At 43.5% G+C, this 57,671-nt stretch carries 39 protein-coding genes and 1 pseudogene (1 of these 40 running past the window's edge); 13 read left to right on the top strand and 27 right to left on the bottom strand.

Annotated elements, in window-relative coordinates; genetic code table 11:
- The 6 genes in view from LKO28_RS06970 to LKO28_RS06945 are tightly spaced (at most 47 nt apart) and all read right to left on the bottom strand, a layout consistent with a single transcriptional unit that may run on beyond the window.
- Window positions 1-566, bottom strand: the start of a protein-coding gene (locus LKO28_RS06970; protein ID WP_227693982.1) for an endo-1,4-beta-xylanase. The gene continues 1,621 nt to the left of window position 1, outside the view; only the first 566 of its 2,187 coding nucleotides appear in the window; its start codon is at window positions 564-566; its stop codon lies off the left edge, out of view.
- Window positions 567-613: 47 nt separating this feature from the next.
- Complete coding sequence (locus LKO28_RS06965; protein WP_227693981.1) at window positions 614-1,648, bottom strand: DUF5627 domain-containing protein; 1,035 nt, start codon at window positions 1,646-1,648, stop codon at window positions 614-616.
- A 36-nt stretch (window positions 1,649-1,684) separates the two neighbouring features.
- Window positions 1,685-3,448 carry a RagB/SusD family nutrient uptake outer membrane protein gene (locus tag LKO28_RS06960; RefSeq protein WP_227693980.1) on the bottom strand — a complete coding sequence of 588 codons (1,764 nt, stop codon included), beginning with the start codon at window positions 3,446-3,448 and terminating at the stop codon, window positions 1,685-1,687.
- 26 nt (window positions 3,449-3,474) lie between these two features.
- A complete protein-coding gene (locus tag LKO28_RS06955; RefSeq protein WP_227693979.1) occupies window positions 3,475-6,351 on the bottom strand; it encodes a SusC/RagA family TonB-linked outer membrane protein in 2,877 nt (958 codons plus the stop codon).
- Window positions 6,352-6,387: 36 nt separating this feature from the next.
- A complete protein-coding gene (locus LKO28_RS06950; protein ID WP_227693978.1) occupies window positions 6,388-8,292 on the bottom strand; it encodes a RagB/SusD family nutrient uptake outer membrane protein in 1,905 nt (634 codons plus the stop codon).
- Between the two features lie 11 nt (window positions 8,293-8,303).
- Complete coding sequence (locus tag LKO28_RS06945; RefSeq protein WP_227693977.1) at window positions 8,304-11,477, bottom strand: SusC/RagA family TonB-linked outer membrane protein; 3,174 nt, start codon at window positions 11,475-11,477, stop codon at window positions 8,304-8,306.
- 686 nt (window positions 11,478-12,163) lie between these two features.
- On the opposite strand from LKO28_RS06945, the gene LKO28_RS06940 reads away from it, so the two are divergent.
- The 12 genes from LKO28_RS06940 to LKO28_RS06885 all read left to right on the top strand — a co-directional run bounded on the left by LKO28_RS06940 (window position 12,164) and on the right by LKO28_RS06885 (window position 34,907).
- A complete protein-coding gene (locus LKO28_RS06940) occupies window positions 12,164-13,015 on the top strand; it encodes a transketolase (RefSeq protein ID WP_262906030.1) in 852 nt (283 codons plus the stop codon).
- Between the two features lie 12 nt (window positions 13,016-13,027).
- Window positions 13,028-13,996: a transketolase family protein gene (locus tag LKO28_RS06935; protein ID WP_227693976.1), complete on the top strand. Its 969-nt coding sequence runs from the start codon at window positions 13,028-13,030 to the stop codon at window positions 13,994-13,996.
- Between the two features lie 105 nt (window positions 13,997-14,101).
- Window positions 14,102-16,009, top strand: coding sequence for an alpha/beta hydrolase-fold protein (locus LKO28_RS06930; RefSeq protein ID WP_227693975.1), 1,908 nt, complete (start codon window positions 14,102-14,104; stop codon window positions 16,007-16,009).
- 20 nt (window positions 16,010-16,029) lie between these two features.
- Window positions 16,030-18,501 carry a glycosyl hydrolase family 95 catalytic domain-containing protein gene (locus LKO28_RS06925; RefSeq protein WP_227693974.1) on the top strand — a complete coding sequence of 824 codons (2,472 nt, stop codon included), beginning with the start codon at window positions 16,030-16,032 and terminating at the stop codon, window positions 18,499-18,501.
- A gap of 17 nt (window positions 18,502-18,518) precedes the next feature.
- A complete protein-coding gene (locus LKO28_RS06920) occupies window positions 18,519-20,066 on the top strand; it encodes a glycoside hydrolase 43 family protein (protein WP_227693973.1) in 1,548 nt (515 codons plus the stop codon).
- A gap of 24 nt (window positions 20,067-20,090) precedes the next feature.
- Window positions 20,091-21,503, top strand: a complete 1,413-nt coding sequence (locus tag LKO28_RS06915; protein WP_227693972.1) for a glycoside hydrolase family 43 protein — start codon at window positions 20,091-20,093, stop codon at window positions 21,501-21,503.
- A 23-nt stretch (window positions 21,504-21,526) separates the two neighbouring features.
- On the top strand, window positions 21,527-22,909 hold the full coding sequence (locus LKO28_RS06910) for a glycoside hydrolase family 43 protein (RefSeq protein WP_227693971.1): 1,383 nt from the start codon (window positions 21,527-21,529) through the stop codon (window positions 22,907-22,909).
- Entirely contained in the window at window positions 22,902-24,770 is a 1,869-nt protein-coding gene (locus LKO28_RS06905) for a sialate O-acetylesterase (RefSeq protein ID WP_227693970.1), read from the top strand. Before LKO28_RS06910 ends, LKO28_RS06905 begins: the two co-directional genes overlap by 8 nt.
- Window positions 24,771-24,818: 48 nt before the next feature.
- Window positions 24,819-26,909 (top strand): hypothetical protein, encoded by a 2,091-nt coding sequence (locus LKO28_RS06900; RefSeq protein ID WP_227693969.1) that lies wholly within the window; start codon window positions 24,819-24,821, stop codon window positions 26,907-26,909.
- Between the two features lie 31 nt (window positions 26,910-26,940).
- Window positions 26,941-29,598, top strand: coding sequence for a beta-glucosidase (locus LKO28_RS06895; protein ID WP_227693968.1), 2,658 nt, complete (start codon window positions 26,941-26,943; stop codon window positions 29,596-29,598).
- A 244-nt stretch (window positions 29,599-29,842) separates the two neighbouring features.
- Window positions 29,843-32,938, top strand: coding sequence for a SusC/RagA family TonB-linked outer membrane protein (locus LKO28_RS06890; RefSeq protein WP_227693967.1), 3,096 nt, complete (start codon window positions 29,843-29,845; stop codon window positions 32,936-32,938).
- A 16-nt stretch (window positions 32,939-32,954) separates the two neighbouring features.
- Entirely contained in the window at window positions 32,955-34,907 is a 1,953-nt protein-coding gene (locus tag LKO28_RS06885; protein WP_227693966.1) for a RagB/SusD family nutrient uptake outer membrane protein, read from the top strand.
- 66 nt (window positions 34,908-34,973) lie between these two features.
- On the opposite strand, the gene LKO28_RS06880 is transcribed toward LKO28_RS06885, so the two are convergent.
- Window positions 34,974-36,011, bottom strand: a complete 1,038-nt coding sequence (locus tag LKO28_RS06880; protein WP_227693965.1) for a LacI family DNA-binding transcriptional regulator — start codon at window positions 36,009-36,011, stop codon at window positions 34,974-34,976.
- Between the two features lie 129 nt (window positions 36,012-36,140).
- Here LKO28_RS06880 and LKO28_RS06875 point away from each other — a divergent pair, with 129 nt between their 5' ends.
- The gene (locus tag LKO28_RS06875; RefSeq protein WP_227693964.1) at window positions 36,141-36,371 is read left to right on the top strand and encodes a quinol oxidase subunit 4; all 231 of its coding nucleotides are present in this window, start codon (window positions 36,141-36,143) and stop codon (window positions 36,369-36,371) included.
- Window positions 36,372-36,407: 36 nt separating this feature from the next.
- Here the strand turns inward: LKO28_RS06875 and LKO28_RS06870 are convergent, their stop codons facing one another.
- The 20 genes and pseudogenes from LKO28_RS06870 to LKO28_RS06775 form a co-directional block, all read right to left on the bottom strand.
- Complete coding sequence (locus tag LKO28_RS06870) at window positions 36,408-36,713, bottom strand: Smr/MutS family protein (protein ID WP_227693963.1); 306 nt, start codon at window positions 36,711-36,713, stop codon at window positions 36,408-36,410.
- 16 nt (window positions 36,714-36,729) lie between these two features.
- Entirely contained in the window at window positions 36,730-37,122 is a 393-nt protein-coding gene (locus LKO28_RS06865; protein WP_227693962.1) for a group III truncated hemoglobin, read from the bottom strand.
- A gap of 129 nt (window positions 37,123-37,251) precedes the next feature.
- The gene (gene panD, locus LKO28_RS06860) at window positions 37,252-37,620 is read right to left on the bottom strand and encodes an aspartate 1-decarboxylase (RefSeq protein WP_227693961.1); all 369 of its coding nucleotides are present in this window, start codon (window positions 37,618-37,620) and stop codon (window positions 37,252-37,254) included.
- A 4-nt stretch (window positions 37,621-37,624) separates the two neighbouring features.
- Entirely contained in the window at window positions 37,625-38,695 is a 1,071-nt protein-coding gene (locus LKO28_RS06855; protein WP_227693960.1) for a DUF6695 family protein, read from the bottom strand.
- Between the two features lie 8 nt (window positions 38,696-38,703).
- Window positions 38,704-39,693 (bottom strand): PLP-dependent cysteine synthase family protein, encoded by a 990-nt coding sequence (locus LKO28_RS06850; RefSeq protein WP_227693959.1) that lies wholly within the window; start codon window positions 39,691-39,693, stop codon window positions 38,704-38,706.
- Between the two features lie 93 nt (window positions 39,694-39,786).
- Complete coding sequence (locus LKO28_RS06845; protein WP_227693958.1) at window positions 39,787-40,746, bottom strand: cytochrome-c peroxidase; 960 nt, start codon at window positions 40,744-40,746, stop codon at window positions 39,787-39,789.
- Between the two features lie 120 nt (window positions 40,747-40,866).
- Window positions 40,867-41,736, bottom strand: a complete 870-nt coding sequence (locus LKO28_RS06840; protein ID WP_227693957.1) for an MbnP family protein — start codon at window positions 41,734-41,736, stop codon at window positions 40,867-40,869.
- 52 nt (window positions 41,737-41,788) lie between these two features.
- The gene (locus LKO28_RS06835; protein WP_227693956.1) at window positions 41,789-43,777 is read right to left on the bottom strand and encodes a TonB-dependent receptor plug domain-containing protein; all 1,989 of its coding nucleotides are present in this window, start codon (window positions 43,775-43,777) and stop codon (window positions 41,789-41,791) included.
- Between the two features lie 4 nt (window positions 43,778-43,781).
- Complete coding sequence (locus LKO28_RS06830; protein WP_227693955.1) at window positions 43,782-44,708, bottom strand: FixH family protein; 927 nt, start codon at window positions 44,706-44,708, stop codon at window positions 43,782-43,784.
- 87 nt (window positions 44,709-44,795) lie between these two features.
- A complete protein-coding gene (locus LKO28_RS06825; RefSeq protein ID WP_227693954.1) occupies window positions 44,796-45,164 on the bottom strand; it encodes a hypothetical protein in 369 nt (122 codons plus the stop codon).
- A 94-nt stretch (window positions 45,165-45,258) separates the two neighbouring features.
- Entirely contained in the window at window positions 45,259-46,446 is a 1,188-nt protein-coding gene (locus tag LKO28_RS06820; RefSeq protein ID WP_227693953.1) for a PepSY-associated TM helix domain-containing protein, read from the bottom strand.
- A 3-nt stretch (window positions 46,447-46,449) separates the two neighbouring features.
- Window positions 46,450-48,873: a TonB-dependent receptor gene (locus tag LKO28_RS06815; RefSeq protein ID WP_227693952.1), complete on the bottom strand. Its 2,424-nt coding sequence runs from the start codon at window positions 48,871-48,873 to the stop codon at window positions 46,450-46,452.
- A 953-nt stretch (window positions 48,874-49,826) separates the two neighbouring features.
- A complete protein-coding gene (istB, locus tag LKO28_RS06810; RefSeq protein ID WP_227693951.1) occupies window positions 49,827-50,651 on the bottom strand; it encodes an IS21-like element helper ATPase IstB in 825 nt (274 codons plus the stop codon).
- A gap of 18 nt (window positions 50,652-50,669) precedes the next feature.
- Entirely contained in the window at window positions 50,670-51,275 is a 606-nt protein-coding gene (locus tag LKO28_RS06805; RefSeq protein WP_411028036.1) for a Mu transposase domain-containing protein, read from the bottom strand.
- A 263-nt stretch (window positions 51,276-51,538) separates the two neighbouring features.
- Window positions 51,539-51,727 (bottom strand): hypothetical protein, encoded by a 189-nt coding sequence (locus LKO28_RS06800; RefSeq protein WP_227693949.1) that lies wholly within the window; start codon window positions 51,725-51,727, stop codon window positions 51,539-51,541.
- A gap of 273 nt (window positions 51,728-52,000) precedes the next feature.
- The gene (locus LKO28_RS06795; RefSeq protein ID WP_123265371.1) at window positions 52,001-52,366 is read right to left on the bottom strand and encodes a DUF1304 domain-containing protein; all 366 of its coding nucleotides are present in this window, start codon (window positions 52,364-52,366) and stop codon (window positions 52,001-52,003) included.
- Window positions 52,367-52,776: 410 nt separating this feature from the next.
- On the bottom strand, window positions 52,777-55,284 hold the full coding sequence (locus tag LKO28_RS06790; RefSeq protein ID WP_227693948.1) for a cation-translocating P-type ATPase: 2,508 nt from the start codon (window positions 55,282-55,284) through the stop codon (window positions 52,777-52,779).
- A gap of 398 nt (window positions 55,285-55,682) precedes the next feature.
- Entirely contained in the window at window positions 55,683-56,507 is an 825-nt protein-coding gene (locus LKO28_RS06785) for a class D beta-lactamase OXA-347 (RefSeq protein ID WP_004295324.1), read from the bottom strand.
- A gap of 56 nt (window positions 56,508-56,563) precedes the next feature.
- Entirely contained in the window at window positions 56,564-57,388 is an 825-nt protein-coding gene (locus tag LKO28_RS06780) for a class D beta-lactamase OXA-347 (RefSeq protein ID WP_004295324.1), read from the bottom strand.
- Between the two features lie 170 nt (window positions 57,389-57,558).
- Window positions 57,559-57,671 (bottom strand): annotated as a pseudogene (locus tag LKO28_RS06775) (aminoglycoside 6-adenylyltransferase); the annotation flags it as partial.

Here is a 57,671-nt window from a genome sequence, read left to right as displayed (position 1 = left end):
CCATCTGCCGTAAAGGAAACAACAGCATTTGTCGAATATTCATAATTAGACATGTCGTCTGATTCAAAATCAGCGCCGGCAACAATATCCCAGGTAGGCCCACCGGTACCCGGTATGGTAATGGGAGCAATCAAGCTATTAAGATAGTTGGCGTTCTGACCAGAATGCCAACATAGGGTATGACCATATAGGCCCATGTTATTTTCTTTGGCTACGGCAATTAGCTCCTCTACCTTAGCTAAGTTCAAAGTCCCGTCTGCCTGAACAATGGAGCCGTGTTTCATCTCATACCCCATAACGATCTCTTCAAAATTTCGGTTAGCCAGGCGATACATGACGCCCTTATTGAGGTAGTCGTCCATGTTCATCGCGACTCCGAACTTAAAATCGGGGTTGGCATCTTTGTCCAGATAGGAAATCAGCGGTGCATAAGAGTCTATATCTTCCTGTACAAGGACGCTCTCCGGTTTTTCAACAAAATATGTTGAAAAATCGGGTTTGGCACATGAGCTCAATAGGATAGCGATCATGGAACTATATCCTATTTTTTTATATACATGTTTCATATATAAATAATTTTTTCTAATCGATTAATAAGTATAACATGCTAAATCTATGGTTTCAATACGACCTCAAACGTTTCCATTTTCACGCCACGGTCTCGCATGACAAGTGTATCCTTTGTTGTAATATGCATCTGTGCCATGTCGATTTGATAGTCTAGATAAAGTACGTCCCGATCGGTATTCCCCCAAGAGTTTTTATCTCCTTTCTTTATAAAGGAACCATTTCCTGTTGCGGTGACGCCTGTTGTGCCGGAACTAATAGTACATTTGTTTTCGTTGTCAAAAGCCAAAATCAGGTTGAAGTTGATATTAGTACCATCTACATCTTTGAATGTCAGTGGTAGGATCGTGTTTTTAAGACTCTCAGTCAGTAAGCTTTTTACCTCGTCTTTTTCTACATTCGATTGATGTCGGATAATGGTTTCACTCAGGCTGCTGTTCCCGTTTTTCCCTACAACGATATCTTGGCCTCGACGCAGGTAGTTGCCATGCCAGGTATTGATGTATTTGATCGCATAGAAGATGTAATCTTTCGGGGCAATGTCCCAATCGTCAGCTACTGCTTTCCGTAGTTGGCTTCCTACACCCGGTACCCCCGATAATATAGTGTCAGCGTTGACCAGATTGGTCATGCGGATAGGTAACACGTAGTTCGTCGTCAGTGCTTTTGGATCGTTAAAGAATGCATCTGTTAGCTGCACTTCAACACCGCCAGTCAAGCTTCCTTTGGGGATGACCATTTGGTTGGATGCCAGCGTATAATAGCTTTTAGGCAGAGGAATAACGTCGGCGCCGCCAGAAAGGAAGGTGATATTCTCGGTCATGGATTCATCTACTTCAAAATTGATCGTAATATCCTGAAGATTGTTATAAACCCCTCCGGTTGTCGCCATCACTCGTACTTTATGTTCATTATCCAGCGAAGTATCAAATATATCTTCGCCTAAGGTGACGGTACGTACAGGATATTGATACGCGAAGTAAACGCTTTGATATTCGTAGTCCGGGAATTCCCAATCCTGGTTTTTACAGGATGCAAAAGCCAAGAAAAGAAAAGCGGATAATATATGTGTCTTTTTCATCTTTATTTTTGTTATGATGTGTAGTCTTTTAAAAAATTACCAGCCGTTATTTTGTACCAGATTATTGTATTTCAAAATCTCACTATACGGAATCGGTCCATAATGCATGTGATCACTAAACACCCGGTTTTCTACATTGATTTCGGTGTATTGGTTGTTCTGAATATTTACACCTTTAGCCGTTTCCGTCAAATCGGCATTCCAACGACGCAGATCCCAAAAGCGAAAGCCTTCAAAACATAGCTCTAGCCGTCTTTCGTTCCGGATGAGTTCCCGCATTTGGTCTTTGTCATTCTTGATTTGCTCGAGGTAAGCATCGTTGTTGGATGTCCCAACACCCGCACGGGTACGGATGGCCTTGATAATATCGTAGGCCGAAAACGCATGCCCGCCGGTACCCGTCGGACCCCAAGCTTCATTGGCCGCTTCGGCATACGCGAGGTAGATCTCCGTCATGCGCAAACGAGGCGTCACATGATATTGACCGGATACAGAAGAGGGGTTTAAGTTTACTTCCTGGCGAAGTAATTTGCGCAGGTAATAACCCGTTCTGGTCGATGTTTCCACTTTATTCAGACCGTCATTGGTCGGACTGTTAGCTGCGGTGTTGATGGCCGTGTTGTTGACACCGGCCGTTGTGCCATTGACCTGTATGTAGTTTTTAAGACGCGGATCACGGCCGTCATACGGCGCATTGACGTTATAGCCACTATTTGCTTCGTCCGTAATTGGATAGCCGTTGGCCATCGGAAAGGCATCAACCAGATTCTGTGTTGGGTTGATACGGCCGCGACCGAACAAGGTAGGCGGGAAGTGTTCTGCTTCCAAGTCGGACGTTACCGTACTTCCCCTATCGGTACGCCACAGGATTTCGGCCGTATTAGCACCCCCTGTCATGGCGTTGACACTGGCTGCCTGATAGAACACCCCCCCATTTGGGTCTATCCCTGCCACACCGCCCTTTTGCTCAATAACGGTGGCGGCATAATGAGCAACATCTTCCCAAGTGGTCGTATTTCCCGCTGCGAAAGCAGGGCTAGCTGCCAAAAGGGCTGCTTTTACTTTAATCGCTTGGGCAATCCGCTTAGAAAGGCGTAGGCGAAAATCAACGCCAAATACGCGATTATAATCTTCATGATTTAGACCTAGACTTTGATATTTAGCAGGTATTTGACTGCTGTTGCTGATATCCTCAAAGTCTAGGGGCAATAGCTCTTCAGCCTTGGCGAGATCATTATATATCTGCTGCATGCATTCCTCGAACGTATTTCGAGGGTGATTGTGTTCAGAATCAAGTGTTTCGTGCGTCAGTACAATCGGAACCCCTAGTACTTCTCCGGAAGCACTCTTCCCAGCATGTGCCTGCAGCAAGTGAAACATAAATAGTGCCCGTAGGCCGTAGGCTTCGCCTTTCTGTCGATCGTTAAATAGTGTAGCAATGTTTTCATCTTTTGCCCAAGCAACTTCGTCTACGATAGACAAAAAGTTATTGATATACTGTATTGCGGATTTACTATTACGCCATTGTTCCGTCGGGTTGTTCATCGCCGTCCATTGACCGGTCGCAATTTTTTGGTAATTACTTGCCCGGTCATTCGTTACGGCGTCATCTGTCGCCACATCGTTAAAGCTGTTTGTGGGGACACGGGTATAAGCATTCAATAATAGACCTTGTGCGTATAGGGGCCTGTTATAGGTCTCCTCTATAGATAATATGTTTTCAATGGCAGGCTCAAACATATCTTCACAAGAAGTAAAGAAGAGGCTAGCGGCCATGCCAATCGTCAATAATTTTTTCATTTCTCTATTCATTTAATAGCCAATAATTAGAATAAGGCTTTCACACCAAAATTGAAAAACCGTGTCCGTGGAGCACCGCCAATGTTCAGCTGCATGATTTCTTTTTCTTTTGCAAAAGTCAATAAATTGAATCCGTTGACATAAGCACCAAGCTCGCGGACAATACCGTTGCCCAAGAAGTTTTTAGGGAAATCGTAGGATAGCTGTACTTTAGCTAAATCAAACCGGTTTGTTTTATACATCCAGAAATCGGAACTTCGAAAATTGTTATCGCTGTTGCCAGTCGTCAATCTAGGATACGTTGCCGTTTCTTTGGTTTCTTCCGTCCAACGGTCACGAACGATAGCAGAATATTTATCCTCGCCATCCATCCAAAAATAGCTGCTGTTTTTCATGGCATAGGCGCCATATCTTCCGGTGGCCACTGCAAATAAAGTAATGTTTTTCCATTTGGCGGTTAAATTGAGACCGAGTGAGAAGGGGCTGCCAGACCAACCCGCTTTGCCGAGATAGACCTCGTCGCGGTTATCTATCGTACCGTCGCCATTTTGGTCTATGTATTTTATATCTCCGGGTTTCACTTCTCCAAATGTACTTAACGCCGAGTTGTCAATGTCGTTTTGATCTCGATAGAAACCATCGCTTTGCAAACCCCACAGTGCATCTAGCGGTTTACCTGCGCGGTTTTGATAATCATATTCGAAGAGTTCGTCTCTTTTGGCCGCCTGGGTGTCAAAATACATTCCCGTCATGCCCACGGAGAAGAAAGTTTTTCCAAAATTTTTATTAACATTAATGCCAAAATCGATACCTCTACGTTCATCATTGTTGAAGTTAACAAAGGGAAGATCGGAGTAATTCGGCCAGTACGACATGAAATACATGGGGTATAAAGTACTCGGCTGTACTAGTAAACCGTTCATCTGATTGTAGAAATAGGAGGCGTTGAAGGTAATTAGGTTATTATATAATGCCCCTTCTAAACCAAGAGATACTTCACGACGCTGCGGGTAACCTAGGTTTAAGTTTTCGCCTCTAAATCGATCATACGTATGAACCAGCTCTCCATCAGCCCAGCTATACCAAGCGGCATTATTATAGGTATAATAACCTTGGTATAGGTAATAATCTTGGATATCCAGATCCGTGTTGACGATCCCTCCCGATACGGTTAACTTCAGGTTGTTAAAAGCAGAATGCCGCATAAAGTCTTCTTCGGAGATACGCCAACCCAGTGAAAGGGTAGGGGATATCGCCTGACGGTTTCCACTTGGTAGCTTTGCCGAGTGTGGCATAGCAGCACTAAAATCTGCATAATATTTATTCAGGTAGTGGTAACCAAGATGAAGCCCCAGGTTGGCATTATTGTGTTTATGGTACTGACCCGAGTTACCGATCTGGAATGCATTAGCTACCAAGATAGCAGACACATGGTGAGCATTATTATACGTTCTGAAAAAGTTCAATTGCCCGTTCCAACCTACCGTCTGCCGGTAAGCACTGCCGCTGATGTTTTGTACACCTGATAGCTGATCATCTCCATATTTGGTTAGGTAGCTGATCAAGTCTTTCCCGTCGTAGTTATTCCAAGTTGCCTGATAAACGGCGTATTGATTATTGTAAGACTGACTATAGTTCGATTGGTAATCGACGGCCAAATTCGTTTTAAAAGTCAATCCTTCTAATACATTCTTCAAGTCGAAATCCAAACCGGTATTAAACTGGAATTGCCGGTTCATATAGCGATTATTTCCCCCTGCATAGATGTTAGCAAAGGCATTCGTCTGATCCAGCTGGCTACCGCCTAACAGATATTTGCCATCGACCAAGAAGTTGCTGTTATTGACATATACCCACGAGTTCTCATCACTTTCTTCAATCATATCGATTGGAATTAGTGGCGAAAAACGGTGTGGACGGCTGGTCGCCGCCGCTCCCCAATAATCTGCATTAACACCTTTGGTCGTATAAAACGTAGCCGCCGCATCAACATTCAGGGAAATGAGACTATTGAGTTTCATGTCGATATTACCGCGCACATTAAAACGGTTGGAGCTGTTATTGTTTACCGCCTCCCCAAAATTAAGTAGCGAGCCGGCAGACCAAAAGCCAAAATTGGTGTAGTACTGGGCGCGTTCATTCCCACCGGATATCTCGGCCGTTGCGTCGTATCGGTTATAGCTGTTTTTGATATAGTCGGATGCATAGTAATCGACGTTCGGGTATCGGTATGGGTTTTCACCTGCCGCATACCGATAAATGGTTTCTTCGGAATACAAGTCAGGTAAACCATCGTTTCGCCGTGCTTCGTTATATAAGGACATGTATTCGGCTGACCCTAAATATTTGGGGTAGCTGATCGGAGCGTGGATCCCGGCGTTTGTACGTATATTAATTTTCTGTTTTCCAGCTTTACCGCGTTTCGTCGTAATATAAATGACGCCCTTGGCCGCACGGCTTCCATATAATGCAACCGCATTGACATCCTTCATAACGGAAATTTGATCAATTTCGGTGGGCATCACATTGTCAGCGTCGCGGGGAAAGCCATCAACCAGCACGAGGTAACCTCCATTTCCCCAAATATTTCCGTTAAATCCCGAGACAAAGGCATCGAGGTTGTCTAAACTATAGGTTGTGTAGTTCTTTTCCATGATCTGCGCCAGATTGACCGCTTGTACGTCGCCCATCAGATCTTGCTTTTTGACTTTGCGGAAGGCGACTTGTACCAATTCGGTGCTATCCGCCGCTATACTGTCCTGCTGCAATTGGCTATCAAATTCATGAAAGCTGATATTTGCAGATAGGTAATGGTCTGTAGAGGAGGGCGCAGCCGTTAAATTGTTTGCTGCTAACCCCATCATACCCAGACACAAAGCTATATTTAGTTTTTTATACTTCATTATTTTCACTTTAGATTCGATGATTGGATTATTACATTACCATCCGGGATTTTGTCCAAATTCTGGATACATATTGACATCGTCAACTTTTAAAGGTAACCAGTAATGTTTATTGCTGAACTTACGTTCCACTAACACACGTTCCCGCAAGTTAAGAATCCGGTTTTGTGAAGGATCATCGATGTTGTTTTCTCCACCCCGGTCAAACTCTACCGCCGTTTTAATGGTATACGGCTGCTCCGTTATCAGTAACCATCTTCTCAGATCGTTGAAACGATGGCCTTCAAAAGCCAGCTCTACGGCACGCTCGCGGCGCAACTCACCCAGAAAAGCTTCCGTCGATCCCAAGAACTTGTTATTGACGTTGTCAACACCGGCACGTTCGCGAATGATGTTAACCGCGTCAACGGCTGTTTTACTGTAGTTTGGTGCTTTACCCGATATGCTATTATACCCCATCAATGCCGCTTCGGCATACATCAGGTAAACATCTGCGAGACGCATGTAAGGTACGTATATGTGAAGATTAGTTCCCCAGTCGTAATCACGGTCATATTTATTGGCTGTCAACGGAATAAACTTACGTAATACATATCCCGTTTGGCTACCATTCTGTATATTCCGGTAAGTACCGTCGGTATAAAGTTGCGCATAACGACGCAGGTCCTTGTCCATGTCGGTCTCTGTAATGGTTCCGTTCACTACTTTGACGCCATCAAAAAGAATATCGTTGTAAAAACGAGGGTCACGGTCTTTCCAAGGATATTGCGGATCGTATCCGGACTCAGGGTCAGCCTTGGTCATATCATCAATAGGTAAGCCATTTTTCATACCGTAATAGTTGACATAATTGGCTGTTGGTAAAAATTTCAAAGCATCGCCATCCGATACCAAACTTGGGATGTATTGTTTGCTCGTGCCATAATGTGTGTCATTTGCAGCTTTATAAGGCCCGCGAAAAATAGCTTCCGTACTACCCGGTAATGCCCAGTTTTCTTTCATAGTATAAAAATTAAGGTAGTATTTGTCGAATGGTACTAGGGCGTAATTAGCTTGTCCATTTTCTATTAAAGAAAGCATTTCGCCAAAAGCTTCGGCAGCTTTTTGGCAGTACTCGGCGTTATAGGTACGGCTACCCGCAACGCTGTAGTTCATCAGCGGGCTTCCTGCCCATAGGTAATTTTTCCCTAGGTAAGCCAATGCCATAATCTTGTTGATGCGTAGACCGTTCTTGCCTAAGGTACGTTTTCCAGGATTGGTTTCGTCCCAATTGATGGGCAATAAATTTGCCGCTTCTTTGAAATCTGCTGCGGCTAAATCTGCACACTCGTGATAGGATAATCTTGGCAAGGTAAGTGGTTCATCGCTCGGTAATACATGATCAATGTAAGGTAGTCCACCAAAATATTCCATCAACCGGTGATGAAACCATCCCCGGAAGAAAAGCAATTGTCCTTTAATCAGATTTCTTTCTTCCTGCGTCGCCTCAGTCATTAAGTCCATGTTTTCTAAACCGATGCTTACCTTTCGAAGGCCATACCAAGCGGCATTCCATAGATCTTTGTTGGTTCTGTTATCGTTCATTTCAGTAGTAAAATCGGGTTGCTCCATCCAGCCCGATGCCCATCCATCATGTTGAGATTGCCATCCCCAAAAATTTCCTTGGTCGATTTTGTGTACAAAGTGATAATTTCCGGCAGTAGACGTAATTTCATCTTCTCCCCAGTTAAAGGAGTTCGTATAGTAGTTGTTGCTGAAATTGACGATACAGTGATACAATTCTTCGGTATAGCCTTGGAAGTTATTGAAGTTCTTAAATGCATCCTCCGCAGAGAGAATGGACTGTTCTTCTTTGTCTAAGTACTTTTCGCAGGACGTCATCAGCGAGGAGGAGGCGGAAAGCACGCCACAAGACAGTATAATTTTAATGTATTTTTTCATGCTCATCTCGATTAAAAAGTAATGTTAGCACCTAGGTTAAAACGCTTAACAGTAGGGTATGCTCCCTGTGAGGCCCAGCCTGTACCGGCATAATTGGATTCCCGGTCATCCGGCATCTCGGACCAGAACAGTAAGTTATGGCCGTTTAAAAAGATACGTAAATTTTGTAAGCCCATGCGTTTGATCCAATTCGAATTCTGGTCGAAATTATAGGCGATCTCGGCCGTTTTCAAGCGGACGTATGAACCATCGTACATAAAGCGGTTTCCATTGTTGTAGCTGCTCGCCATAGATAGCCATCTTGGCATGGGTACATCGGCATTTAGGTTGTCTTGCGACCAATAAGTGCCTTCGTGATAAGCCAAATTACGCTGCCGGTCAAAACTTCCGAAGACGACCTGACGTGTGACGTTATTGACCCCATACCACTGCGTCATGAGGCTGAAGTTTCTCCAATCGAAGCCCAGTGTGAGGTTATAGGTGTTTTGCGGCACGGATGGATAGGCAAAAGGAATATTATCCTTGGTATCAATAATACCATCGCCGTTGTAATCTAGGATGTGTAAGTTGCCCGGTATTTTTTGCCCATCGTTGTTGTCATGGATCGTGCTGGCATACAGCTCATCCCAGGTATTATAATAGCCTGCACCGACGTGCGTATAGGTTTGGCTGATCTGTTTGTTGTCCAATTTCTGATATTCCGGAAGCAATGATGGGCTATCACCTTCAATGACTTTATCTTTGGAATGTGTAAAATTCAGGTCACCCCATATGCGCCAGTCGAGGTTCAGTTGCTTGTTAACTTTGAATTCCACTTCATAACCTCTATTGGTTACAATACCTAGGTTAGCAGCGGGTGCAGCCACCCCAAAATATTCCGGGATGGCGCGGCTATCTCCGGGAATCAATACATCGGTACGCCGATCGCGGAAGACATTGACTTGCCCGCTAAGCAAACCGTTAAAAAAGCCGAAATCTACACCATAATTGATTTTTCGAACTTTTTCCCAGTGGGTGTTGGGGTTGCCCAGTACATTTTCTTTAAACCAGGTATAGTTACTTAATTCGGGTTGTTCACCGACCACACCCATCTTGGATTGGCCGCCGTAAGCCCATTGGGTGAGGTACAGCCACCGTCCGTAGACATTATCGTCCCCGATGTCTCCGTAGGATGCTCTTAGTTTTAACATATCTAAAAAGGAGACGTCTTTTAAGAAATTTTCCTCCGATAATAGCCAGCCGATACCTCCAGAATTGAAGAAAGCAAAGCGATACTCCGGTGAGAATTTTTCGGAACCGGTATATGATCCGTTATACTCCAACAGGTATTTACCTTTATAATTATAAGTTGTACGGAATACCCAGTCTTCCCGGAAAAAGGGTTGTTGGCTACCGGTCGCATACTGGTTACGGTTAAACAATCCCATTGCCGTTATATCATGATCTTCGGCTATACGGGTGTTGTAATTCAGCTGAAGTTGGTAGAAGAGGCGACGGTAACTTTGCCAGTTATTTAGCGATCCGGATTGTTGGGCCCAATTGATGCCCTCTGCAAAATCAAATCTACTTCCATCCAGCGCTTGACCGTAAACGGGTAAGCCAGTTTCCGGGTTGATCCATTTGGTTTGTACGCCGTTATATAAGTCGTTCACACCACGACCTGCTTCGACAAAGGTATTGTCTAAAGAAATAGTACCACGTACGCCCAAGCCTTTAACAAACACGGATAAGTCCTGCTCTAAAGAAAAATCGGTGGTAATCCTATTGGTAGTGATGTATTCTATCCCAGATGTAGACAATACTTGTGCAGAATTAATACCTGCCTGTGTATCGGGTTGGTAGAATCCCCATGTGCCGTCTGAATAACGAGGGTATATGAGATCCGGTGCTACGGTATAGGCTGCAATCCAGTACGAATAAGAGTTTCCTCCGCCCCAAGGACTTTTCTTGACGCCGCGGGAGCCGAATAGATTAGTGGAAAATTTCGTGGTCGGCGTTAGCTGGAAGTCTAGATTTGACCGCACGTTTAATCGGTTAAATCCGTATCCGGCATCATATCCGCGGTTATTGTCGTTTTGGCGAAACATATCGCCTTCGTAGAGATAATCAGCACTGGCAAAGTATTTGACGAAGTCAGTACCTCCGGCAATATTCAAATTGCTGTTTTGTGATAAGGCGTAACCTTTGAATAGCTCGTCTGCCCAGTCGGTATTGACATAACGTTCCGCCTCTTCAATATTTGCGGGATAACGATATTTGTTAATGATATCTTGAGGTTGATACGAAATCCAGCTGTTTGGTGATAAGGCTAGTTCATATTCAATAGTACGGTTCCGTAACATCATCGCATCGTAAGAATCCATTTTCCCCGGAAGCTGTGAGACGGTTTTAACAATATTGTTTACTGTTCCGCGAACAGATGCGCGGCCTTCTTTTCCCCGTTTCGTGGTGATGAGGATTACACCATTCGCCCCTCGTACCCCATAAACTGCGGTTGCTGATGCGTCTTTTAATACCGATACCGATTCGATAGAGCCGATATCCACACTGGTCAGCGGACGTTCCACTCCGTCTACCATAATCAAAGGATCTGTATTGTTCCACGTACTGCGACCACGGATAACGATACGCGGATCTTCTTCGCCGGGCATACCGGTACTGGCCGTGGTAACTACTCCGGGAACATTACCTGTTAAAGCAGCCCCCACACTAGCTACACCACCCGCTCGCTCCAATACTTTTCCGGTCGTCTGTGTAATAGCTCCGACAACTGTTTCTTTCTTTTGCGTTCCGTAACCCACGACAATGGTTTCTTCGATATCAATCGCATGGTTAACGAGCGTAATGTTGAATTGTGTTTGGTTTCCCAGCGTGACTTCCTCCCGGTTAAAGCCGATTTTGGAGACAACGAGCTTCGTTGCGCTACTGGAAACCTGCTGTAAAGTGAAAGCGCCGTTTACATCAGTGGACACCGCGAGGTCGCTGCCCATTACTGCAACAGTTGCATTTTCTACGGGGTTTTGGTCGTGGTCTACCACGATACCCCGGATAGTGCGGGTGTTTTGGGCGAAGGCAATCGTCATGGAGCTGATCCACCCGATAAAGAGGATGATCAACGATCGACGGGAGAAGCCATTCAAACGCCGCCAATATCTCCAAGGAGAATTAGTAGATTCTATCATCATAGTTTATTTTAATTGATTATTAATTCTTAATAAAGGCACGCCTAGGTTTATATGGACTGCGTACCACCTTTCACATTATCTTTAATAGATCATTCAGGGACTGTGTTTGTTACGCATATTATTGCTGTTTAAAATGGTTATTTAAATTAGTTAACTTTCGTACGTTTATTGACCGCCGTAGTTAGTTCGGAAAAAAACGGGCAATCAGGTCTACATTTTGTAATGTTAGTAATAAGCCATTGCTCGCTTATTGGTATAAATGTCCGTAAAACATGTTAGGGGTTCAAATTTTCATGTTTCATTCTGATTTCTGTTTGTAACATTAATTTGTAACTATCATGTTTTCAGCTGATTAAAATAATTTTTTAATTATTGTTAACCGTTCTTGCAAAACTTAATCGCAAATCAGTAGGCTTTCTTATTTACCTCTTATATGTTTCAAATCCCTTTCTATTTATTGCATGTGGTGTCCTTTCGTGATAACATTATGTATTTTGTTGTTTTTTCTGCCACGTAAGGTTTCCCTACAAATAAACAAGTTTGTAATTTAGCCATAAGCTAATTAATGAGCGGAGGCAAAATAAACTGAGTTGAATCCGTATCGTAGGTTCCTCCTACGTTCGCTAGAGGTCCAAATAAGTTTTATAACATATATATATCTATAATGATTAATTACATAAACGGTTATGATAAAAAATAACATACATAATTTGGAAGAAATTTCGTCACAGGTGAGACGCGATATCGTCCGGATGGTGCACGCCTGCCAATCCGGACATCCAGGAGGCTCACTGGGTTGTACGGAATATCTAGTTGCTTTGTTTTTTGAAGCGATGAACCGCAACCAAGCATTTCATGTGGACGGGATCGGCGAAGATATATTTTTCTTATCAAATGGACATATTTCGCCGGTGTTTTATAGTGTTCTGGCCCGCACCGGCTATTTTGATCCGACGGAGCTAACTACCTTTCGGCAGATTGACTCGCGTTTGCAAGGGCACCCGACAACACACGAAGGTTTGCCGGGCGTTCGTGTCGCTTCCGGATCATTGGGGCAAGGGTTGTCAGTGGCGATCGGTGCCGCACAAGCAAAAAAGCTCAATGGGGACAATAATTTGGTGTACGTGCTTATGGGCGATGGCGAACTCCAGGAGGGGCAGGTATGGGAAGCGGCGATGTATGCCGCGCATAACAAGATGGACAATATCATTGCTGCAATAGACTATAATGGTGCGCAGATTGACGGCCCTACCGAGCAAATCCTCTCGCTCGGCAATCTTTTTGCAAAATGGGAGGCTTTTGGCTGGGATGTATTGGAAATAAAATACGGAAATGATATGGCTGCTGTGGTTCGCGGGCTGGATGAAGCGAAGTCCTGTAGTGGCAAAAGTAAACCGGTGATGATTTTGGTTCATACGGAAATGGGTCATGGAGTGGATTTTATGATGGGTTCACACAAATGGCACGGTATAGCACCGAACGATGAACAGTTGGCCGCCGCGTTAGCACAAAATGCCGAAACTTTGGGAGACTTTTAATTTGCCTATTATATGAAGAAATATACTTACACAGAATCAAAAGATACGCGCTCGGGGTTCGGAGCCGGTTTGTTGGAAGCAGGTCGACAGAATGAGCAGGTGGTGGCACTGTGTGCCGACCTGATCGGGTCGTTAAAAATGAATGACTTTATCAAAGAGTTTCCTGATCGATTTTTTCAAATCGGGATCGCAGAAGCTAATATGATGGGGATCGCTGCTGGTTTAACCATCGGAGGGAAGATCCCTTTTACGGGTACATTTGCCAACTTTTCTACCGGTCGCGTATACGATCAGATTCGCCAGTCCATCGCGTATTCAAATAAAAATGTGAAGATATGTGCGTCACACGCTGGATTGACGTTGGGAGAAGACGGAGCTACACATCAGATTCTAGAAGATATTGGTTTGATGAAGATGTTACCGGGGATGACAGTGATTAACCCGTGTGATTTTAACCAAACGAAAGCTGCAACTTTGGCGTTGGTCAATCATGAAGGTCCTGCTTATCTGCGATTCGGACGCCCGGTTGTACCTAACTTTACACCTCCCGACCAACGCTTTGAAATTGGTAAGGCTGTGATGTTGAATGAAGGTGCAGATGTAACGATTATTGCCACAGGCCACTTGGTCTGGGAAGCGATTAAGGCGGGGGAGTTATTGGAGCGTTTAGGGATTGATGCCGAGATTATCAATATCCACACGATAAAACCATTGGATGAAAAAGCTGTTTTGAATTCGATTAGGAAAACCGGGTGCGTAGTAACAGCAGAGGAACACAATCGTTTGGGCGGATTGGGCGATAGTGTTGCACAATTACTGGTGAGGGAATTACCTACACCGCAGGAGTACGTAGCGGTTGACGATAGCTTTGGTGAATCGGGCAAGCCCGCTCAGTTGATGGAGAAATATGGGTTGAATGCGGAAGCTATTATTATTGCTGTGCAAAAGGTTTTGGCTCGGAAGAAAATGCTTGGAACGTAAGGTTTCATTTTGAATTTTTTGGCTTGGGAGAATTAGTCCTTGGAAGCATGAAACGGTTGTTGCGACGCATTAAAGCGTAACGCCATAAGGATATATAAACATATTATGAAAAAACTCATTTTAATCTTAGGAGCGGTACTAGTATGGGCTGCTTCGAACGCACAAAATCTAAAAATGGCGCCAGAAGGATTCGATATACAACGGACCGATATTGCCCGAGGCAAAATAGATACGGTTTCGTACGACTCCAAAACCGTCGGCGTTACCCGTAAGGCCGTGGTATATACCCCTCCGGGCTATGATGAATCAAAGAAATACCCGGTGTTGTACCTCCTTCATGGCATAGGCGGAGATGAACTTGAATGGTTTAGACATGGGACGCCGCATATTATTTTAGATAATTTATACGCAGATGGGAAGATAGAGCCTATGATCGTGGTATTACCCAACGGTCGTGCAATGAAAGATGATCGAGCAACCGGCGACATCATGGCGCGGGATAAAGTGCAAGCATTTTCGACCTTTGAGCGTGATCTGCTAGACGACTTGATTCCGTTTGTGGAGCGAAAATACGCGGTGAAAAAGCATCGGGAGCAACGAGCACTGTTTGGTCTCTCTATGGGGGGGGGGCAAGCGCTGAATTTCGGATTGGGAAACATGGATGTTTTTGCTTGGGTGGGTGGTTTCTCTTCGGCACCAAATACCCGGACACCGGAACAGTTATTACCTAATCCGCAGGAAGCGAAAGATAAATTAAAACTCCTTTGGATCTCCTGCGGGGATCAGGACGGCTTGATCCATAATAGTAAACGAACACATGATTACTTAAAAAAACATGACGTTCCACATGTGTTCTATCTGGAACAGGGAGGCCATGATTTCAAGGTGTGGAAAAACGACTTGTATATGGTTGCACAATTGCTTTTCAAGGACGTTGATTACGATGCGTTAAGTGATCTAAGTGTGGTGGGGTTTCCTGCGGAGACGAATGTGAGACGAGCTTCGTATCCGCAAGTTTTACCGAATAGTAAAGTGTTGTTTAAGTTAGATGCTCCGGAAGCGCAACAGGTACAAATCGACTTGGGGAAAAAGTATGATTTGGAAAAAGATGGTCAAGGAATGTGGTCGGTGACGACAGACTCTATTGGAGAGGGATTTCATTATTATTCGCTGTTGATCGATGGGGTCGCTGTGGCAGATCCGGCTAGTAAGACATTTTATGGAATGGGACGTATGGCTAGTGGTATTGAGATTCCTTTTGTGGGTGGAGATTATTATGCTATACGGGATGTGCCGCATGGAGAAGTTCGTATAAAACGTTATTTCTCGCCGGTAACTAGGTCTTGGCGCCAATGTTATGTGTACGTGCCGTCCGGATACGATTCTTCGGGAGAGGATTATCCGGTGTTGTATTTGATGCATGGCGGTGGTGAAGACGAAACAGGATGGGCTAACCAAGGGAAAATGGATCTTATTTTAGATAATTTAATCGCGGATAAAAAAGCGAAACCGATGCTCGTTGTGATGTTAGACGGGAATATGAGTGGGCAGCCATTTTCAGAAACACCGCTCAAACAATTTGACCGGGAATTAAAAGAGGTCGCCATTCCTTTTATTGAGGGGAATTTCCGCGTTAAAAAAGATGCTAATAACCGTGCGCTGGCGGGGCTATCAATGGGAGGTATCCAAACATTATATGCGGGCGTAAAAAGCACGGATCAGTTCGGTTACTTAGGGGTTTTTAGTTCTGGTTGGCATGCCAACCGAAAGGAGTTAACTGATCCGCAATACCGCTATATGGCGGAAAATAAAGATAAAATTAACGAAAATCTAAAACTATTCTGGATCTCCATGGGCGGTAAGGAAGATATTGCACACAATAACTGTCAGATTATGATGGAAAAATTCGATGAAATGGGTGTGAAATACGAGTACAGTGAGTATCCGGGAGGCCATACTTGGCCGGTGTGGCGGATGGACCTTTTTAATTTTGCGCAACGGTTATTTAATTAAGAATATTAGAACCCGAGTGTATGTTTTATTCATTTATCAGGAAAATCACTTTAAAAATTTTATTATTAATCGTTGCTTTCTTTTTCAATGCGACGGTTCTCGCACAAGGGCAATCGAGTTTGAAACTATGGTATGACAAACCGGCCGACGCGAAAATCTGGGAACAGGCATTACCCATAGGCAATGGACACTTGGGAGCGATGGTATACGGAATACCGCAGCGTGAAGAGTTGCAACTTAATGAGGAGACGATCTGGGGAGGTGGGCCTTACCGTAACGACAATGAAAAAGGAGGGGCGGCATTGCCCCAAATCCAACAGTTGATCTTTAACGGAAAGACCGGGGAAGCGGACAAGCTGATTAACGAAACCTTCTTCACAAAGACGCACGGTATGCCATTTCAGACAGCTGGAAGCGTCATCATGCATTTTCCCGGCCATGATGCCTATACCGATTATACGCGTGAATTAGATTTAGAGAAAGCAGTAGCGATCTCTAGGTATACCGTAGATGGTGTCACCTATACCCGCGAAGTATTTTCATCTTTTGCGGACGACGTCATTGCCATGCAACTGACCGCTGGCAAAAAGGGAGCGTTGAATTTCACCGTGGAGTATAGTAATCCTTCCGAGCATCGAATTTTTAAAAACGGTAATCGTTTAGTCTTGGAAGGAAAAGGGACGACGCACGAAGGTATCGATGGCAAAGTGGTATATCAAACGCATACTTCGGTCAAAAATAAAGATGGGAAAGTAGTATTAACCGATAATACATTAAAGGTATCCGACGCAACTTCTGTTGTTGTTTATATTGCGATCGGAACTAATTTTGTTAACTATAAAACGCTGGATGACAATCAGGCGTCTCGCGCTTCTACCAAGCTTGATTTGGCGGAGAAAAAAGGTTTCAAAACGGCACAAAAGGAGCATAGTGCGCTTTATTATAAGCAATTTGGCCGCTTCTCGTTGGACCTAGGAAAGGCGGTCGATTCAGAACGGACCATTACGGAGCGTATAGCAAATTTCAAAACGACACAAGACCCATCTTTAGTAACGCTATTGGCTCAATTTGGTCGCTATTTGTTAATCTGCTCGTCCCAGCCCGGCGGGCAACCGGCTAATCTACAAGGTATCTGGAATAATTCGTTGCATCCGGCATGGGACAGTAAATACACGATTAATATTAATACAGAAATGAACTATTGGCCAGCTGAGGTAACCAATCTTTCGGAAACCCATGAGCCTCTATTTCGGATGATTAAAGAACTGAGCGAAAGTGGCAAAGAGACGGCGAAAAAGCTTTACGGAGCAGATGGATGGGTGGCACACCACAATACGGATATTTGGCGTGTAACAAGTCCTATAGATTTTGCAGCGGCTGGGATGTGGCCCACTGGCGGAACGTGGCTCACACAACATCTCTGGGAACACTATTTATACACGGGCGATAACAATTTTTTGCGTGACGTATATCCGGTTATGAAAGGAGCGGCAGACTTTTTATTGACGACCTTTATCGAACATCCTAAGCATACAGACAAAGGTTGGTTGGTATTGTCTCCATCGGTCTCACCGGAGCATGGCCCGATGTCAGCGGGCGTGACGATGGACAATCAATTGGCTTTTGATATGTTGACGCGTACGGCATTAGCGAATGAAATATTGGGTGAAGACGCTTCGTATAGGACAAAGCTTCAAGCAACGGCTAAGCGTATTCCACCGATGCAGGTAGGCAAACATACGCAATTGCAAGAATGGATAGAAGATAAAGATGATCCGAAAAGCGAGCATCGCCATGTTTCACATTTGTATGGTCTATATCCAAGTAATCAGATTTCACCGTATAGGACGCCCGAACTGTTTGAAGCGGCTCGTAATTCATTGAACTACCGGGGGGACCTTGCAACGGGATGGTCTATCGGATGGAAGGTTAACCTATGGGCGCGCTTGTTGGACGGTAACCATGCATATAAAATCATCAACAATATGTTGACTTTGGCAGATGGTAAAAATAAAGATGGACGAACGTACCCAAACTTATTTACGGCACACCCGCCTTTTCAGATTGATGGTAATTTTGGTTTGACGGCGGGCGTAGCAGAGATGCTGATTCAGAGTCACGATGGCGCGGTACACTTATTACCGGCGATTCCGGATGTATGGTCAACAGGCACCGTGAAAGGTATCAAGGCGCGCGGCGGTTTCGAAATTGATATGGTCTGGGCGAATAAAGACGTACAGAAAGTGGCTGTTTCTTCTGCGATCGGTGGTAACTTAAGATTACGGTCGTATGTGCCATTGAGGGGTAAAGGATTGAAAGAGGCCGTGGGAGAAAATCCAAACAGATTGCTCAATCCGGTGGATAGTTCAAAAGTGATTATAGCAGAGCAGGCTAATTTGAAAGGCAGCAATTTGAAGAAGGTGTATGAGTACGACCTGTCTACAGTAGCAGGCAATAAGTATATATTTGAAAGAGAAAAGCAAAATAAATGATGAATAAACTTTTTAATATGATGAAAATACTTGCATGCACGGGGATACTCTCGTTCGCAAGTGTTTCATATGCGCAACAGGCACAAAACCCCATCATCTTTGCCGACGTGCCAGACATGTCGATGATTCGCGTAGGAGACACTTACTATATGAGCAGTACCACGATGCACATGAATCCGGGACTACCACTCATGAAATCCAAAGATCTGGTCAATTGGGAGTTGATTGGATACGGCCACGAATCGTTGGCGGATATGGACGAGCTAAACTTAAATAATGGCAAAAGTACCTATGGACGGGGTACATGGGCGAGCAGCATCCGACACCACAACGGTACCTACTACGTGAGTACATTTGCTCAAACAACTGGCAAGACCTACGTGTATATGACCAAGGATATCGAAAAAGGTCCCTGGGAGGTCAAAGCGTTCGAACCCATGATGCATGATCATACGCTGTTCTTCGAAGGCGACAAAATTTATATGATATGGGGAGGGGGCAAGTTAAATATTGTCGAACTAAAGCCTGATTTTTCGGGTATTAAACCAGAAACGCAGCGCGTGCTGATCGAAAATGCAACGTTGCCGAGTACCCCAGCTGGTACGAAGGGAGGCTTGCCGGCAGAAGGATCCCAATTGTTTAAAGTGAACGGAAAATACTATCTGTTCAATATATCGTGGCCTCCGGGAGGGATGCGCACAGTGATTGTACATAAAGCGGATAAATTGGAAGGCCCTTATGAAGGGCGTGTAGTGTTACAGGATAAGGGGGTGGCACAGGGTGGTCTTATTGATATGCCTAACGGCGATTGGTATGCGTACTTATTTCAAGATTACGGTGCCGTAGGCCGTATACCATTTATGGTGCCGGTTACCTGGGAAGATGGTTGGCCTGTTTTGGGTATAGACGGTAAAGTTCCCATGGAATTGGACCTTCCAGCTGGTACAGGTCTAATACCGGGCATTGTCGATTCGGACGATTTCAGTCGAAAAGAAGGCGAGCCTGCTTTGCCACTGGTGTGGCAATGGAACCACAATCCGGCAGATCATCTTTGGTCGGTGAGCGAGCGTAAAGGCTATCTACGACTGAAAACAGGTCGCATAGATGAAGACTTCTTACAGGCGAGGAATACCTTAACGCAACGCACAATAGGACCTACCTGTGTAGGAACTACGGCGATAGATGTGTCAAAAATGAAAGACGGTGATTTCGCAGGGCTTTCTCTTCTACAAAAAAACTATGGTTTAGTAGGTGTGCGTATGGAAGGTGATAAAAAGTCACTGGTTATGGTCAATGCGACGACAGGAGATCCTCGAGAGGTGGCTAACATTCCGCTGAGCCAAAAGAAAGTCTATTTAAAAGCAGAATGCGATTTCACCAATAAAAAAGATGTGGCTAGTTTCTTTTATAGCCTTGACGGAAAAAAATGGGAACCTATCGGAACGACATTAAAAATGGCCTATACCATCCCGCATTTTATGGGATATCGTTTCGGATTATTTAATTACGCGACGAAAACCGTAGGCGGATATGTGGATTTTGACCATTTCGAAATTACCCAATAATTATAATGAATAGAACTGCCTGATATGATAATTACAAAGAAATGTTTGAGCTCGCTCCTAGGCGCAACTTTATGCGGAATATACGCGGTGAGTGCACAAAACCCGGTTGTACAAACGAGCTATACTCCCGATCCGGCGCCTATGGTATATAATGATCGCGTCTATATGTATACCGGAGATGATATCCCGGGATATGATTTTTATTACATGACCAAGTGGCGGGTATATTCATCAGGTGATATGGTAAATTGGACGGACCATGGTGTACCTATTTCGTTGGAATCTTTCTCTTGGGCTCGGGATAGGGCGTGGGCAGCACAATGTGTGGAGCGGAATGGGCAATTCTATTGGTACATCTGCGCACAAACGGTAGATAACGATATGGCCATCGGTGTTGCGGTTGCCGATAGCCCCACCGGCCCTTTTAAAGATGCGCTTGGAAAACCGTTAATCACGACAGGGAGCTGGTCGAATATTGATCCGACCGCGTATGTTGATAGCGATGGACAGGCCTACCTATATTGGGGAAATGGACACCTATATTACGTTAAGCTCAATGAAGATATGGTGTCTTATGAAGGGGATATTGTTGAAGTTCCCCAAACTGTTGAGTCTTTTGGAGGGTTACGCAAGCCGGGAAGAAGTGAGGATGTTTTACAAAAGGCGGAGCAGTATAAAGATGTATTTGTGGAGGGGCCGTGGTTTTACAAACGTAACAAAAAATATTATTTGCTTTATGCGGGCATGACCAAAGGTACAGAGTCTTTATCGTATGCTACAAGCGATCATCCTATAGGTCCTTGGAAATACCAAGGGAAGATTATGACAGATCAACCGACAAATAGCTTTACCAACCATGGTGGCGTGATTGATTACAAAGGAAAATCATATCTTTTTTATCATACGGGCCTATTGCCAGAAGGTGGTAGCTACGGGCGTTCGTCGGCCATCGAAGAATTTACCTATAATCATGATGGAACCATTCCGGTGATTACAATTAGCAAAGTTGGCGTACAACCGGTGGGCACGATAAATCCGTTCGAACGGAATGAGGCTGAAACAATCGCTTGGTCAGAGAAATGTACCACTGCTGAAAAGGAGATTGGAAACGTGTATGTTACCGGTATCCGGACTGGCGGATTTATCAAGGTGCGTGCAGTCGATTTTGGTACAGATGAGCCGAAGCATTTTTCTGCAGCGATAGCGGCGGGTCTCGATGGTGGAATTTTAGATGTAAGGCTAGATAGTGTCGCCGGATCGAAAATTGCGTCGATTGAGGTACCCCGTACGGGTGGATGGAATAGTTGGAAGACGTTAAAGAGTGCTATTACTGGAAACGTATCGGGGGTTCATGATGTTTATTTTGTATTTCAAGGAAAGAACATAACGGCTGGCCGGGAGCTTTTTAATTTTGATTATTGGCGTTTTGAAAAATAAAATTTGAGATGGTTTTGGATACGATGATGATGAACAAAAATCTAAAGTTATTAGGGGGCTTGTTGCTGCTGGGAATCGGTAACGCTTTAGCACAAAACCCCATTGTGCAAACCATGTACACCGCCGATCCGGCGCCGATGGTTTACAATGACAAAATATACTTGTATACCAGTCATGACGAAGACAATGCCACTTGGTTTGTCATGGACGACTGGAAGCTCTATACCACGGAGGATATGATCAATTGGACGGATCATGGTGTAGTGGCCTCTTACAAAACATTCCATTGGGCAAAAGGAGATGCCTGGGCGATCCAGGTGGTTGAGCGGGATGGTAAATTCTATCTATATGCGCCTATAACATCCGCTATTAACAATCGCCCGGCGATCGGTGTAGCGGTCTCAGACAGTCCTTATGGACCGTTTTATGATCCGCTTGGGCATCCTTTGGTGCAGACGAAGGAAGGAGACATTGACCCCACCGTGTTTATAGACGATGACGGACAGGCTCACCTGTATTGGGGAAATCCTTTTCTGTATCATGCGAAGCTGAACAAAGATATGATTTCGCTGAGCGGTAAAATTACAGAGATTCCTATGACATCGGAGGCATTCGGTGTGCGCGAAGGAAACGTGGAAAAGAGGCCGACGTTATATGAGGAAGCCCCTTGGTTATATAAAAGAGAAGGGTTGTATTATCTATTGTGGGGCGGTGGGCCTATACCAGAACATTTAGGCTATTCGACCAGTGAATCGCCGATCGGTCCGTGGAAGTACGGCGGAACGTTAATGCCAACGGAAGGACGCAGTTTTACAAACCATCCGGGAATTATCGATTTCAAAGGGAAGACGTATCTGTTTTATCACAATGGTGCACTGCCGGGTGGCAGCGGTTTTACACGTTCTGTCGCGGTGGAAGAAGTAGAATTTACCGCAGAGGGCGCGATCAAACCCTTAAAAATGACGCAGGGCATTACGGAGCAGCTGAAACCATTGAATCCATATCAAAAAGTGGAGGCGGAGACGATCGCCTGGTCTGAACACGTCAAAGCAAAGCAAAATGCGGAGGTGGGCGTGTTTGTACAAGCGATGCAAGACGGTGCTTATACGAGCGTAAAGGAAGTAGATTTTGCTACGGGAGCTTCTAAATTTACCGCGCGGATCGGAACAACCCACAACACGGGCGTGACGATGGAGGTGCGTCTGGATGGAATAGAGGGCCAATTATTGACAACAATGGAAGTGCCACGAACAGGAGGAGATAATAGATGGGCGTTGGTTTCGAGTGATATTCCTGAGGTTTCGGGGAAGCACGATGTATACTTTGTTTTCAAAGCGAAGAGTAAACCCGGGGTGATTATGTATTTTGATTATTGGATGTTTTCTAAACAGAATCAGGATGGCTAAGCTGTTTTTTCAACTGACCTTTTTTTTCTGTTTTTTTGGCGGATCAGGCGCCTTCGCCAAGATACGTTTACCCGAGCTCATCAGCGACAAGATGGTTTTGCAACGTGATATTACCCTCGATATTTGGGGGTGGGGCGATGTAGGCGAGAAAGTAACCGTCCGCTTTCAGGGGAAGCATTACTATACCGAGGCTGGACAAGATGGTAAATGGTCGGTGCAGTTGCCGCCGCAAGCGGTAGGAGGACCGTATATCATGGAGGTCAACGAAATCGTGATCCGCGATATCCTGGTTGGCGATGTGTGGTTGGCATCGGGGCAATCTAATATGGAAACGCCAATTGCGCGCCTGACCGACCGCTACCCGGAGATAGACGTATCCAATAATCACATGATCCGCCATTTTAAAATACCGACACAAAACGCGGTCGAATCGGTACAAGAAGCTATCCCTAGGGGCGGAAAGTGGCACTCAGCCGTGGCATCGGAAGTGATGAACTGGACGGCTTTGGCTTATTTCTATGCGCAAGAAGCATATAACCACACCAAAGTGCCTGTAGGTATGTTGGTTTCCAGCTTGGGCGGCTCCGCTATCGAAAGCTGGATTAGCCAAGAGCATCTAAAGGAATTTCCAGATTTGTTGATCGATCAAGAGGCTATCGATAGTTTAAAGATCGTAGGAACCGATCGGGGAGCGGGAAAATGGAATACGCCCGATTGGAACGATGTGGACTGGCAAACGATGGTTGTGCCCGGGCTTTGGCGCACACAGGGATTAGAAACCAAAGGCGTTGTATATTATCGCCGGAATTTTGAGATCCCGCCTTCGATGGATGGGCGACATGCGAAGCTGCATCTGGGGATGCTGATCGACAGCGATTCGGTTTTTGTAAACGGTCATTTTGTGGGGTCGACTCCGTACCAATATCCTCCTCGGAAGTACGATATTCCGGCAGGTGTGTTGCGCGCTGGGAAAAATAACATCACGGTACAACTGACGGCGCAGAATGGAAATGGTGGTTTCGTAGAAGACAAGTCTTATAAAATTATTGGAGACGATATGGAGGTGGATTTGACTGGGGAATGGAGATATAAAGTTGGGTTAGACCTAGATGAAGCTAACGGTTATAAAAAACGTCTTCGTAATTTGAAAGCGGCTGGATCGGGATTATATAACGGTATGATTTACCCTATCCGGAACTACCGGGTGCGGGGAGCGATCTGGTATCAAGGAGAGACCAATGCCGGGCGTCCCGATCATTACCAAACCCATCTGGAATCGTTGATTAGCAATTGGCGGGAGCTCTATCAGGCTCCCGAATTACCATTTTTGCTTGTGCAGTTACCCAATTATTTGAAAAAATCAGACAAACCTCAGGAAAGCGGCTGGGCGGAGATACGCGAAGCGCAGCTTAAGGTTTCTCAGGAGGTGCCGCACACGGCGCTCGCTGTAACCTATGACGTGGGCGAATGGAACGACATCCATCCACTGAACAAAAAGGATATCGCACATCGACTGCATTTGGGAGCGCGGAAGTTGTCTTATGCGGAAAAAATAGTCAGTTCCGGACCAGTGTATCAGGATATGAAAATAGAAGGTGATAAGGTGGTGTTGTATTTCAAGGAGATAGATGGAGGGTTACGAAGTAGAGGAGGCGCGTTGCGGCATTTTGCGATTGCAGGATCCGATAAGAAATTTGTTTGGGCAGATGCGGTGATCAAAGGGAATACGGTTATTGTCAGTAGTGCGGACATAAAAAATCCGATAGCTGTTCGGTATGGATGGAGCAATAACCCGGAAGACGCCAATCTGGAAAATAAAGCGGGCTTGCTCGCCTCGCCGTTCCGTACGGATGATTGGTAGAAGATAGAAAGAATTTATATAGAAGTCATTTATAAGATATTTAAAGTTATGTTTAAGAAAAAGAAAATTGTCTTATCTGTCGTTGCTGCGACATTGTTTTCTGTAACCGGGGTAAAAGGGCAGGAACATGCCACGCAAGGAACAATTTCTCAACAGAAATTTGTTCACCAAGCGGCCGGAAACCCCTATTTACCCCTTTGGGAGCATATACCGGATGGAGAACCTCGGGTATTTGAAGATCCGGATAATCCCGGGAAATACCGGGCATATATTATCGGATCACATGATTTACGCTTAGATAGTTACTGCGGACCAGATATACGGATGTGGTCTGCACCGGTTGAAGATTTATCAAGCTGGCGCGATGAAGGTCCTATTTTTACTTATGAAATAGATGGTCAGTGGGATGTGATGTATGCACCAGATCTGGTGGAGGTCAAAAAGAAGGATGGAACAAAGGAATATTATTTATATCCGCACAGCCGGGGTCCGCATAGAGAGGCAATGGTGGCAAAGGGAGATCGTCCGGATGGGCCGTTCAAACCTGTTAATTTAACAGCAGATGGAACGCGTACGGTACCGGGAAGTGTCTTGGGATTCGATCCGGCCGTATATATTGAATATGTCACCGATCCGACGGATCCGGATTATGAAATCGGCTTCCGAGCGTATGGATATTGGGGTTTTCAAAGGTCCTTAGCGGCTCAGTTAGACCAAAACACGATGTATTCGGTTAGACCGGGAACGGAGGTTATCAATTATTTTATACCGGCAAGTGCCCGATATGGCCAGTTGCGTGATCCAGAAGGAACGGAATATCCGAATATCTTACCGGGGGAAGACTTAGGCTCGTTCAACTTTTTTGAGGCGTCTTCGATTCGTAAGGTTGGTAATAAGTACGTTTCGGTCTATAGCGGATACTCTGGCCCTGAGTATGGTATCGGTAGCTCTAACTCTACCCTAAGGTATCTCGTAGGTGACTCTCCTTTGGGGCCATGGAAAAGTGGCGGTGTGTTGGTTGATTCACGCGGGCCGGTGCTGAATCAGGACGGTAGTGCTTTGGTGACTACCAATGGCGGACACAACACGCATGGGAGTATTGAGTTGATTAACGGACAATGGTATGCTTTTTACCACAGGCCTCCGAGAAATTTTGGTTTCGCACGTCAGGCTGTAGTAGCGCCGATCTTTATTGATTGGGACGAAAAATCGGTAGCCGAGGGTGGTACGGTGCGAATCCGTGCGTATGATCCGTATGCTGCGGATAGTACATGGACGGCCAAAGATAGTCAAGGAAGGGAATATACGGGAGCAGAGGTGACGTCAGAAGGTTTTCACGTATATGGTTTGGATCCTTATCAGTACTACTCGGCGGGCTACGCGTGCTATCTTTCCGATATAAGCACGATGCAAGACTCCTGGGATATCTGGGATAACCATATGCCGATTACAAAGGTAAAAGATGGTCATATTATCGGGTATAAATATTTTGGTTTCGGCGGACTTGATCAGGATAAAAAGGGATTAAAAGCCTTTGAAGGAACAAATAGAGGTAATGAAACGGCCTTCAATGTATTTCTTACACCCAAAACAGCAAAAACTTTTAAGGTGAATGTTTGGTTGGATGGACCATGGGATAACGAGGCTTGGAATGGGAAAAAGATCGGGGAGATAACAGTTCCTGCTGGTGCTGAAGAGCAAGAGACAAAATTTACGGTAGACGTTGCTAAGTTTGTAGATCATTTAGATAAAAAGCACGCCATCTTTTTGGTTGCTGAAGGCGATGGGTCGGAGGTGCTTTTTGATTTAGCGGGTATCGGTTTCAGCTCCAATAAAAAGGAAATCGTTCGTCCGATCGTTCCGACTGTCAGCATCGCGGTAAACGGAAAGGAAATTAAGCTTTCCGATACACCGGTTAGATCGACGAATGCGAATGGTATTGTGGGATATGATCTATACGAAACGACTTTCCCACTACCTGCAGGTACAAAGGGCATACCTGAGATCTCGGCAACTGCGGACAACCCGGATGTACAAGTACATGTTACCCAAGCGGAATCTGTACAAGGGGAGGCTTCCGTCGCGTTCGATTATAACGGTGTGGTGAAAACACATCGCGTGGTGTTTGCTTCGGAATAAAGCGGTCGCATGAGTAGCTAATTTACAGGATATGAAGAACAATGTTTTTTACTTTATGGGAGGGCTTCTGCTGCTAACTTTCACGGCTTTTACATTTAAGAGCCAGTTAAACGACGAAGAATACCCTTTTAGAAACCCGGATCTTCCTACGGAAGAACGTATAGAAAATTTGATAAGCTTATTGTCATTGGAAGAGAAGGTTGGTTTGATGATGAACAGTTCAAAGCCAGTGCCACGCTTGGGGATTCCGGCGTATGATTGGTGGAACGAAGCTTTGCACGGCGTGGCACGTTCGGGAAAAGCGACTGTGTTTCCACAAGCTATCGGTATGGCAGCGACTTGGGATGAACAAAATCACCTAAAAACGTTTGAGATTATTTCGGATGAAGCCAGAGCTAAATATAATGAAGCCGTGAAGCAAGGTGAGCGGGGACGTTATTATGGTTTGAGCTTCTGGACACCCAACATCAATATTTTTCGTGATCCAAGATGGGGACGTGGACAAGAAACATATGGAGAAGATCCCCATCTGACGACTCGTTTGGGGTTGGCGGCGGTAAAAGGTCTGCAGGGAGACGATGACAAGTATTTTAAAACGCATGCCTGCGCAAAACATTATGCCGTACATAGTGGTCCGGAATGGAACAGACACTCGTATAATGCGGTCGTTTCGAACCGGGATTTATGGGAAACTTATCTTCCGGCTTTTCAAGCTTTGGTTCAAGAGGGAAATGTGCAGGAAGTGATGTGTGCTTACAATGCCTTTGAAGGACAGCCTTGTTGCGGAAGTGACCGGTTGATGATGGATATTCTCCGCAATAAATGGGGTTTCGATGGGATGGTGGTATCGGACTGCTGGGCAATTGATGACTTTTACAAAAAAGGTCATCATGAATCGCACGACACACCTGCAGAAGCTGTAGCGAATGCGGTGTTGACATCGACCGATCTGGAGTGCGGACAGTCTTATGAGCATTTACTGGCGTCGGTAAAGCAAGGACTGATCACGGAGGAACAAATTAACGTTTCTTTGCGACGTGTGTTACGTGGTTGGTTTGAACTGGGTATGTTCGATCCGGAAGACCGTGTGCCGTGGAGCACACTATCGTATGATATTGTAGCTTCTGCGAAGCACCGGCAGCAGGCATTGGATGTAGCTCGTCAGTCCATGACGTTATTAAAGAATGCAAACCAGACCCTTCCTTTGCGTAAGGATAGCAAACGGATTGCAGTGGTGGGAGCTAATGCGGCAGACAGTATGATGCTATGGGGAAATTATAACGGTACGCCGACATCGACCGTTACAATTTTAGAGGGCATCCGAAGGAAAGTACCAAATGCAGAAGTCATCTATGAAAAAGGCAGTGATCTTGTCGACCCTTGGGTGAGACACTCTCTGTATGAATCGTTCTTAACGAAGAAAGATGGTGAGCGTGGTTTGCAAGTTGAGTTTTACAATAACAACGCCTTAGAAGGAAAACCTATCCGCACGTTAGTAAATCGTTTGGGCATTGAGTATTCGAATCGGGGTGGTACTGCCTTAGCGCAGGATGTTCATCTAGAAAACACATCTACGCGTATTTCGGGCGTTTTCGTAGCACCTTACACAGGTGAGGTTGTTTTTAAAGCGCATGCCAATGATGGTTACGTGGTGACTTTTGACGGTAAGGAGATCGGTAAGATGACAGGCCGTGAAGCGGTTCGCGGGGCAGAATACGCTGTGCAGGTGGAGAAAGGTAAGGTTTATCCGGTGGTGTTCGAGCATCGTCAGATGGGCAGTATTCTTACCATGGGGTTCTCTGTGTTCAAAAAGGAAAAGGCAGATTTTACGGATTTAACAGAACGTTTGAAAGGGGTTGATGCTATTGTCTACGTTGGTGGTTTATCCCCACAATTAGAAGGAGAGGAAATGTTCGTGGATGCCGAGGGCTTCAAAGGTGGGGATCGAACTTCAATTGACTTGCCGAAGGTTCAACGGGATCTGTTGGCTGCATTGCGTAAAACCGGCAGTCCGGTAGTCTTCGTCTTGTGTACCGGGAGTGCCTTAGCCCTGGAACAGGATGAAAAAAATTATGACGCATTACTTTGCGCCTGGTACGGTGGAGAAGAGGCAGGAACAGCCGTTGCGGATGTTCTTTTTGGAGATTACAATCCTGCAGGGCGCTTGCCGATAACTTTTTATAAATCCTTGGCACAGCTGGATGGTGCGCTAACGCAAACGGGAGACGAGAGGCGGCAGGGCTTTGAAAATTATGATATGCAGGGCCGCACGTACCGGTATATGAAGGAGAATCCATTGTATGCGTTTGGCCACGGGTTGAGTTATGCTACTTTTTCGTATGGACAAGCGCAGTTATCACAATCCGCGATCGATGGCAATAGTCCGGTGAAGCTGTCCATTCCGGTTACCAACATATCGAAGATAGATGGCGAAGAGGTAGTACAAGTTTATGTGGCGAGAAATAATGATGTACTCGCGCCCATTAAATCGTTACGTGCATTCGCACGGATTCCACTTAAGGCCGGCGAATCAAAAACGGTCGATATAGAAATTAAACCCGATGCTTTTCATTTCTATGATGAAGAAGCGGAGAGTCTGCAGCTAAAATCCGGTGCGTATACGATACTTTACGGCGGCAGTTCGGCGGATAGTGCTTTGAAAAATTTAACATTCAAAATCATTGATTAAAGCGAATAAACCCATAAAGTAACGAATTGAAATGTTTATGTTACATATGTGAACAACTGTAGTTGAAGAGATTTTTATAATTGTATCAGCAACCGAGAAGCATGCCTTCGAAAGAAGGCGTGCTCATGGGATATAATTCATAAACCTGATGTTCTTTGTTACAGATTAGTGGATTTGTTCTCGTTTAATCCATGTTTATGCAACCGGTTGTACAGTGAGAAAACATAAACTAAATAAATACATTATGATATCAAAACTCAACTTTTTATCGTTACGGCCGTGCAAAGCGAGGAACGAAATCCCTCGATATTGGCTGATATTTCTCTCGTTATTTATGTTTGCTTCTACGGCGTGGGCCCAGGAAAGAGTGGTGAGCGGAAGTGTGGTTTCTGAAGCCGGAAATCCTTTAGTTGGGGTTTCAGTGCAGGTGAAGGGAACTACTACTAGTGCATCAACCGACGCCCAAGGAAGTTTTTCAGTGAACGTAAATCCAGGTGCCGTCTTGGTATTTTCGTATATCGGTTTTGAGACGAGGGAACACCCGCTGGGGAATGAAACTACGCTGAAAATTACTATGATGGCTGCTGATATTGCCATGGATGAGGTGGTTGTCGTCGGTTATGGTACACAAAGGAAAGAAGCGGTGACAGGCTCGGTAGCCTCGATTAGTGGGGAAAAAATGAATGAAGTACCAGCGGCGAACATTACACAAGCTTTACAAGGACGCGTTGCTGGGGTTCAGATGACGCAGACTTCGTCCAAACCGGGGGCGGCTATGCAAATACGTATCCGGGGTACACGCTCTTTGAATGCGAGCAACGACCCACTGATTGTATTGGATGGTATTCCGTTTGCCGGATCGATTGGTGATATCAATCCCATTGACATCAAAAGTGTAGATATCTTGAAAGACGCCTCCGCCACAGCTATTTACGGTTCGCGGGGAGCAAATGGCGTTATCCTCGTCACGACGCATAAGGGGTATCTTGGGCAAAAGGCAAGAGTAACGTTTAATACCTATACGGGACTGAAAACGCTGTTTGCGCGTTATCCGATGATGAACGGGGCCGAGTTTGTCGAGCTTAGAAAAGCCGCTGGCCTATATCAGAATGGCGTAGACGAATCGGACGATGTAGATGTAGACTGGCAGGATCTATTATACAAAAATGGTATCATGACCAGTCAGGATCTTAGTGTTTCGGGGGGTACGGAAAAAACAATCTATAATTTTAGTACGGGTTATTTCCGCGATGAGGCTGTCTTGCCTGGCCAAAATTTCGATCGTTTTTCGTTGAGGGGAAGCTTAGACCAGAAAATCGGAGAGCGGGTACGGGTAGGATTTAGTACCAATAATAGTTATTCGGTTAATAACGGAAACAATTTAGGTGTTTATACGACTTTGAGCACGACGCCTATTGCAAATCCTTATAATGAGGATGGTTCTTTAAAAGATATTGTCCGTATGGCGCAGGATAACCATTGGGTATATACGCAGGATAGGATAGAGAATTTAGGAAACAAGTGGGTAGACATGGCGAAAGGTTTTGGATCCTACAACACGTTTTTTGGAGAAGTGGAAATACCGGGTATTGAGGGGTTAAAGTATAGGGCGAATGTTGGGCTTAACTTTAGATCAACGAATGGAGGGGCTTATACCGGCGAGGGTGTTTTCAGTTCCGAAATAACAGCTCCGTCCAATGCCTCGATTAATAACTCCTTGCATACCCAATGGACCATTGAAAATTTGCTAACGTATGATCGTACTTTCGCCGAAAAGCACAATTTAAACGTTGTGGGATTGTATTCGGCAGAGCAAATCCGCTACAATAGCTCACATGTTTCGGCATTGCATATCCCTGCAGATCAGTTTCAGTTCTATAATTTGGGGCATGCCACGGGAGAGATTACAGTCAATCCAAATAATCAGGACTATTACAAAACAGGATTAATGTCTTGGATGGGACGTGTAATGTATGATTACGATGGAAAATATATGCTGAGTGCTACTATCCGGACGGATGGCTCTTCTCGTCTCGCTCCTGGTCATAAATGGCATGCTTATCCGGCAGTATCTGCAGGATGGAATGCAAAAAGGGAATCGTTCCTCTCGGATGTGAGTTGGTTAAATCTGTTGAAATTCCGTGTCGGATTCGGTCAAACCTCTAATCAGTCGGTAGCGCCATACAAAACATTAGGGCAGCTCTCTACAAGGCCTTATAATTTCGCGGATGAGTTTGTTATGGGATATTATATGTCAGAATTACCGAATGCGGCCTTGGGGTGGGAATACACCAAAACTTGGAATTATGGGGTAGACTTTGCTTTATTGAATAATAGGTTACGGGGTACTTTGGAATATTACACGCAGCATACAAAAGATCTGTTGTTGAGTGTTGGATTGCCGTCTTCATCGGGTGTAGGTAGTTACATGGGGAATATAGGCGAGACACAAAACAAGGGTTTTGAGTTTTCGCTGGATGGTTTGATTCTTGATAACCCGGAAGGATTGACTTGGGAAGCTGGATTTAACTTCTATTTGAATCGGAATAAGTTATTAGCACTTTCTTCCGGAAGTGATCGCGATGTGGGAAATACATGGTTCGTAGGCCATCCAATTGACGTGATTTATGACCATGAAAAAATAGGTCTATGGCAGGAAGGCGATCCTTATTTGAATATTCTGGAACCCGGTGGAAACCCGGGTATGATCAAAGTGAGATATACCGGAGAATACGATGCCGACGGAGCGCCTGTACGCCAAATTAACGACGACGATCGCCAGATTATGGATGTTAATCCACGTTTTGAAGGGGGCTTTAATACACGTCTGGCATATAAGGGGTTCGACTTAGGGCTTGTTGCGGCATTTAAAAACGGCGGAACGTTAATCAGTTCGCTGTATTCGTCTGCGAGTTATTTAAACCTGATGAGCGGACGTCGGAATAATGTGAAAGTGGATTATTGGACGCCGGAGAACACCGATGCCAAATATCCGAAACCGGGTGGGATAGCCAGCGGAGATAACCCGAAATATGGAAGCACACTGGGGTATTTTGATGCCTCTTATTTAAAAGTCAGAACGATTTCGCTGGGATATAACTTCAATAGTGAGGGATGGCTACAGAGAGCAGGTATCGGTGGTTTACGGATTTATGGAACGGTACAAAATCCTTTTGTATTATTTTCTCCATATCATAGCGAGTCTGGGATGGATCCCGAACCGAACTCGAGAGGAAATGAGAACCAAGCGGTGGCTTCTTACCAAAGCAGACTTATGGTCATTGGTACCAACACCCCGACCAACAGAAATTATATGATCGGACTTAATGTATCATTTTAAGAAGAGGATGTTAGTTATGAAAAATATATATATAAAAATAGTGTCGGGTGTTATCATGGCGACATTAACACTGGGCGGCTGTTCAAAAATTTTAGAGGAAGAGCCGAGAAGTGTTTTTACACCGGAATTCTTTAAAACAGAGAAAGGTATACTAGGCGGTATTACCGCGTTATACGGACATTTGAGAAATATCTATGGGAATGGATATTATTATAACGCTACTTTGACGGGTACAGACGAATATACCTACGCACAACAAGCAGATGGGAATTTCAAAGATGCGGATTTGTCAGGAGTGGGATCGTTGACACCGAGCAGTAGCCGATCAGACGTATTGTGGAACGAAGCTTTTCCAGCGATAAATACGGCAAACGGCGTGATAGAAAATGCGGTGGAAGTAGAGGGCATTTCGGATGCCATCGTCGCCGAAGCTTATTTTTTTAGAGGATTTGATTATTTTATGTTGGTACAGTCCTTTGGTGGCGTTCCATTGGATTTGGGATCGGGTGAACTAAAGTTCAATACATCAACGATCCGGACATCGGTTCGTAACACGGTTCCGGAGGTATATACGCGTGCTGTCTTTCCGGATCTATTGAAGGCCATTGAAGACTTGCCCGATGTCGGACGTGTTACGGGAGGTGCGACCAAGACCTTGGCCCGCTTATATCTTTCGAAAGCATATCTCACGTATGCATGGTGGTTGGAAAATCCCAACAATATACCGACCTATCCGGAGACGGCACGCACGGATCCAGATGGTCACGACGCGCAATATTATTATCAAAAAGCATACGACGTTGCAGTCGAGGGGATTGATAATCCGGGAAATTTTAGTCTCCAAGGAACTTATTATGACGTAAACTATGGCCCGAACGACCGGAATAGCGAAATTATGCTCTACGCTGACCATACGGAAGATAGTGAGTATTTTAACGGAGGAAGTCATTCTTATGGAGGTGGCGGAGCACCGGATAACTTTGCTGTTTGGATGGTCACCTGGGATTATACATTTTTGGAAAGTGCAAAGACGCCAGAATGGAAAGAGAAGGTAAGGTCGGTTCAGCGAGAGGCAGCACAAGCGTACGGCCGGCCGTGGACACGGATGGCACCAACCCAAAACGCGATTATCAACACGTTTGCAGACAAAACGAACGACTCGCGATATGATGGAACATTTGTGACGACGTGGAGAGCTAATTGGAATAAAGGAGGTATCGCCAATGCGGTGCTTTACAATGCCAACGGCTTGGAAGTTCAGCCAGGGGATGCGATACTGACTATTTTAGATGAAGAGCCTACTGCAGCGGTCGATTATTCGAATACTACATATAATAGTAATGTGGGAGCTGGTGTTATCACTGGGAGAGCAGATTTTGTGATTCCACCTAGCGCAATCAGTAGGAGAAAATACCCGAACTTGTGGAAGCTAGGTACGTATCGTACCGATAATGGTACGGGCTTAGGTCAGCCGAACGGTGGAAGTACACGCCCCTTCAATATCGCTAAATTTTCAGAATTGTATTTCGTTGCGGCAGAGGCAGCTGTCAAGGGCGCGTCCGTGCAGGGGGGCAAAAGTGCGCGTGATCTCATTAATGTTATTCGGAGGCGTGCGGGAGTTTGGCGTTGGGATAATAATGGCAATATCGAGAAAAATGAAGATTTGAGCGCGGAAATGATGGCAGCGACTCCGGCAAACATCACCATCGATTATATTCTCGATGAGCGTTCAAGGGAATATTTTGGGGAAGGCTACCGTTGGTTTGATTTGGTCAGGACACAGCGTTGGGCCGATGTCGCAAAGACATACCAGATCGCGGGACCCGACATCAATGACCATACACCGATTACGTTTACGAGAGATATTCAACCTTTCCATTATTTGCGTCCAATACCGACAGGTCAGCTAGACGATATGGAAATGACAGAAGCAGAAAAAGCTGCTTATCAAAATCCGGGATATAATTAATTCTCGCTAGAAAATCTCGTGTTTTTCTAAACTCGTTCATCTTTTTATTCAGATGAACGAGTTTTTTTATGCTATCTCCGTTGATTTCCTATAGATCGTCGTGGCTCCCAATAGAAAATCATCATATTGAATTTCTCGTCTGTCTTGTTGCTTTTCCATCAAACGGATCAATAAATCGAGCGCAAGTTGTGCCATTTGTTGTGTTGGTTGTCGAATCGTAGATAAGGCCGGATTTAAATAGTTCGCTAGATTGGTATTCGTGAAACCGATCACAGCAACGTCGTCTGGAACGCGGAGATCTAGGTCAGCTAATACCCCCAAAATCTTAATTGATAGCGTATCCGTACCGCCGACGATGGCATTTGGCATATGATCGGCGGTCTGTAGCCTTTGGAAAATTTCCTTGAGTTCACTATCGATGTTTTCCGTAGGATCTTGATAGTCTGCATCGATCACATAGTCTTTTTGAAAAGGAATACTGTAATTGTGAAGGGCATTTTTATAACCGCGGATACGGTCTTTCGCATTGCCGATATCTTTTCCACAAAGGAAGGCAATTCGTTTGCGTCCTTTTTTAATCAGTTCTTCGGTAGCTTTAAATGTTTCGAGACTATTGTGAATACCTATTTTATAAGTGTTCAGATCGTGTTGTATACGGTCAAATAAGATAACTGGACAATGGTCATAATGGATGCTTTTTAGCAATTCGGTATTCGAATTTTCAAATGCAGGCGAAATGATAATCCCGGCTACATTTTGACGAATGAGAAAATCCAGAGCTTCTTTTTCTGTTCTTTCGTTGTTTTGTGTTTGAAAGGGGAGTAGCGTATAGTGTTGTAATAAGGAGAGTTTGTATAGCTCGTCAATAAACTCTAAAAAGAACGGACTGGAAAGAAATGGGATGACGACCCCGATTAAATTCGTTTTTCCAGTTTTGAGATGTTTGGCAAATGGGTTTGGCCTATAATGATGTTTTGCTGCATAGGCGAGCACGCGCTCCTTCGTTGTAGCTTTTACTTCATGGCTGTCGTTCAACGCTCTGGAAACCGTAGCGGGAGAGAGATTAAGCGCTGCCGCGATAGATTTTATATTGACTTTGCCCATGTTTAACCTTTGATTTGTTTCTTGCGAAATTATCGATTAATTCCGATAAACACATGGAATAGATTAGATAAGCGATACATTGGGAGTTTGGCTTGGTATTTGCATTCTAACTAAAAATATTGATTGCATATGAAACGAATTTTAGGATTTGCCTTAACCATAATGATGTTTTTAGCATTCACGTCGTGCTATTCGCATCGACATCCGCACGGACATTTGCCGCCAGGCAAGGCGAAGAAAATTTATGGGGATAAATCGGCCAAACGACATGCTCCAGGTCAGAAAAAGAAAAAATATAAGAAAGCAAAGCGGGGAAGAGGACATTACAAACATGATGTCTTTATTCATTTCGGACGTTAGTTGGATTTTTTCAAGCACTAACGTTTTATGTTTAGGTCACAACCCGATATGTACCACCACGATATCGTCGTTGTGATAGGCGGGATGGTAATTCGCGATAGCACCGTTTCGTTTATAGTACGCCAATTCTTCATAAACGGCTTGGCGCAGCATACCTTTTCCCTTACCATGGATAAAGCGAATTTCGGTATAATTCCAATAGATCGCAGCGTCGAGCATTTCCCGCATATACTCCAAGGATTCCGCTAGCAATTCGTCGGACTCGTAAGTATCTAGGTTGTTTAAAAACGCTTCTGCATGTAAATCCACTGTCTTCGAGGGTCTCGGTAAGGTCCGTGCCATAGTCATCGCGATTATATTACAACAAAGGCTTAAAAGGCGATTGCCGGATATGGTCAAGCTTCACTTGAAATAGAGCGGCCATTTTCCGACCTCTGCTTTTCGCTTCCTCCGCTACTGGGCCTTCAAATAGATCGTTAACCGTTTGGTCAAAAAGCTGTAACCAGCGCTCAAAATGTGCTGCTTCGATCGGCAGCTGTGCGTGGGGTGGGAAGGGGCGTCCTTGATAAGTGTACTCATCAAGGAGGATAGTCTGCCAAAAGGTATACATTTTCTCTAGATGTTCTGGCCAGCGACCTGCTAGTTTGCTGTCAAATATCGGTCCGATACTATCGTCTTCCTGCACACGACCGTAGAACGTATCGACCATCAATTTAACGTCTGTTAATGTTTGTATATCTGCTTTCACCATAATATGCCTCCCATGCAAAGTTAGGGAACAAATCGGATAAAAAATATGATCCGGCACATAAAAGGCGGCGCCATTGTCTGTACAATGCAACCTTTACATATGCGATAGACAATGGCACGGCACCGTTTTCTAATAATTGTATTTTTCTACTGATTTGATTTTGTTTTCTCCCTCGGTAAATACTAGAGTCGGCTGATAGGTTTCGGCCTCTTCGGGCGAAATTTGGATAAAAGAAAGGATATGAACGGTATCTCCCACTTTGGCGTGTAACGCCGCACCACCGTTCATACAAACCTCTCCGCTCCCTCTTTTTCCCGGTAAGACATAGGTCATAATACGGCTGCCATTTATGGCGTTGTTAATGTAAACCTGTTCGTATTTCTTGATACCCGCTGCGTCGAGCAAATCAGCGTCGATTGTTATAGACCCGTTGTATTCCACATTTGCTTCTGTAACCTTAACGGTGTGGATTTTCGCTTTTAAAATTGTTAATTCCATAGTATTATAAAATAGCTTTTATGTTTTGTTGATTATTGTTTGTATGATCTATAGTCGATTCCGCTGAAAATATATAGAGATTACCGTCCTGCAAAATCGAATAACTATTATATAGAAAGTTAGGGGTAAACGTATAAGGGCGGTTAATGTCAAAATTTTGGACGCAGTTCGTTTGGATTTTATATTCTAACTTTCCGGAAGCGTCATACTTATAAATGACAAATGTGTTTTCACCTTCGAGGTGCTCTAAGTGGAGCCAAGCGCCTTCTCCGATACCGCCAATCCATTGCGCATGCAGGGGCACTAGGGCTGGACGTGCTGGAGCGGTGATCATTCCCGGTGCTCGATCCGATGCCATATCCTGCGGGTCTTTTTTGGTAAAATTATCTTTAAGCAAGCCAAACTGAAACAAGAGCGAATCTTTACGTTTCATTTTCCACTGCTGAATGACGCCTCCTTCATAACATAAAACTTCGTTGTTGGGGGTTGCATTCACCACATTACTTGTCGGACTCGCTTTGATACATTCTGGATATAATATTTTGCGACGTCTTTTATCGTCTACATCCATGCCTTCCGTTAATACTTGCGCAACAAACCGGGAGCAACTGTTGTTATTCTTAGCGAGCGCGCCATATAAAATAGGCCCTTCGGCTACTAGTTTCTCAGCATAAGCCACACATTTTGAAAAGGAAATCTGTTTGCATATTGAAAATACGGTGCGTCCGCCTCCGTGTGTGGCTTCTTCTTTTTTATCTAGTTCTATCAATATATCTGCTATATTCCGTATCTCGCCCTGTGGTGTAATCTGTGCTTTAGTGGAAATCTCCAAGCGTGGATCAAAAAGAGCCGATCTCGCCCGGCCGTAACCGCGAGGCGATAAATAACGACCAAAATCGTAATATCGTATATTGCCCGTATATTGCTCAACAAGTAAGAGAGCCGCATGTCCGACTTTAAAATGGAGGCTTTTAACAAGACCGATCCGCTTTAAAAAGGCCATCCATTTTTCGTCTCCCCATGCGGTTTTGTCGGGCCAGGAAATCGGTATGGCGATATCGTTGAAAGTATACATGTTTAGATTTAGAATGACGTGATATTTGAACTGAGCATGGCCTGATGAACATTCCCACTCTCATTATAAAGTTTGCTGATATACCGGTCACCGTGGTCTGGAAAAACGAGGACAACGGTATCGGCGGGAGTAAAGCCCATTTTGGCGACGTAGCGATCCAGCGATGCGATTACTGCAGCACTGGAAAACCCCGTCATAATGCCGGTCTGGGAATAATATGCTATTGCCGCATGTTTCGTTTCCTGACAGTTTACTTGAAAGATTTGATCTACAGAAGCGGCGTCAAAAGATCCGGGAACGAAGTTTCTCCCGATCCCTTCGATGGTATCGAAAGGAACCATAAACGTGGGCAAGGTACGATGTTTGAGAAAATGGCTGAGAATCGATCCTGCAGGTTCTATACCCCAGACTTTAATATTGTTGCATTGTTCCTTTAGAAAACGGCCAACACCGGATATAGTTCCGCCCGTACCCACCCCGGCTATAAAATGGGTAATGTTCCCGGAGGTTTGTTCCCATATCTCGGGGGCGGTTGTTTTGTAATGTGCCCGGATATTCTGTGTATTATAATATTGATTGGTGAAGTAGGTATTTGGATGGGTTGCCGCAAAGGACTGCGCTCTAAATTGAGTGGAGTTGAAATCGTGTAAACCGTTGGAATTATCGCAAATCTCGATGTCTGCACCGGCTTTCGTGAGAAGCGCGATCTTCTCTTTGGAGCAACTTTGAGAGACGAATATCTTAGCATGATACCCTAGTTTTCTGGCGATCAACGTTATTCCTAGACCGGTATTCCCGCTACTTGCTTCCACGAAAATACCGCCAGGTTTAATTTTCTTCCTATCGATGGCATCCTGAATCATAAATAGTGCCGGGCGATCTTTTGCCGACATTCCAGGATTATGAAATTCCTCTTTTATATAGATATTGGTATGGTATCGGGTCGACAGCGCTTCACAGTGCCGAAGGGGAGTATTGCCTATAAATTTGCTGATCAAAATATCGTTCGTTTTTATAAATGTACTACATTTATAACGAAAAAAATGACATTATAGCATATCTTTAAACTGAAATTTCAAAATAGGAGGTATTCATTTTCCGACGAAGGTGGGGTCACTTAAGGTTTCGATGAAGGCGATAATATCGTCTTTCTCCTGCTCACTTAGCGGTATGCTATTACCATTTTCTTTCAAAATAGGATCGAGGTTATCAGCTTCCAGCACACCTTCGGCAAGATAGTCTAAAACAGATCGTAGTGTCGGAAACTGGCCGAAGCTGCCATAAGGCGCGGTATACTGCGCATTTCGTAAAGAAGGAACCCGAAAACTCATGTAATCGGTAGAGACCCCCGTCACCCGAGCTCGTCCGCCTTCTTCGGCATTGGGATTCAATGGAAAACCTATGTTTCTAAAGCTTTGATCGGTAAATAGCTCGCCGGTATGACAGCTCGCACATTTTTGCTGAAATACGTGGTAGCCCCGAGTTTCACTGGGTGTAAACGATGCCCCTTCGTTTCGTTTCACTTGGTCATATTTACTGTTCGCGGAGATCAACGTATATTCGTATTGCGATAGGCTATGGTAGATTCGTTGAGGAGTAATCGTCTCGTCGCCAAAGGCTTTACGGAATAAATGTCTATAATCCGGCTCCGCCTGTAGTTTTTCAATGACTTGCACGATGGAGGAATTCATTTCCTCATGTGTAATGATGGGAACTAAAGGCTGGCTCTCGAGCGTAAGTTTATTGCCGTCCCAATTATAGAATTGCATAAAAGCTAAGTTCTGAATGGGAGGCGTATTCCGTAAGCCGACGCGCCCATAAATCCCGACCGCTTGTGTATGGTTATCGGCAAAAGCATGGGATTGTTTATGACAATCAGCGCAGGAGATGGTATTGTTACCACTAAGTTTTTTTTCGTGGAACAATTTTTCGCCTAGTTCCACACCATATTTTGTGGGTTTATTTTTATTTATAGCACGGTTTAACGGTGGAAAGCCTTGTGGGATGTCCAATGAAATTTCAGGGTTGTCATGTGGTAATGTAGGTGCCATATCCTCATTCTGTTGACAGGAAAATAACAGTAAAAAAATAAATAAAATAACACCCGCCTTTTTCATATAAGTTGTATGAAGAGCCACCTAGTCGTAAGATAAAGGTGGCTCCATGATTCGTTAATTTTCTACGCTTTCAATAGAAAACATACCCGTAATATCCGTGGAGCCATTTCCGCCTAGGTTATCAACGAACTCCACCATATTTTCCATTTTATTGCCACTATGGCTATTCGGAGTGATGGCATTTGCGGCGTCTAAGGTTATATTCGTTTTTCCACTCAATAATTTGTCGAAATCCGCCCTGATAATGATCGTAGGTGCCGTATCACCTACAATCGCTCGGGAGTTAAGCGTGAGCGTTATATCGCGGTAAGCGTCAATTCCTTGTACCCAGGACGTGGGGTCTTCACGATCGCCGTTTAAGGTACTTCCGGTATGGAGAGCCATGGCGTCATTCGCTTCGCCGTAATAGCCTTCTAATTTTGTGAATCGATATCCTGTTGCCCATTGCCAATGCATATCGGTGTCGTTTTCACCAGCTTCTGCATAAAAATTAGGGAATTCAATTTGATCGAGCGTATTTAATTCGTGTTTAACGCCCAATCCGAATTTGATTTGTTTGTATTCACCCCCAGGAATATCGCTTAACACGTAAACTAAGCTCTGCGGTTTCGCTTGGTTTATAACTGTTGCGCCCTGATCTAAGTTATCTGTGTGATACGGGATTTCGCCGCCGTCAGCTTTGACGAGCCGGATATTGCTTACCACATATTTCAACTCAGAAAAGTGGTGGGTTTGTCCCTCGGCTGAGGTGTTTTTGGTCGCTGTAGCAGCGGTCGCATTTCCCAGGACGATGGTCTCATTTTTAAAGGTGTTGTTAAAATGCAAAGTGATGTTGTTGGAAACAGGGTTGTCACCGTCCTTGCTGCACGCGATAAATGTAAGGGAACATATCGATAATAATAGATAGTTTTTAAGTGTTTTCATGTTTTCTAGTTTCATAAGGTGTAAGTATGTAATCGTTATCTAATCGATTTTGTTAAAAATTAAATTTTAAAGCCGTGAAGATATTACGCCCCATTCTGGGAATATTTCCCCAATCTGCGTAGGTGCTGTAATATGCATTGAATAGGTTCTCTACGCCAATTTGTAAGACCGCTTTATAATGTTTGATACGGAACGTGTAGTCTGCGGAGGCATTCCATATCTCGTAGGCTGGCGTTAGGTCTTCTCCGTACTCCGGACTATAGTTATTTTGCGCAAAATCGCCATGTAAAGCGGTTCGCACGCCGAATTGGCCGAACATATAGTATAACGAGGTTTGGTAGGTCAGCGGCCGAATGAATGGGAGATTCTCATTTTGATCGTCGGTAGCCCGTGCATAATTGAGCGTTCCTTGCCAATGCAGATGTTGCAAAATGTCGTAATTTGCATTTAAAGACATATTGAACAGTCTCGCATAAGCTAATGAGGTATACCCTTTTACCCCAATGGATTGATAATTCATGGGGCTGCCTAAATTTAAGATTTTCCCGACGATATAATTTTCGATATGGAAATAGTTGGCTTTAATGGCTATTCCCATTCCCCGCTTTTTGAATCCTGCACGTACGTTCACCTCATAAGAGATCTCATTCTTTAGGTTCGGGTTTCCGATATAATCGTACCGGTCGAAGCTGTTATAAATATAATATCCGTATCCTTCCGATACAGAGGGCGCCCGGTGTCCAAAGCCGGTTCCTACAGAAAAATCAAATTGCTGGATGTTGACTTCATAACTTGCATGCAATGCCGGTAATATTCTGTTTTTTTCTTGTGGGGCGCCGGGGTAGAATATTTGGTTGAACTCCACATATTTGGAGTGGTTGTAATTCCAGCCCAAAGAGCCGCCGAAATTTATCCGATTGGTTGCTGAAAATTCCCAGGAATTATTTACGGAAAGACCGGCAAAACGCGTCGTCACCCAGGGCCACGTATAGGCGAACATCGTTTTATTGCTTCGGTCTTGTGGATACATCGTCATTTCCGCAATAGAGAGGTTGTCGTAAGCGTTTAATTGAATTTCGGCGCTGTAAGTATTTCGTTTCAAGTTGGCACGCGAAACTAGCCCGTAAGTTGTGCTCCAGCCAGGCATATCCATGTGCACCAAATTTTCCGGTCGCTTTGTATCGTCCATATAATGTTCGGCCGTGTTGAAATAAATTTTGGTGTCCCACGTACGGACTATTCCCTCTTCAAACATTTGTTTGTACGCGGCAGAGGTTATCAGTGCACGTGAAAGCCATAAATCCATCGGCAAGGCAGGGAATCCGACATCCTCTGCTTTATCATAAATTGCATCTACCCGAACGGAGGAAAGCGGACTCGTTTTATAGGCTAGACCTAACGACGTGTTGAATTTATTATATTGCGAATGTTTTACTTCGTTATTATTTCCATCCGTATAATTTGCTGCTTTTCGAAAGGCTATGCTACCGTCCGCTACAAACTTGTCGTCCGAGTATGACAGATGTCCGAGATTGAAAAACTGCTTGTTGTTACTTTCAAAGCCGGTTTGATAGCTTCCGTTCCAGGTTCTTTCCATCCCAAAAGGTGTACTCTTTCTTTTGAGGTCAATATTGCCTGCAACCGTTGCCCCGTGCATACTTCCCGCTTGGCCAGATGTGATATCGATGGTGGAAAGGTTGTTGCTCTCTACATAAGAAGTTACGGGATCCATCTTGTCCGTACATGCGCCAAACACGTGCATGCCGTCAATTGTAATAGTCGACCGCTCTGTACTCATGTTATTCAATAGCGGTTCCCAAGCATACCCGCCCCGTTTGATAAAACTGATCTGCTCCGAGGAAGCTAAAAACTCGTCGACAGAAACCGTCATTTTCATGTCGGTCTCTATTTTTTTCTTGACGGTTGCCATAATTTCTATCTCCTCGATTTGGCGGATACTGTCGGTTTGGGTGGGCGCGTGCTGTGCAAAGGAATGCGTTCCGAAAAAGAGACCTCCACAAATAAGATATAGCGTCTTCATAACTTTAGAATAGAATATCAAGGTGTAATTCACTGCGGATTCCCTCTACGCCAGGCGTAAAATCTTGCGGCACGGCGGTTCCTTTAATAGTTTGTCCGTTTTGATCCAAGAGAATAAAATTCAACGCCCAATTTCCGGTCATAGTGTAATGGACGACACCATGATATAGGCCATCGCTTTGCTGTGTCAAATCTTCATTGTTAGGCGATGAATGATTGCCCATTGAGGGCTCCGGCATTCGCGGATCCAGTAAGAGCGTATAGTCATTTACCGCTGTGTAGGAAAACTGCGATGGATCAGGGAACGCTGTCGTAGGAGGGGAGGTAGGTTTGTTGAATGTATAGATACCCGCGATCAGCTCATTTTCGCCAACCTTTGGTTTTTGTGGCGAAACTAAGGCGATAAAATATTGCTCATTATCGCTGCCCGTGAAACTCGTCATGTTCAGGTTTTTGTTTGGCTGCTCCTGCACCATGACGGTCTGTTTAGCCTGATACGTTTGATTGGCTATTGTGAAACGGATGTAAAGCTCCCAAATTCTGTCTGTATGAGACGCGTCTGGAAATACGGCATATCCCGAAAAGTATTGTTCTTTGGTTTGATAAACTAAATCATGAAGATGCGGCCCCGATGTTTTGTTGCCATCATCTTCGGTTAGTATGGGCAGAAAAGTTACCGCTTGTATAGTTGGAATTTCCTGCGTTTGACCGGAGGTGATTTTCACACGGATCTCATTGTAGCCTTTATAAAAAATTCCATTTAACGCTTCAATGCTGACTTCGTATCCGCCGTTCCGTATACGAACAACCTCGTTAAAGTCGTCATATTCGGGGACAACGATGTCTATCGCTGCTTCGTAATCTGTTTTTTCTTTTGTGCAGGACCATGCTGCACAGCACATGAGGGTGAAAAATAATAAGAATCTGTTCATTATTACTAACGAAATATGTATAGAAGATATAAATAACCAGATGCCTTGCTCTTCGTTGAACAGCAAGATTTAGCCTAAAGAAAATCGTTAGCTAAGGGGAGGGTGGAATATAGCGGTATGGTAATCAAACAGATAGTTAATCCGATAAGGGGAACCCTGAAGGGGTGTGATTTCTTTATTCGGTTGGTGTATCAAATAAGTTGTACGCTCTTTATGTACATATAGCGAACTGTATTCATATACTACGAGGTTCTTTTTTGTTTCCTCTTTTTCTTTTTCATTTATTTTTTTCATCAATACACACTGCCCGTCACAATGGAGCTGAGGTCGGTCTTTATTTATACATTTTGCCAGATACTCCGGAAGGTGTATCTGATAGTCCACCGTCATGATGCTGCGGTAGAATGATTGCAGCGTCAAGGTCAGTAACAGCATATAGGTGCAAAAACGTATCAAAACTTTCTCTTGTCTTAATGAATCGCTTCAAATATACACAAAGAATAGTTGTGAGAAATGATGAACGTCATTTTTGTCCATGTTTTCTATGACATTAGGACGATCTTTTCTTTTTTCTTCTGCCCCACCAAATCATAAATCCCGTAAGCGGAAGGCTCGCACATATCGCACTGATGATAAAAGCGAGCAGTTTACCCCAGAAGCCGCCAATAGCTCCCACGTGGATGTCGTAATTGGCATCGAGTACTTTTACAGCTAAACTTTTATCGGCGTAATCGACCGTATGGATCCGTTCTGCGGTATTTGGGTCAAACATGACGCGATGGCTGATATGATACGAATAATCGAGTTGCTTGACATACACCTCGTATGGATGTTCGGGATGCTCGTATTCCATATGTTCATAGGGAAATACGACGGAGTACTGTGATGCGGTAGGATAAAGTTGGGCAACTTGGTCACTCATTTTATCGAGCATAGAAAAATCATAGTTTTCGAGATCGATCGATCTGTTATGTTCCGTATAAAACGGATAAGCCTCGCCAGGCTCGGCGAAAGCCGTAAAAATCAATCCCTGGATAAATAAAAAGGAATAGAATGCGCCGGTAATGGCCAACACCAACGCCAAGGGGATCGTATAGAAGCCTAAGATATTATGGAGGTCATAGTTTTTGCGCTTCCAACTTTTAACTTTCTTCCAGCGGAACCAAAAACGTTGCTTGATTGCTTTTCTGTTTTTTGGCCACCATAGGTACAACCCCGAAAGCAGCATGAAAATGAAGATCAATGTGGGTACGCCGGTTATCCATTTGCCCCAGGTGGATTTAAGTAATAGGCTAAAATGAATGTATTTCACGATATGGAAGAAAGTGAATTCTTCATCAATAAAGCGTAATACCTCGCCAGAGTAAGGATTTACATAGACCGATTTATAACTCACGAATTCGTCGAAATAATTCCAGGCATTCTCGTCCATTTCCAAGTAGACGAATACATACGATTTTCGTTTGTCAAGCGGTATGTTGACCCAAAAAACTTCATAAGGCTCCTGTGTAAACGCCTGAACATTCGCTTCGAGCTGCCGGAGCGGGAGCACCTGCTTATTAGCGGTGTCATCCTCACCGTGATAAATGATATCGCGGCGCAGAAAGTCGGTAATGTCCTGCTGGAAGGCAAACAGACAGCCAGTTATGGCTACAATAAATACAATTACACCAACGGCAAGCCCCAAATACAGATGGAGCTTACCAATGGTCTTTGTGATGCGGTTTTTCTTAGCCATTCGTTAGAATTTATAGGTGACACTGGCGGAAAAAGAACGAAGCTTTTGGGGGATAGCATTCCCCCAGCCAATCCAGTATTTTTGCGCAGTTATATTATCAGCTTTCACGCCAAAGCGGTACTTGGCTTGGTAATCGTAGAAAATATTAGCATTTAAAAGAAAGTATGCGGGGAGCTCAATAGTTCCCATGCTCAACGAGTTTACGACATCATATGCACTCGCATAATTTCCGCCAAAACCTAAACCTAAGCCTTTTGTCTTCCCGTTCAGCACGCTATAACTTGCGTAGAAGTTAGCAAGATAAGGCGAAGTTGCTGTTCCGGGGCGACGACCTTCTACATCGGCATCCGCTTTCGTGTATTTCGAGTTGTTGTATGCAAAGCCCGCGAGCACATTAAAGCCATTGATCGGTGTGCCCTGTATTTCCAGTTCAATTCCTTCACTCAGCCGTGTTCCATCTTGAACCTGTTCGCCGATGGTACTGGTCGGCACCGCGCGAAGGACATTGTCCACCACGACATGGTAGTACGAAACGGTACCATTTAGGCGTTTACCCAGCAACTCTACTTTAGAACCCACTTCCCATTGGTTGGCGTATTCGGGCTCGGCAGATCTTGTGACCTGACCTTCTGCCAAATACATCCCTTTGTTGGTAAAGCTGTTTTGGTAACTCCCAAAAATGGACCATAGTGATTTGATAGGTTGGTAAACAATGCCAAACTTAGGGGATACCGTTGTTTGGTTGTATTTTTCAGATGCGATAGCGCCCACGAGCCCACCTATGTTATCGAAGTGATCTAAGCGTATCCCCGCCATGACGTTTAAGTTTGGCGTAAGATCCAATACATCGGCGAAGTATGCGCTATAAGTTTCGGTTGTGCCATCCAGGGGGTAGGTGAAATCGATCTCATTCGCCGCGTATTTTGCGCCCATGTTTTTACCGTTGAATGCGCTTATATCGATAAGGGGATCCGTAAAATTAATCATATCAAATGTACTTCCATAGAAGTATTGTTTGTCCCGTACACGTAAGTAATCCAAGCCTAGTACCATACGGTTGCGCATCCCTCCGAGCTTGAAGTCTGCATTGAAGTTTTGCTGAACTTGGAAATAATTCTTTCTACTATCTTCGGTCGATTGGTCGGCACGGGAGACGTAGTCGGTTCCGGCGGCATTTGGATTGTCCAGCGCGACAGCGTTAGGTACAAGGTAATAGTATGCCCCAAAGCCATCCGAATAGTTCTGCGAAAACGACACGTTTGTACTCGATTTTATAAAGGGTGAAATTTCATAATCGAGCACGGCAAAAAGGTTTAAGTTACGGTAGTCTTGATTCAGACCGTCGCCCTGGAGCGATAAATTGTAGTCGATAGGGAAGTCTTTTATAGAACGTACGCCATATTGGGTGTTTGGGAAAGAAAAGCCGAGCATCTGCCCCATATTACTACTTTGACCTTGCGTATATTCGGCTTCTACGGTCAAATGGGTACGCTGATTAGGGCTATAGGTAAACGTAGGGCTGATAAAAAAATAGGAGGTTTTTAGGTCACTGTTTTGGAAGGAAGATTCGGTATTGTAGGCTGCATTTACCCGAAACAGTGCAGTTTTCTTTTGATTTAAAACACGGTTAAGATCGAGCTGTGCCCGATAGAAATGATGGGATCCGCCCGACAGGCTAGCAGACCCAAAATTGTAGTCTTGCGCTTTTTTGGTTATCCGATTAATCATTCCGCCGTAGCTTGCCAAAATGTTGCCAAATAAGGTTCCCGACGGGCCTTTTAATACTTCCAAGCGTTCTAGGTTAGCTGCATCAACGGTGCCTGATATGCCACCAGCTAAGCCGTTTCGTAAGGTATTGGAAGATACAAAGCCACGTAGACTTACATAGGCACCTCCGTCACCGGAACGGCTTGTGGCGTTCCAAATATTTTGTAAGCCGGTAATGTTTCGCGACCCTTCATCGACGTTAAAGATAAGTTGCTGATCCAGTAGCTTTCCGTCGATAACAGAATAGACTTGTGCATTTTCTAGATTTTTAAGCGGGATTTTCGCCACGTTATAAGTAGGTTTTTCGAGGACCATTGGTGATTTGTAGCCGGTTACATGAACTTCATCTACTTGTATGGCTGCGGATTTTATGGTAATCAATCCCACATAATGATTTTGGTTTTGAATCCGGACCGGTTTGCCATAGACTTCTTTTCCTAAATATTGAATACGTAGCATGTATTCTCCTTTTTCGGGAACATGGAGGCGGAATTCTCCATTTTGATCAGCTTTGGTTCCTTCTCGAAAAGGTTCGATGTAGACGGTCGCATTCGATAAAGGTACTAGAAATTCGGTTTGAATTTTTCCGGTTACCTGGATCTGAGCTTGGGCAGACCAGATGTATGCTAAAAAGGTGACGATGAGTGTGTATCTCTTCATTTGTTTTAAGTTTGGGAACCAAAAGTATAAAACTATTTAGATTAATTAAAAATAATATTCATTTAATTTGTTCCAATCGCTTTGGAGGTGGAAGTCTTACCTTTATGATGAAGAGCAATAAGAAGAGAGCAAACGTAAAAGACACCCTTAATTTCTTCGACACTTGTTCGACAGCTGTTCGAATGTTGTTCGACAGTTGTTCGAGTCGGCTTCGAGTCGGCTTCGACTCTGCTTCGGGAAGGCTTCGACTCCGCTTCGACTGCTGTTCGAGTCTTGTTCGACTGTTGTTCGACAGGTCTTCGGCAGCGCTTCGGGGTTTCTTCGGCTACTAGTCGAAGAACCCCCGAAGCGCTGCCGAAGAAACGCCCTCCCTGTTTCGAACTTATCTGCAATTTTTCCCCTATCTTACCTAAGTACCGGCCGTTCGCTGGTCTAAAAAAAATCTATTTCAGTTGAATTTTCAGGTTCTGTTAGCATCCTTACCGTCGTGATGTGTTGGGACGCCGTGTGTCTTTTTTGGCTGGTTATGATACTGCCGTCTATCAAGTTGTCTCAATTTGTTCCATTATTCTTTTCACATGCTGCGGAGCTATAGTTTAGCTTCCGATATCAGAAAAACGCAGTACATATACGCAATGGTTTAACATATTAAATAATCAGAAAAAATGGCAAAATTTTTAAAAGGTATCCACGGAGCCTATACCGGAAAAGTTGGTAATGTAGTCGGCAGCAGCTGGCGTAACGTGGACGTGAAAAGCTTACGGAAACAGCGTAACCCGTGCTGCATCTGCAATAATAAAAAAAGATTCCGCTGTGATAGTGGCACCACTAGTAGGAGGAAAAAGCGTTATAGGCATGAAAATTATTGTGGAACAACGTCAACCTGTGTTAATTATCATCAGAATGCCCCCACCGATTCTCATTAAAATGCCCCCACTAATATCATAAAAAAATCATTCATTCTCGTTCTCCTCTGTTAATTCATTTTCCTGCTTTCTGGGTCTTCCTCTTTTCCCCCTGGGAGCTTCTTCATTTGGAAAGAGATCCTGTAACTCCATTAGGTTTTTTACCCGATAACTGCTACCGTTGAGTTTTACAATGGTTGCGTGATGGACTATCCGATCTATGATAGCCGAAGCGATCACCCTATCTCCGAAGAGGTTTCCCCAGTCCTCGAAGTTCCGATTGGTTGTAATGATCATTGATCCTGTTTCATATCGTCTTCGCACAATTTCAAAGAAGTCCTCCATACTGTTCTGTGGCATTTTTTTAAAGCCCAACTCATCGAGTATCAGCAGGTCCGGTTTCAGAAAGCGCTGCAGCGTTGCCGCATAGCTGCCGTCGGCCCGCGAGGCGAAGAGTCTTTCGACCATTTCGTTAGTGTGCACGAACAGCACCTTTTTCCCCCTCTTGACTGCTTCCAGTCCGATGGCATTCGCTAGATGGGTCTTTCCCACCCCAGGTTTACCCATGAATATAGCATTGGATCGTTGTTCGATGAACCTGCACGATGCCAGATCGAATAACTGTCTTCTATCGAGTCCGGGTTGGTAGCTCAGGTCATAGCTATCCAGTATCTTTTGGGTATCCAGACGTGATTCTTTTAGCCGGGACTGGTAACCATTGGCCTGTCGTTTGACCGTTTCATCTTCAACGAGCAGTTCTAGGAATTCCAGATAGCTGATCTGTTTTTCTAGGGCATGTCTGTTTCTCATCTCCAGGTTTTGGGCCATCGTGGCCAATTTTAGGTGGCGTAGGCTTGCCAATAATGTTTCCATATTATATTTTCATTTATATTAGTTTGTTAAACGGTCATATAGACCCAGTTCGTGTTCATATTCACGGGAATAGGCCATCGGGACCGGCTCGTCATAGTTCTGCTGGTACAGCTCGTTCTCGCAGATCCGTTTAACTTGCTGATAGCTGAACGCCCCGAAGTAGATCGCACGTTTGCAGGAAAGGTCTATCTGCTGGTCGGTAAACCGCTTCCTTAGTTTAAGAATCCCACGGGTCATGGGGCCCCAATGCGTAGGTACCGCGACCATAAGATGCTCAAAAAAACGCGCCGTGTAAGGGCCAATTCCGGCCATCTGGTATTGGTATTCCTCCCTGCTTACGTTCTTTTTGTATTCTGGTCGATGTTCTTGGCGGGAAACGTACATGCCGATCTGCCCGCTGACCTGATGGACCGCTATTTGGACGCTCCCATCAAATATTTTCAAACAGGTTCCATTACTCTCCAGCCTGACGGTCTTACCGGCGTAGGTAGATGGCACTGAGTAGTAATTGTGGCGGTAGCTAACGTGTGCCAGCCGTGTGACCTTTCTGGAGCCGACGTCCAGAATTTCGTACCGGAGCAGCGGAAGATCCAGCAGTGCCGGCTTTTCATTTTGCTGGAACATGGCCAGTGGCACCCGGCGCGTCGTGCCGTGGACACGCTTATTACAGATTTCTTCGTTCCAGACCTTTAGTCCGCAAAGCAGATCATGGTAACTGTTACCTTCGAAGCCCTTCAGGAAATTGTTCTTTACATATTTGATCGAGGATTCTACCTTTCCCTTATCCTGCGGCCTGCGCGGACGACAGGCAATCCCCGCACAACCGTAATAAGAGAGAAACGCTGAATATTGACGCTGCAACTCCGGTTCATAAAGATCCGGAGTGGTCACCCCGGAGTGGCATCATTTGAACCGTAATAGCTGGCACCATCCGACCGAAATGACTGGCATAAATCAAACCGTAATATCCAGCCAAAATGCAACATCTTAAATGTCGCTGTTGTCATGAAGGAAACTTGGTTACGATATTGATTTTTGGAAAGAGAGGTCCACCAAAAGATTACCTTCTTGACCATAAACGTGTTCCTGTAAATTAGCTTTTACGGGTAAGGGAACTTGTGTTCAGAAGTGAGGGTAATGAGCGTAGTAAACTGATTATTAAGAGTCAAAAGCCACGAAAAAACAAAAAGCAGGCCTCCACCTGCTCGAATATCTTCTAACCTAAAAATGAAAACTCCATAAAGATAGGTATCCAGTAACCGGTTCCGTTCAACGGGCTTTCATCTCGAGCCCTACGGGCAAGACGAAAGCTTAGTTATTGGTGGCAGTTTTTTTAAAAATTAATGTCATTAATTTTTCAATAAAACAACAATTAAGGCGATAATTGCGGGTAATGCCTGTGTTATGAATATTTTTTTACTTGCTGTCAAAGCTCCATAGACTCCTGCAACAACAACACAAGTCAAAAAGAAAATAGAAATATTTGTTTGCCAAATATTGTCAGATATGAAGAAAGTCCAAATTAAGCCTGCCGATAAAAAACCGTTGTAAAGTCCTTGGTTTGCGGCAAGTCCTTTTGTGGGTTTGAATAAATTTTCAGGCAATGACTTAAATGTTTTTTTACCTATAGTTTCCCAAGCAAACATTTCAAAGTACATTATGTAAAGATGTTCAATTGCAACAAGTCCAACCAAAATTTTTGACAATATTTCCATTTTCGTTTTTTTAAATTTTTAAATGATTATTTTATTTTAAGCGTTTTTGAATTTGAGTTGTCAGTATTCCTACTTTGTCAAATTAATAGTTTGTATAATTTTTCGTAAATATTTCGATTTTAGGTTCAACGGTATAATATCTCCAAGCCATTCAAGAACCATCTGTTTTAGATAGTAGTAATCTGGCATTCTATTTATTTTCTTGTCCAACTATTGAATTTTGATGTTTTTGAGTGTCGTTATAAAATTGCCACCAATGGCTCGGCGCTTGGCGCAGTGGCGGATTTCGGAGCACAAAACTGTCAATACACCACAAAAGTTGATGCGAGGTAGAATGTTCAATTAACCACTTAACCCGCCATTGAGCCAAACGCCTGTTACAGGCTGGCGTTTTCGTTAACTGTGTAATTTTAGCTATTTATTTTCAACCTTTTAACCCATTTATACACTTCGACCCACAACACCGACACGGCAGCAATTAAAATTGAGATTAAGAATTGCTGGAAATTTATACTACTCAATTGAAAGAAAGAAGCGAATGGCGGAATATAGAGTATTGCAATAAGTAAAACCAAAGATGCTCCAAGTATTAATGGGAACAATGTATTTTTATTTTTAAAACTATCAAATACACTGTAAATGAATGAGCGATTAACCATACTCAAAAACACATTTGCAAATACTAAAGTTGTGAAAACTATTGAACGTGTAGTTGCTTCATTACTACCGTTTTGTACAGCATACTGATATGCAGTTAGAACGCCTGCGGTAATGGCCAATCCCTGAATAATACTAATGCTTAATTCTTTCCAGCTCAAGAATGTCTCGGTCATTTTACGTGGTTTCTCTAGCATTGTATTTTTTTCCATCGGCTCATTTTCATAGACAATAGAACAGGTTGGCCCCATTATTAGCTCCAAGAAAATAACATGTACCGGTGTGAAAATATGCGGATATATCCAACCCAAAAACAAGGGTAAAGAAACCGTTAGAATAATCGGAATATGAATGGATATAATATATTGAATGGCTTTTTTGAGATTGGAATAAATTCTTCTTCCAGCCGCTATTCCAGTGATCAATTTGTCTAAATCATCATTTGCAATAACCAATGCTGCCGCTGCTTTTGCGATTTCTGTTCCTTTATTTCCCATCGCTACACCAATATGAGCTGCTTTCAAAGCAGGTGCATCATTCACGCCATCTCCCAGCATGGCCACCACTTCATCGTTCTTTTTAAGAGCGTTTACAATTGCCAATTTTGCCTCGGGGAACATACGCGTAAACAGTGTGGTGCTTTTAGAAAGTTCCATCAATTCGGTTTCTGTATGATGAACGATATCGGTTCCGTTTACTGCTGCTGTTTCGTTTATAATTCCTGCTTGATGCGCAATAGCCCTTGTTGTATCTGCATTGTCTCCTGTGATGACTTTTACCTTGATGCCTGCAGCATATATCTTTTTAAATACTTCTTGAATGTTCGCTTTCGGTGGATCGTAGAAAACAGTGAATCCTAAAAAGTCAAAAGAAAAATCTTGTTGTTTTTCAGGAAAGTGATTGCCTTCAAAATTACATTTAGCCACGCCCAGTACTCGGTACCCTTGCGCTCCGAAATTGATGATATGTTGTCGTAAATTGTCCTTCTCGCTTTCCGTAAGATTAGAAACGGCAAGAATGGCTTCGGGCGCACCTTTGGCTGCAATAATTCTTTCACCTAAACTATTTTCAAAAAGATGCGTCATCATTGGAGGTTTCCCTTCTAATGGATATTCGTGTATCATTTGAAAATTCTTCCGCTCATCATTGGATTGTGTTTGCTCATAAATTTGATGCAGTGTTTTTTCCATGGGATCAAACGGAATGGGTTCACTACTCCACATAGCGAAACGAATAAGCTCTGAAAGCTCAGGTGTATTGAATTGCGTATCCTCAAAAACCTTGTTTGATTTGTAATCAAATAAAAGTTTCAGTCGCATGGAGTTTTCAGTAATAGTTCCCGTTTTGTCCGTACAGATCACTGTAGTACTGCCCAATGTTTCGACCACACTACTACGTTTAATTATCACACCTTCACTCATTAATTTCCAGGCACCTAAAGCCATAAAAGTAGTAAAGGCTACAGGGATTTCTTCTGGAAGCACAGACATGGCCAAGGTTAATCCAGCGAGTAAACTTTGTATGATATCTCCTGATTTCCAGTAACTAAATCCCCAAACCATCAGAAACACGATAACACCAATAATCGCCATTCCCTTTACAAATTTGGTAATCTGAATTTGCAGTGGCGAATGAACTTCTTTGATATCTTGAATGGATTGACTGATTTTCCCTAGTTTGGTTTCTGCTCCAATTTTCTCTACATTAAAGATGGCCAAACCAGATACTACCAGCGTTCCGCTATATATTTTTCTATCTTCGGTTTCTTGACTTTTAAATACTGAAAAACTTTCACCTGTTAGTGAGGCTTCATTAACTGAAAAATCATTGCTGTGCACAATTTCGCCATCAGCACTAATCATTTTTCCTTCTTCGACAATGCATAAATCGCCAACGGCAATTTCGTTTGTGGGAATTTGCATCACGATTGAATCTCTGATAACAGTACTTAACGGTTCGTTCAATTTTTTCAACGCTTCCAGTGCTTTTTTACTGCGATTGTCTTGATAGAATGAAATGCCAGAAACGACAATAATAGCGCCCAACATAAAAATAGCTTCGGAATAATTGCCAACTATTATATAAATAGCTGTTACCGCAATAAGCAAAAGCAGCATTGGTTCTTTCAAAATATCGAGCAACATCCTATACCACGCATTTTTTTTAATAGCGTCTATTTGATTGAAACCAAATTTTTTTCGAGAGGTTTTTAATTCCTCAGTTGTGAGACCTTTAATGTGTTTGGGGACATTATACTGCATCAGTCTAATTTTTTAAAAACATAAAACTGTTAGATTTATTTAAATTACTGTGAAAAGCGTTTTTGTGATTTTAGTGCATTTTTCCACGCTTGCCTGTAATGGCTCGGCGACTTGGCGAAGTAGCGAAGCTGTATCGAAGATACAAAAGCGGAGCTATTTAGCCAAGTCGCTTGTTGTAAGCAGTCCGCGAAGCGGCGGCTTACGGCAAGCGACGTAAGTCGCCGAGCCATTGTTAGCAAGGAGCGCAGCGGATTGCTAACAACGAAAAATGGTAGCCGTAGTTGCCGGATTTACAGCACTTTCGTATCAATTTAGCACTTCGGTTCGTTAAAAGCACCAAAGTATCAAGTTGGCACGAAAGCCGGCAATTATCGGCTACCATATGTTAGTGGCATTTATCATTTCATTATATTCATTTGCTTTAACGCATTTTTTGTTACATTAATTCTCGATGAAATAAAATCATCAACATTCAATCCGTCTGTCGGAATTACATTTGTTGCAAAAAAATAAACATTAGATTTTGTTTCAACATAACCAACAAACCAACCATTATATTTTTCTTCTATCGAACTTAATCCAGTCTTACCGCTTAAAATGTAATTTTCAGTTCGCTCAATTTCCATAATATTTTTGACAATCTTTATTGTCCTATCAGAAATTGGAAATTTTGAAAAATAGAATTTCCTCAAAAAGTCGATTTGTTGTTTTTGAGATATTTTTGAATTTCCTTCAAGCCAAAAATTGTCAATCGTTAAACTGTCAAAAATCATATTTTTATACTCAAATTTTTCTAAATATTCTTTCATTTTAATTGTTCCGATTTTCCTTGCAATTTCCTGATAGCAAGGAACACAGGAAATTCTAAAAGCATCTTTAAATGATAAATCTTTTTCCCAAATATCCATTTTTCTCTGCTCGCCATTCCATTTTAAAATAGTTGTATCATTTTCAATAATGCCTAATTCAACAGCAATTATAGAATTTGGAATTTTGAATGTTGATGCAGGTAATTTTCCGTTTTTAGCCCAATCAAAGTCATTTGAGTAAAAAGTATTCTTGTCGTTATCATAAATTAGAATTGAACCATTTACTTGAAAACTATCTAAAATTTTGTCAAAATCAGAAATTTCTGTTTCAATTATGTTTTTATTCGTTGTTGTGTTACAGCAAACAAATAAAAATATCATTGAAATAAAAACTACAAATAAAATATTTTTCATTTATTGTCTAATTATCGTTTGTTTTTGTTGCCACTAACATATGTTAGTGGCATTTATCATTTCATTATATTCATTTGCTTTAACGCATTTTTTGTTACATTAATTCTCGATGAAATAAAATCATCAACATTCAATCCGTCTGTCGGAATTACATTTGTTGCAAAAAAATAAACATTAGATTTTGTTTCAACATAACCAACAAACCAACCATTATATTTTTCTTCTATCGAACTTAATCCAGTCTTACCGCTTAAAATGTAATTTTCAGTTCGCTCAATTTCCATAATATTTTTGACAATCTTTATTGTCCTATCAGAAATTGGAAATTTTGAAAAATAGAATTTCCTCAAAAAGTCGATTTGTTGTTTTTGAGATATTTTTGAATTTCCTTCAAGCCAAAAATTGTCAATCGTTAAACTGTCAAAAATCATATTTTTATACTCAAATTTTTCTAAATATTCTTTCATTTTAATTGTTCCGATTTTCCTTGCAATTTCCTGATAGCAAGGAACACAGGAAATTCTAAAAGCATCTTTAAATGATAAATCTTTTTCCCAAATATCCATTTTTCTCTGCTCGCCATTCCATTTTAAAATAGTTGTATCATTTTCAATAATGCCTAATTCAACAGCAATTATAGAATTTGGAATTTTGAATGTTGATGCAGGTAATTTTCCGTTTTTAGCCCAATCAAAGTCATTTGAGTAAAAAGTATTCTTGTCGTTATCATAAATTAGAATTGAACCATTTACTTGAAAACTATCTAAAATTTTGTCAAAATCAGAAATTTCTGTTTCAATTATGTTTTTATTCGTTGTTGTGTTACAGCAAACAAATAAAAATATCATTGAAATAAAAACTACAAATAAAATATTTTTCATTTATTGTCTAATTATCGTTTGTTTTTGTTGCCACTAACGTGCCGCGTATTGGCGATGGGCGGGATTTTTAGCACTGAACTTTAATCGAAGAACAGAAATTGAATTTTGCACTTCCGTTGATACGAAGCCGTTCAGCCCGCCTATTGCCAATACGATGTTGTACGACGTAGTTATGTTTTGGGTTTTAGTCCAGCTAAATATTTTCGTATGTCATTTTCTAATTTATCCGGGTATTTGTACTCTAATTTTTTTGACAATTCAGTTCCTATTTCTGAAACTAAAT

It is taken from the genome of Sphingobacterium sp. FBM7-1, assembly GCF_020687765.1.
In the GTDB taxonomy this organism is placed as follows: Bacteria; Bacteroidota; Bacteroidia; order Sphingobacteriales; family Sphingobacteriaceae; genus Sphingobacterium.
Note: the sequence above shows the minus strand (reverse complement) of the source record. Positions and strands in the feature narration are given on the sequence as shown.

Excerpts from the sequence above, each read along its gene's own strand:
- LKO28_RS06910 (WP_227693971.1), top strand. The coding sequence starts at position 21,527 with ATGATGATGAACAAAAATCTAAAGTTATTAGGGGGCTTGTTGCTGCTG.
- LKO28_RS06930 (WP_227693975.1), top strand. The coding sequence starts at position 14,102 with ATGAAAAAACTCATTTTAATCTTAGGAGCGGTACTAGTATGGGCTGCT.
- istB (WP_227693951.1), bottom strand. The coding sequence starts at position 50,651 with ATGGAAACATTATTGGCAAGCCTACGCCACCTAAAATTGGCCACGATG.
- LKO28_RS06805 (WP_411028036.1), bottom strand. The coding sequence starts at position 51,275 with ATGTTCCAGCAAAATGAAAAGCCGGCACTGCTGGATCTTCCGCTGCTC.
- LKO28_RS06945 (WP_227693977.1), bottom strand. The coding sequence starts at position 11,477 with ATGATGATAGAATCTACTAATTCTCCTTGGAGATATTGGCGGCGTTTG.
- LKO28_RS06870 (WP_227693963.1), bottom strand. The coding sequence starts at position 36,713 with ATGGCACGGACCTTACCGAGACCCTCGAAGACAGTGGATTTACATGCA.
- LKO28_RS06820 (WP_227693953.1), bottom strand. The coding sequence starts at position 46,446 with ATGGCTAAGAAAAACCGCATCACAAAGACCATTGGTAAGCTCCATCTG.
- LKO28_RS06920 (WP_227693973.1), top strand. The coding sequence starts at position 18,519 with ATGATGAAAATACTTGCATGCACGGGGATACTCTCGTTCGCAAGTGTT.
- LKO28_RS06840 (WP_227693957.1), bottom strand. The coding sequence starts at position 41,736 with ATGAAAACACTTAAAAACTATCTATTATTATCGATATGTTCCCTTACA.
- LKO28_RS06960 (WP_227693980.1), bottom strand. The coding sequence starts at position 3,448 with ATGAAAAAATTATTGACGATTGGCATGGCCGCTAGCCTCTTCTTTACT.
- LKO28_RS06830 (WP_227693955.1), bottom strand. The coding sequence starts at position 44,708 with ATGAACAGATTCTTATTATTTTTCACCCTCATGTGCTGTGCAGCATGG.
- LKO28_RS06880 (WP_227693965.1), bottom strand. The coding sequence starts at position 36,011 with ATGGGCAAAGTCAATATAAAATCTATCGCGGCAGCGCTTAATCTCTCT.
- LKO28_RS06890 (WP_227693967.1), top strand. The coding sequence starts at position 29,843 with ATGATATCAAAACTCAACTTTTTATCGTTACGGCCGTGCAAAGCGAGG.
- LKO28_RS06790 (WP_227693948.1), bottom strand. The coding sequence starts at position 55,284 with ATGCAGTATAATGTCCCCAAACACATTAAAGGTCTCACAACTGAGGAA.
- LKO28_RS06965 (WP_227693981.1), bottom strand. The coding sequence starts at position 1,648 with ATGAAAAAGACACATATATTATCCGCTTTTCTTTTCTTGGCTTTTGCA.
- LKO28_RS06875 (WP_227693964.1), top strand. The coding sequence starts at position 36,141 with ATGAAACGAATTTTAGGATTTGCCTTAACCATAATGATGTTTTTAGCA.
- LKO28_RS06950 (WP_227693978.1), bottom strand. The coding sequence starts at position 8,292 with ATGAAAAAATACATTAAAATTATACTGTCTTGTGGCGTGCTTTCCGCC.
- panD (WP_227693961.1), bottom strand. The coding sequence starts at position 37,620 with ATGGAATTAACAATTTTAAAAGCGAAAATCCACACCGTTAAGGTTACA.
- LKO28_RS06865 (WP_227693962.1), bottom strand. The coding sequence starts at position 37,122 with ATGGTGAAAGCAGATATACAAACATTAACAGACGTTAAATTGATGGTC.
- LKO28_RS06925 (WP_227693974.1), top strand. The coding sequence starts at position 16,030 with ATGTTTTATTCATTTATCAGGAAAATCACTTTAAAAATTTTATTATTA.
- LKO28_RS06780 (WP_004295324.1), bottom strand. The coding sequence starts at position 57,388 with ATGAAAAATATTTTATTTGTAGTTTTTATTTCAATGATATTTTTATTT.
- LKO28_RS06955 (WP_227693979.1), bottom strand. The coding sequence starts at position 6,351 with ATGAAGTATAAAAAACTAAATATAGCTTTGTGTCTGGGTATGATGGGG.
- LKO28_RS06885 (WP_227693966.1), top strand. The coding sequence starts at position 32,955 with ATGAAAAATATATATATAAAAATAGTGTCGGGTGTTATCATGGCGACA.
- LKO28_RS06795 (WP_123265371.1), bottom strand. The coding sequence starts at position 52,366 with ATGGAAATATTGTCAAAAATTTTGGTTGGACTTGTTGCAATTGAACAT.
- LKO28_RS06895 (WP_227693968.1), top strand. The coding sequence starts at position 26,941 with ATGAAGAACAATGTTTTTTACTTTATGGGAGGGCTTCTGCTGCTAACT.
- LKO28_RS06900 (WP_227693969.1), top strand. The coding sequence starts at position 24,819 with ATGTTTAAGAAAAAGAAAATTGTCTTATCTGTCGTTGCTGCGACATTG.
- LKO28_RS06915 (WP_227693972.1), top strand. The coding sequence starts at position 20,091 with ATGATAATTACAAAGAAATGTTTGAGCTCGCTCCTAGGCGCAACTTTA.
- LKO28_RS06815 (WP_227693952.1), bottom strand. The coding sequence starts at position 48,873 with ATGAAGAGATACACACTCATCGTCACCTTTTTAGCATACATCTGGTCT.
- LKO28_RS06800 (WP_227693949.1), bottom strand. The coding sequence starts at position 51,727 with ATGGTCAAGAAGGTAATCTTTTGGTGGACCTCTCTTTCCAAAAATCAA.
- LKO28_RS06785 (WP_004295324.1), bottom strand. The coding sequence starts at position 56,507 with ATGAAAAATATTTTATTTGTAGTTTTTATTTCAATGATATTTTTATTT.
- LKO28_RS06905 (WP_227693970.1), top strand. The coding sequence starts at position 22,902 with ATGGCTAAGCTGTTTTTTCAACTGACCTTTTTTTTCTGTTTTTTTGGC.
- LKO28_RS06935 (WP_227693976.1), top strand. The coding sequence starts at position 13,028 with ATGAAGAAATATACTTACACAGAATCAAAAGATACGCGCTCGGGGTTC.
- LKO28_RS06835 (WP_227693956.1), bottom strand. The coding sequence starts at position 43,777 with ATGAAGACGCTATATCTTATTTGTGGAGGTCTCTTTTTCGGAACGCAT.
- LKO28_RS06845 (WP_227693958.1), bottom strand. The coding sequence starts at position 40,746 with ATGGCACCTACATTACCACATGACAACCCTGAAATTTCATTGGACATC.
- LKO28_RS06940 (WP_262906030.1), top strand. The coding sequence starts at position 12,164 with ATGATAAAAAATAACATACATAATTTGGAAGAAATTTCGTCACAGGTG.
- LKO28_RS06855 (WP_227693960.1), bottom strand. The coding sequence starts at position 38,695 with ATGTATACTTTCAACGATATCGCCATACCGATTTCCTGGCCCGACAAA.